General features: G+C 64.2%; 41 protein-coding genes. 20 read left to right on the top strand and 21 right to left on the bottom strand.

The window, feature by feature from the left end:
• On the top strand, positions 1-262 hold a 262-nt coding region (locus AC629_RS50035), incomplete at its 5' end, for a hypothetical protein (RefSeq protein ID WP_210419182.1).
• Positions 263-601: 339 nt separating this feature from the next.
• On the opposite strand, the gene AC629_RS39655 is transcribed toward AC629_RS50035, so the two are convergent.
• Positions 602-1,639 carry a glycosyltransferase family 4 protein gene (locus AC629_RS39655; protein WP_084810115.1) on the bottom strand — a complete coding sequence of 346 codons (1,038 nt, stop codon included), beginning with the start codon at positions 1,637-1,639 and terminating at the stop codon, positions 602-604.
• A gap of 125 nt (positions 1,640-1,764) precedes the next feature.
• Between AC629_RS39655 and galE the strand changes: the two genes are divergently transcribed.
• The 3 genes from galE (at position 1,765) to AC629_RS39640 (ending at position 5,453) form a co-directional block, all read left to right on the top strand.
• Complete coding sequence (gene galE / locus AC629_RS39650) at positions 1,765-2,778, top strand: UDP-glucose 4-epimerase GalE (protein WP_084810114.1); 1,014 nt, start codon at positions 1,765-1,767, stop codon at positions 2,776-2,778.
• A gap of 118 nt (positions 2,779-2,896) precedes the next feature.
• A complete protein-coding gene (locus AC629_RS39645) occupies positions 2,897-4,705 on the top strand; it encodes an ABC transporter ATP-binding protein (RefSeq protein ID WP_084810113.1) in 1,809 nt (602 codons plus the stop codon).
• Between the two features lie 46 nt (positions 4,706-4,751).
• Positions 4,752-5,453 carry a fumarylacetoacetate hydrolase family protein gene (locus tag AC629_RS39640; protein WP_084810112.1) on the top strand — a complete coding sequence of 234 codons (702 nt, stop codon included), beginning with the start codon at positions 4,752-4,754 and terminating at the stop codon, positions 5,451-5,453.
• Positions 5,454-5,537: 84 nt separating this feature from the next.
• Here the strand turns inward: AC629_RS39640 and AC629_RS39635 are convergent, their stop codons facing one another.
• Complete coding sequence (locus AC629_RS39635; RefSeq protein WP_084810111.1) at positions 5,538-6,878, bottom strand: MFS transporter; 1,341 nt, start codon at positions 6,876-6,878, stop codon at positions 5,538-5,540.
• 165 nt (positions 6,879-7,043) lie between these two features.
• Positions 7,044-7,502, bottom strand: a complete 459-nt coding sequence (locus tag AC629_RS39630) for a YybH family protein (protein WP_084810120.1) — start codon at positions 7,500-7,502, stop codon at positions 7,044-7,046.
• A gap of 10 nt (positions 7,503-7,512) precedes the next feature.
• On the opposite strand from AC629_RS39630, the gene AC629_RS50345 reads away from it, so the two are divergent.
• Positions 7,513-8,178 carry a Spy/CpxP family protein refolding chaperone gene (locus AC629_RS50345; protein ID WP_349531558.1) on the top strand — a complete coding sequence of 222 codons (666 nt, stop codon included), beginning with the start codon at positions 7,513-7,515 and terminating at the stop codon, positions 8,176-8,178.
• A gap of 3 nt (positions 8,179-8,181) precedes the next feature.
• Positions 8,182-8,901, top strand: a complete 720-nt coding sequence (locus AC629_RS39620) for a sulfite exporter TauE/SafE family protein (protein WP_084810109.1) — start codon at positions 8,182-8,184, stop codon at positions 8,899-8,901.
• Between the two features lie 128 nt (positions 8,902-9,029).
• On the opposite strand, the gene AC629_RS39615 is transcribed toward AC629_RS39620, so the two are convergent.
• The 3 genes from AC629_RS39615 to AC629_RS39610 all read right to left on the bottom strand — a co-directional run bounded on the left by AC629_RS39615 (position 9,030) and on the right by AC629_RS39610 (position 11,327).
• The gene (locus AC629_RS39615; protein ID WP_084810108.1) at positions 9,030-9,959 is read right to left on the bottom strand and encodes an aspartyl/asparaginyl beta-hydroxylase domain-containing protein; all 930 of its coding nucleotides are present in this window, start codon (positions 9,957-9,959) and stop codon (positions 9,030-9,032) included.
• Positions 9,960-10,102: 143 nt separating this feature from the next.
• Positions 10,103-10,258 carry a hypothetical protein gene (locus AC629_RS47360; protein ID WP_168195700.1) on the bottom strand — a complete coding sequence of 52 codons (156 nt, stop codon included), beginning with the start codon at positions 10,256-10,258 and terminating at the stop codon, positions 10,103-10,105.
• A gap of 145 nt (positions 10,259-10,403) precedes the next feature.
• On the bottom strand, positions 10,404-11,327 hold the full coding sequence (locus AC629_RS39610; protein ID WP_084810107.1) for a LysR family transcriptional regulator: 924 nt from the start codon (positions 11,325-11,327) through the stop codon (positions 10,404-10,406).
• A gap of 203 nt (positions 11,328-11,530) precedes the next feature.
• Here AC629_RS39610 and AC629_RS39605 point away from each other — a divergent pair, with 203 nt between their 5' ends.
• The 3 genes from AC629_RS39605 to AC629_RS39595 are packed head-to-tail and all read left to right on the top strand — an operon-like array spanning position 11,531 to position 13,807.
• Positions 11,531-12,241 (top strand): SDR family NAD(P)-dependent oxidoreductase, encoded by a 711-nt coding sequence (locus AC629_RS39605; RefSeq protein WP_084810106.1) that lies wholly within the window; start codon positions 11,531-11,533, stop codon positions 12,239-12,241.
• A gap of 18 nt (positions 12,242-12,259) precedes the next feature.
• Positions 12,260-12,496 carry a tautomerase family protein gene (locus tag AC629_RS39600; protein WP_084810105.1) on the top strand — a complete coding sequence of 79 codons (237 nt, stop codon included), beginning with the start codon at positions 12,260-12,262 and terminating at the stop codon, positions 12,494-12,496.
• A 30-nt stretch (positions 12,497-12,526) separates the two neighbouring features.
• Positions 12,527-13,807 (top strand): YbfB/YjiJ family MFS transporter, encoded by a 1,281-nt coding sequence (locus AC629_RS39595; RefSeq protein WP_084810104.1) that lies wholly within the window; start codon positions 12,527-12,529, stop codon positions 13,805-13,807.
• An 18-nt stretch (positions 13,808-13,825) separates the two neighbouring features.
• Here the strand turns inward: AC629_RS39595 and AC629_RS39590 are convergent, their stop codons facing one another.
• The 4 genes from AC629_RS39590 to AC629_RS39575 all read right to left on the bottom strand — a co-directional run bounded on the left by AC629_RS39590 (position 13,826) and on the right by AC629_RS39575 (position 19,611).
• Positions 13,826-15,286 carry a flavin-containing monooxygenase gene (locus AC629_RS39590; RefSeq protein WP_084810103.1) on the bottom strand — a complete coding sequence of 487 codons (1,461 nt, stop codon included), beginning with the start codon at positions 15,284-15,286 and terminating at the stop codon, positions 13,826-13,828.
• A 160-nt stretch (positions 15,287-15,446) separates the two neighbouring features.
• Positions 15,447-16,868: an adenosylhomocysteinase gene (ahcY, locus tag AC629_RS39585; protein WP_084810102.1), complete on the bottom strand. Its 1,422-nt coding sequence runs from the start codon at positions 16,866-16,868 to the stop codon at positions 15,447-15,449.
• Positions 16,869-16,994: 126 nt separating this feature from the next.
• Entirely contained in the window at positions 16,995-18,191 is a 1,197-nt protein-coding gene (gene metK / locus AC629_RS39580) for a methionine adenosyltransferase (protein WP_084810101.1), read from the bottom strand.
• Positions 18,192-18,255: 64 nt separating this feature from the next.
• Positions 18,256-19,611, bottom strand: coding sequence for a hypothetical protein (locus AC629_RS39575; protein WP_084810119.1), 1,356 nt, complete (start codon positions 19,609-19,611; stop codon positions 18,256-18,258).
• A 164-nt stretch (positions 19,612-19,775) separates the two neighbouring features.
• Between AC629_RS39575 and AC629_RS39570 the strand changes: the two genes are divergently transcribed.
• On the top strand, positions 19,776-21,488 hold the full coding sequence (locus AC629_RS39570; RefSeq protein ID WP_084810100.1) for a caspase family protein: 1,713 nt from the start codon (positions 19,776-19,778) through the stop codon (positions 21,486-21,488).
• A 262-nt stretch (positions 21,489-21,750) separates the two neighbouring features.
• On the opposite strand, the gene AC629_RS39565 is transcribed toward AC629_RS39570, so the two are convergent.
• The 6 genes from AC629_RS39565 to AC629_RS39540 form a co-directional block, all read right to left on the bottom strand.
• Entirely contained in the window at positions 21,751-22,869 is a 1,119-nt protein-coding gene (locus AC629_RS39565) for a cobalamin-independent methionine synthase II family protein (RefSeq protein ID WP_084810099.1), read from the bottom strand.
• 20 nt (positions 22,870-22,889) lie between these two features.
• Positions 22,890-23,606: an ABC transporter ATP-binding protein gene (locus AC629_RS39560; RefSeq protein WP_074121265.1), complete on the bottom strand. Its 717-nt coding sequence runs from the start codon at positions 23,604-23,606 to the stop codon at positions 22,890-22,892.
• The gene (locus AC629_RS39555) at positions 23,599-24,354 is read right to left on the bottom strand and encodes an ABC transporter ATP-binding protein (RefSeq protein WP_084810098.1); all 756 of its coding nucleotides are present in this window, start codon (positions 24,352-24,354) and stop codon (positions 23,599-23,601) included. The genes AC629_RS39560 and AC629_RS39555 overlap by 8 nt, the downstream gene beginning before the upstream one ends.
• Entirely contained in the window at positions 24,351-25,379 is a 1,029-nt protein-coding gene (locus AC629_RS39550) for a branched-chain amino acid ABC transporter permease (protein ID WP_084810097.1), read from the bottom strand. Before AC629_RS39550 ends, AC629_RS39555 begins: the two co-directional genes overlap by 4 nt.
• A gap of 8 nt (positions 25,380-25,387) precedes the next feature.
• On the bottom strand, positions 25,388-26,257 hold the full coding sequence (locus tag AC629_RS39545; RefSeq protein WP_084810118.1) for a branched-chain amino acid ABC transporter permease: 870 nt from the start codon (positions 26,255-26,257) through the stop codon (positions 25,388-25,390).
• Between the two features lie 133 nt (positions 26,258-26,390).
• The gene (locus AC629_RS39540; protein WP_084810096.1) at positions 26,391-27,569 is read right to left on the bottom strand and encodes an ABC transporter substrate-binding protein; all 1,179 of its coding nucleotides are present in this window, start codon (positions 27,567-27,569) and stop codon (positions 26,391-26,393) included.
• Positions 27,570-28,083: 514 nt separating this feature from the next.
• On the opposite strand from AC629_RS39540, the gene AC629_RS39535 reads away from it, so the two are divergent.
• On the top strand, positions 28,084-28,368 hold the full coding sequence (locus AC629_RS39535; RefSeq protein WP_084810117.1) for a hypothetical protein: 285 nt from the start codon (positions 28,084-28,086) through the stop codon (positions 28,366-28,368).
• A gap of 45 nt (positions 28,369-28,413) precedes the next feature.
• On the opposite strand, the gene purU is transcribed toward AC629_RS39535, so the two are convergent.
• Positions 28,414-29,289, bottom strand: a complete 876-nt coding sequence (gene purU / locus AC629_RS39530) for a formyltetrahydrofolate deformylase (protein WP_084810095.1) — start codon at positions 29,287-29,289, stop codon at positions 28,414-28,416.
• 141 nt (positions 29,290-29,430) lie between these two features.
• Between purU and AC629_RS39525 the strand changes: the two genes are divergently transcribed.
• Both AC629_RS39525 and AC629_RS39520 read left to right on the top strand, forming a co-directional pair.
• Positions 29,431-30,273 (top strand): uroporphyrinogen-III synthase, encoded by an 843-nt coding sequence (locus AC629_RS39525; protein ID WP_084810094.1) that lies wholly within the window; start codon positions 29,431-29,433, stop codon positions 30,271-30,273.
• A gap of 124 nt (positions 30,274-30,397) precedes the next feature.
• On the top strand, positions 30,398-31,660 hold the full coding sequence (locus tag AC629_RS39520; protein WP_084810093.1) for an MFS transporter: 1,263 nt from the start codon (positions 30,398-30,400) through the stop codon (positions 31,658-31,660).
• Positions 31,661-31,681: 21 nt separating this feature from the next.
• On the opposite strand, the gene AC629_RS39515 is transcribed toward AC629_RS39520, so the two are convergent.
• The gene (locus AC629_RS39515; RefSeq protein WP_084810092.1) at positions 31,682-32,356 is read right to left on the bottom strand and encodes a Crp/Fnr family transcriptional regulator; all 675 of its coding nucleotides are present in this window, start codon (positions 32,354-32,356) and stop codon (positions 31,682-31,684) included.
• A gap of 337 nt (positions 32,357-32,693) precedes the next feature.
• On the opposite strand from AC629_RS39515, the gene AC629_RS39510 reads away from it, so the two are divergent.
• The 6 genes from AC629_RS39510 to AC629_RS39485 all read left to right on the top strand — a co-directional run bounded on the left by AC629_RS39510 (position 32,694) and on the right by AC629_RS39485 (position 39,948).
• A complete protein-coding gene (locus tag AC629_RS39510) occupies positions 32,694-33,515 on the top strand; it encodes an ABC transporter ATP-binding protein (RefSeq protein WP_084810116.1) in 822 nt (273 codons plus the stop codon).
• Positions 33,512-35,443 carry a long-chain fatty acid--CoA ligase gene (locus AC629_RS39505; RefSeq protein ID WP_084810091.1) on the top strand — a complete coding sequence of 644 codons (1,932 nt, stop codon included), beginning with the start codon at positions 33,512-33,514 and terminating at the stop codon, positions 35,441-35,443. Before AC629_RS39510 ends, AC629_RS39505 begins: the two co-directional genes overlap by 4 nt.
• A gap of 223 nt (positions 35,444-35,666) precedes the next feature.
• On the top strand, positions 35,667-36,560 hold the full coding sequence (locus AC629_RS39500; protein WP_074117671.1) for a branched-chain amino acid ABC transporter permease: 894 nt from the start codon (positions 35,667-35,669) through the stop codon (positions 36,558-36,560).
• A 3-nt stretch (positions 36,561-36,563) separates the two neighbouring features.
• Positions 36,564-37,637, top strand: coding sequence for a branched-chain amino acid ABC transporter permease (locus tag AC629_RS39495; RefSeq protein ID WP_084810090.1), 1,074 nt, complete (start codon positions 36,564-36,566; stop codon positions 37,635-37,637).
• 42 nt (positions 37,638-37,679) lie between these two features.
• Positions 37,680-38,963 (top strand): ABC transporter substrate-binding protein, encoded by a 1,284-nt coding sequence (locus AC629_RS39490; protein ID WP_084810089.1) that lies wholly within the window; start codon positions 37,680-37,682, stop codon positions 38,961-38,963.
• A gap of 145 nt (positions 38,964-39,108) precedes the next feature.
• Entirely contained in the window at positions 39,109-39,948 is an 840-nt protein-coding gene (locus AC629_RS39485; protein WP_084810088.1) for an ABC transporter ATP-binding protein, read from the top strand.
• Between the two features lie 66 nt (positions 39,949-40,014).
• Here AC629_RS39485 and AC629_RS39480 read toward each other — a convergent pair whose 3' ends face one another.
• Complete coding sequence (locus AC629_RS39480) at positions 40,015-41,154, bottom strand: AGE family epimerase/isomerase (protein ID WP_084810087.1); 1,140 nt, start codon at positions 41,152-41,154, stop codon at positions 40,015-40,017.
• Between the two features lie 86 nt (positions 41,155-41,240).
• Between AC629_RS39480 and AC629_RS39475 the strand changes: the two genes are divergently transcribed.
• On the top strand, positions 41,241-42,464 hold the full coding sequence (locus AC629_RS39475; protein WP_084810086.1) for a phenylacetate--CoA ligase family protein: 1,224 nt from the start codon (positions 41,241-41,243) through the stop codon (positions 42,462-42,464).
• A 61-nt stretch (positions 42,465-42,525) separates the two neighbouring features.
• Here the strand turns inward: AC629_RS39475 and fcl are convergent, their stop codons facing one another.
• Positions 42,526-43,476, bottom strand: a complete 951-nt coding sequence (gene fcl / locus AC629_RS39470) for a GDP-L-fucose synthase (protein WP_084810085.1) — start codon at positions 43,474-43,476, stop codon at positions 42,526-42,528.
• Positions 43,457-44,454: GDP-mannose 4,6-dehydratase (gene gmd, locus AC629_RS39465; RefSeq protein WP_084810084.1), on the bottom strand; the 998-nt coding region annotated here is incomplete at its 5' end. The genes gmd and fcl, both read right to left, overlap by 20 nt.

The following is a 44,454-nucleotide window of genomic DNA, read 5'->3' as shown; positions in this document are numbered from 1 at the left end:
CCGGGCGAGACAGCAAACTGTACCCCACGACGGCGACGGCCACGGCGCCAATTGCAACTCTCCCGGCCATCGGTATTGCGAGCGTCTCTGCCTTTCCACGTTTGGCCCGCTTACGCATCTCTTTCCCCAGGTCACCATGCCTGGAAGAGGTACCCAGCAAAATTTAAGAAACTTCGAAGCGATTTCGCTTCGACGAGAACCGTTAGCGGTGGTTAACGCCGAACTCGTGTTCGGCAACATGACACTTGGGAGTACCGCTTGATATTTGGCTAGCGACGTGGACGACGCGCTTCTCATCGCGGAACGAGTCGAGGTCTGATCGCCCGACGGAGCGGGCAAGCTCCGCTCTTTCGTTAACGGCGGCTTTGGGGTCCACAAGCCGCCGATCAAGGTCAAGCCCGGTGACTTCCGCTTTGCCGCGGAAAATCGACGTCTATGGGACAGCCGATGATGACATCGTGCCGGTGTTTTGCCCGACGTGTCAACGTTCGCAAAACCAGAAGGATCGCGCTGACAGGTAAGTCATTGATCCAACTGCCCCCGGCTACTTTGCATGGGGTTGTTTTTCGAGATTTTTGTTTGCGGTCGCGAAAGCGGCCGATCAGAGCAGCGGACGGTAGACGTCCCCGATCCGTGCCGCCTCCGCATCCAGGCTGAAACGTTCGAGCACCCGCTCCCGCCCCCGCTCGCCCATCGCGGTTGCGGCAGCCACATCACGCATCAGCGGCTCCAGCGCCGCAGCCAGCGCATCGGCATCCCCTGTCGGAATCAGCACGCCGGTCACGCCATCCTCGACCACGAGCTCGGCCGCGCCGGCGCGCGCGGCGACGAGCGCGCTGCCGGCCGCCATTGCCTCGATCAGCGTCAGGCCAAAACCCTCATTGCGTGAGGTGAAGGCGTAGATGGTCAGCCGCTGATACCAGCGCTGCACCGCTTCGATCGGCAGCTCGCCGGTGATGACGATGCGCGATTGCAGGCCCGCCGCCTCGATGCGCTTCTTCAGGTCGTTGGCAAAGGGAGTCTGCTCCGGCGTAACCTGACCGACGATGACGGCGGTGAAATCCGGATAGCGCGGCAGCAATCGGCACATCGCATCGACGAAGACATCGGTGCCCTTCTGCGCCCGCACGCGGCCGAAGCAGCCGATCGCGTAGCGGCCTGGCAAACCACTCTCGGCAAAAGCCGCGGCGCGATCGATCGGCGGCGCATAGACGTCGGTGTCGACACCATGCGGGATCACCGTCGCCTTCACTTTGAGAAACGAGGCCGAGATGTCAGAGGTCGCGATAATCGCGTCCATGCGCCGGATCAGCCAGCGCGTGATCCAGCTGTGATGCCGCTGCCCCGCCGAGGTGAACACGAGCCTGAGCGGCCAGCCAAGCGCGCGCAACAACACGCCTGCGATCATCTCGTTGTTGCGGCGCGCGTGCCAGATCAGCGGCGCCTTGCGACGCCATAGTTTCAGGACATCAGCGGCGCTCAGGCGCGCGATCCCCTCCGGCGCATCCGAGCCGAACCACGCAGCCCGAAACAGCCTTGCCAGCCGCGGCGCCACCATCCGGTTGGTCGCGGTGACCCCGGAATAGCGCCTGTGCAGATTTGGCACGATCACCTGCAGATCGTCCGGGGAATTCGCCACGTCATGCTCCGTTTAGCAGGCCTCCTATACGCAACATTAAGCATAGTGGCCAGTTCAGGGCTGCCGAAACCCCCTCTTCACCGCGCAACCGTTAGCATCGTGTTGATCGAAGACGGGTGAGATCAATGACTGTGCTAGTCACCGGCGGCGCCGGTTATATCGGAAGTCACACGGTCCTGGCGCTGGCGGAAGCCGGCGAGGACGTCGTGGTGATCGACGATCTCTCCACCGGTTCTTCAGCCTATTTGCCGGAAGGCGTGCCACTGTTCATTGGCGATGCCGGCGACGAGAACCTGGTCGAGGGCGTGATCGCCCAGCACAATATCGAGAGCATCATCCATTTCGCCGGCTCGGTCGTCGTCCCGGATTCGATGCGCGATCCGCTCGGCTACTACCGCAACAACTTCATGACCGCGCGCAACCTGCTCAACGTCGCAGTGAAGCGCGGCATCAACCGCTTCATCTTCTCCTCGACCGCCGCCGTCTACGGCAATCCGGACCAGGTGCCGGTGCCCGAGCATGCGCCGACGCGGCCGCTGTCGCCCTATGGCTCGTCGAAGCTGATGACCGAGATCATGCTGCACGACGTCGCCTCCGCCTACGGCATGCGATATGTCGTGCTGCGCTACTTCAACGTCGCCGGCGCGGACCCGCAGGCGCGCATCGGCCTTGCCACCGTCGGCGCCACGCATCTGCTCAAGATCGCGGTCGAGGCTGCAACAGGCCAGCGCGCCAAGATCGACGTGTTCGGCACCGACTACCCGACGCAGGACGGCAGCTGCATTCGCGACTTCATCCACGTCACGGACCTGTCGCAGGCCCATCGCTCGGCGCTGGCTTATTTGCGCAATGGCGGCGCCTCGACGACGCTGAATTGCGGCTACGGCCGCGGCTATTCGGTGCTTGAAACCATCGACGCGGTGCGCCGGGTTTCGGGGCGCAGTTTCGCGGTGCAATACGCGCCGCGCCGGCCCGGTGACATCATGACCATGGTCGCCGACACCAGCCGAATCCGCCGCCTGCTCGATTGGAAACCGCAATACGACGACCTCGAGACCATCGCCTCCCACGCCCTGGCGTGGGAGGAGAAGCTGTTCCGCGAGCGCCATGGCGAACTCCGCCACGCCGTCTCGGCCTAGATTCCGTCCCGGCGCAAGCCCTTAATTGGGCTTGAAAAGCCCCGCTTTAGCGGGCACAGAGGCCTTTCGATCCCTGACGCGCGGGCAGGCTTTTTCCTGTGCCGTCAATGGACTACGGATGGCCCAGTTTCCAAAGAAAATTACCGACGATCCCTATGCAGCAGCGATCCTGATTCGCCGCCTGGTCATGGAACAGGGGGTCGTCTACTGGCGGCGCTACCTCGTTGCCTTCGCGCTGATGGCGGTCGCTGCCGGCGCAACCGCATGCGCGACCTACGTGCTCGGCCAGGTCATCAACCAGGCCTATGTCGACAAGAACATCCCGGGCATCGCGATGCTGTCGGGCGTCACGGTCGTGCTGCTGTTCATCAAGGGCGTGGCGACTTACGGCCACATGGTGATCCTGACCAAGATCAGCAACGCCATTCTCGCCACCAACCAGCGCCAGCTCTTCGCCAAGCTGATGAGCGAGAGCGTCGGCTTCTTCTCCGAGCGGCATTCGTCTGAATTCCTGGCGCGCCTGACGGCCGGCGCCAAATCCATCACCGACGTCCTCAACATGCTGGTCAACGCCATCGGGCGCGACCTGTTGATGCTGCTCGCCATGATCGGCGTGATGGTCTGGCAGGACCCGCTGATGTCATTCATCGGCCTCGTCGTGGTGCCGCCGGCGATGCTTGTGCTGCGCAAGCTGGTCAAGCGCATCAAGGGCCTCGCCTACAACCAGTTCACCGGCACCGCCGACATCCTGGAGACGATGCAGGAGTCGCTGCAGGGCATCCGCACGGTCAAGGCGTTCACGCTCGAAGACACGATGCAGAGCCGCATCGACGAGAATATCGCGATCGTCGAACGCAATGCCAACAAGATGGCCCGTGTCGCCAACCGCTCCAACCCGTTGATGGAAATGCTCGGCGGCTTCGCCGTCGCCGGCTGTTTGCTCTATGGCGGCTACAGCGTGGTCGCGCTCAACGCCACGCCCGGCGCGTTCTTCTCCTTCATGACCGCGTTCCTGATGGCGACCGAGCCGGCCAAGCGGCTGGCGCGGCTCAACATCGACCTGAACAGCCAGCTCGTCGGCGCGCGCATGCTCCTCGAGGTCGTCGACAGCCCGGCAAGCGAGCACACCGACGACGACAAGCCGGCGCTGAAACTGTCCGACGCCCGCATCGAGCTGCGCGACGTCAGCTTCTCCTATCGCACTGGCGAGACCGTGCTCAACCGCATGAGCTTCGTCGCCGAACCCGGCAAGGTCACCGCGCTGGTCGGCCCGTCCGGCGGCGGCAAATCAACGGTGCTGGCGCTGCTCTTGCGCTTCTACGAGGTGACGCAGGGCGACATCGTGATCGACGGCCAGTCGATCAACGCGATCTCGCGCAAGTCGCTGCGGGCGCAGACCGCCTATGTCGGCCAGGACGTCTATTTGTTCCGCGACACCATCCGCAACAACATCGCCTTCGGCCGACCGGGCGCGAGCGAGGACGAGATCATCGAGGCGGCGAAGGCGGCCTGCGCGCATGATTTCATCATGGGCTTTCCGCTCGGCTACGACACGCCGGTCGGCGAGCACGGCACGCAGCTCTCGGGCGGCCAGCGCCAGCGCATCGCGGTGGCACGCGCGCTGATCAAGAACGCGCCGATCATCCTGCTCGACGAAGCCACCGCCGCACTCGACTCGGAGTCCGAGAGGCAGGTGCAGGAGGCGATCGAGCATCTCTGCCAGAACCGCACCACCATTGTGATCGCGCATCGCCTGCACACCATCATGCACGCCGACGCGATCCTGGTGGTCGAGGGCGGCGAGATCGTCGAGCAAGGCCGGCACGACGAGCTGCTTCGCCGCGGCGGCCGCTACGCCTCCTTCTTCCGGCTGCAACATCACGACACTGGCCCCTTGGGGCTGGCGCCGATCAGTGCAACCGCATAGCATTCATCTCACCCCAAGGTCACCTCAAGAGCAGCGAGACCGCTTCATGAACGCCGCCTCCTACGTCATCCCGCTTCCGCCCCAGGCTTCGCTTCCCGTCGTCGGCGAGAGCGGCCGCTATCCGGTGCGCCGCATCTGGTGCGTCGGCCGCAACTACCTCGAGCACATCCGCGAGATGGGCAATGACGAGCGCGCTCCGCCGTTCTTCTTCGCCAAGCATGCCGACATGCTGGTGCCCGATGGCGCCACCATTCCCTACCCGCCGCTGACCAAGGACCTGCATCACGAGGTCGAGCTGGTCGTCGCGATGAAGAGCGGCGGCCTCAACATCCCCGCCGACAAGGCGCTCGACCATGTCTACGGCTACGCCGTCGGCATCGACCTCACCCGCCGCGACCTCCAGATCGCCTCGCGCAAGAAGGAGCGCCCCTGGGAGATCGGCAAGTCGTTCGACGGCTCCGCCCCCTGCTCCGCGTTGCAGCCGGCATCGAAGATCGGCCATCCCTCCAAGGGCAAGATCTGGCTTACCGTCAACGGCAAGGAAGCGCAGAAGGGCGACCTCACCGAGCTGATCTGGAACGTGCCTGAAATCATCTGGCAACTCTCCCAGCAGGTGAAACTCGCCGCCGGCGATATCATCATGACGGGCACACCTGCCGGCGTGTCGCAGCTCCAACCGGGCGACAAGCTCGAATGCGGCGTCGACGGTGTCGGCACGCTGAAGGTCTCGATCGGCCAGCCGGAATAGGCTCGCGATCAGAACTGGAACTGCAAAAGCCCCGGACGCAGCGTCCGGGGCTTTTTCGTGTGAACGGCTTTCCCGAAGTCAGCCTCAGGCGTGCGAACCATGCGCGCCCACGGCATTAATATCCTTGCCGGTGTAGTCGGTCATCAGCGCGGTCGCGACCAGCGAGATGACGGAGCACGCTGCGATATAGACAGCAATGGCAGTCGCTGACCCGTACCTGCCAAATAGCCATGCTGCGATCAACGGCGCGGGGCCACCCGCGATCACGGATGCAAACTGATAGCCGAGCGACGCGCCACTGTAGCGAAGACGTCCGGTGAAGCTCTCGGCGATCAGGGCTGCTTGCGGACCGTACATCATGTCGTGCGGGATCAGCGACAGGAAGATCGCGAGGAAGACGACCACCTCTGATCCAGTATCGAGCATCGCGTAGTAGATGAAGCCGAAGATGCCGGTGACGACCGCGCCGGCCATGTACATGTTCTTGCGGCCGATCTGATCGGACAGATGACCGCAAACCGGAATCGTCACGAATGACAGCACCGCGGCCGACAACACCGCTGTCAGCAGGAAGTCGCGCGAGAGGTGCAGCGTGCCGATGCCGTAGGAAAAGACGAACGCGGTGAAAATGTAGAACGGTGCCTGCTCGGCCATGCGCGCGAAGGCCGAGAGCAGGATTTCCTTCGGATGCTGCTTGATCACCGTCAGCATCGGCGTGCGGTCGAGCCGGCGCTCGGCCAGCAATTTGGAGAACACCGGTGTTTCCAGGATGCCGAGCCGGATGTAGAGACCGACGACGACCAGGATCAGGCTAAGCGCGAACGGTATGCGCCAGCCCCAGGCCAGGAACCGGTCGCCCGCCATCTGGCTGAATGCCAGCACGGCGAGGTTGGCAAGGAACAGGCCGCAGGGCACGCCGAATTGCGGCCAGGACGCGATCAACCCGCGGGACCGGTCGTTGCGCGCCCATTCCATCGACATCAGCACCGAGCCGCCCCATTCGCCGCCGACGCCAACACCCTGGATGAAGCGCAGCACGGTCAGGATCACCGCGCCCCATATGCCGATGCGCGAATAGGTCGGCACCACGGCCACCGCCGCCGTCGCCAGTCCCATCAGCAGCAACGTCGCAATCAGCGTCGATTTTCGGCCGATGCGATCGCCGTAGTGTCCGAAAATCGCCGCACCGATCGGACGCGCAACGAAGCCCACCGCATAGATGGCAAATGCCTCGAGCGTGCCGACCCAAGGGTCGGAATTCGGGAAGAACAGCTTGGCGAAGACCAGGCCCGTAACCGTGCTGTAGAGGAAGAAATCATACCATTCGATCGCAGTCCCCACCGTAGAGGCGATGACGGCGCGGCGAAGCTGGATCTGATGCTCGGATGGGGGCAGTTGGGCGGCGTCGAGGCCGAGCGTTGTCATGGGAGCGTCTCCTTCTGACGCGCCCCCCCCTCGGTTTGAACCCTGACCGAGTCGTTTGGTTACAAACCAACTTGCGCGCCAGAGGGTTCCTGCAAACCGCAAATGGCGCATAGAACTTTCGTCGGTCAGCAGGTGCCGGAGGCTAAGTTGACGTGCGAGCCCGCTCTACCACGCCTTCACCTGGCGATTGGCGTGACTAGCCTGCGGCACACCACGGTTGAGTGACATATGCGAATGCACACACAGCCAGCCATCGGCATTCCCCAGAAACACCATGGTGGCCCGGCCCGGGCGCGGAAACGCGCTGCCATCGGGATGGTAGCCCGTGCTCGTCCACGGCGCGATAACCGTCGCCATCGTGCCATCGGGAGACGCCAGGACAGAGGTCTGATCGAGGACGAAGCGGAAGTCGCTCGTCTTTGGCCAGACGTTGTCCCATTGCGTCGAGACCCATTGATCGAGGCCCGGGATGACATCGTTATGCGTGCCGAAGGCCAGCACATCCGGGTGGAAGAGCGGCCGCGCCGAGGCGTAGTCGACCTCGCGGACATAGCCCGCGAAAGTTTCCATCCACTCGTGGAAGAATTGCACTATCTCGGTGTTCGCAAGTGGCAACGGGGCCATTGCCTGCTCCATGTTCGGTTGCTGGATCGCGGCAATCTTGTTGCCATGGGGTGAACCATCCAGCAAGATATGTACTTTGAGAGCACCGGTGGAGATCGATCGACGAGCCGGGCTGATTTCACGGACCAGACTCATGAGACGCCTCCTTCTGCTTGCGGCAACACTCGTCGTCACGTGCAATGCTGCCAGTGCGCAGTCCGGGCAGCCCTATGCTGGCCTTGAGCAGCGCTCGATCAAGGCGCTGTCTCACCAGCAGATCGACGATCTTCGCGCCGGACGCGGTATGGGCCTGGCTCTTGCCGCCGAACTCAATGGATATCCCGGTCCCAGTCACGTTCTCGAGCTTGGCGATCGCCTCGACTTGACCCCGGATCAACGCGTCCAGGTTCAGCGGCTCTTCGATGCGATGAAGCAAGAGACGGTCCCGCTGGGTAACAAGCTCGTCGAGCAAGAAGCGGAGTTGGACCGTCTTTTCTCCGCCCGCGCTGTAACATCGGAGTCGCTCAAGGCGGCCACCGCTGCGATTGCCGAAACTCAGGGACAGCTCCGCGAGAGCCACCTCAAGTATCATCTGTCGACTGCGTCTTTGCTCAACCAGAGCCAAATGCAGCGCTACGCGGAGCTGCGAGGTTACCAGCGCACTGATAGCTCCGAAGGACACAAGCACCATCACTAGACAATGCTGACGGCGTGCTTCGCTATTGTTTCGCTTCTCTACTCAACAGTAGGTCAGGCTGGAGGAACGGCGTTTCTTGCCTTGATGGCTTTTGCCTCGTTTCCTCCAAATGAGATGCGGCCGACCGCTTTGTTGCTGAACATCGTCGCGGCCACCTATTCCACGTGGCTGTTCAATCGCGGCAGCCATATCGATTGGGCAAAGCTGAACCCGCTTCTGATCGCCTCTCTGCCAACCACCCTGGTCGGCGCATCCATTGTTCTAGCCGAAAACATCTACAACGCGGTGACGGGGATCGTGCTCCTGGTCGCCGCTGTCTTCCTGATCATCGGACGGAGCAACCGGGACGCATCAGACCGCACTACTCCGCTCTGGGCTGCGATATCCACGGGCGCAGGCGTCGGTTTCATCTCCGGGCTAACGGGTGTCGGCGGCGGCGTTTTCCTGGCTCCCGTTCTGGTTAGGACGCGCTGGGCATCACCCAAACAGACCGCTGCGCTTTCCGCGCCATTCATCGTGGGAAACTCTGCTGTTGGATTGGTTGGTGCGCTTCACGCGGGGCAGGCACCATCAAGCCAAACTTGGCTGTATGCCTTGGGTGCACTCGCCGGCGCCATGATCGGAACTATGATTGGCCTGCGATGGCTCTCGCAAGCAACAACGCGCTACATTCTCGCTGCCGTCCTCGGCTTTGCCGGGCTTCAACTGGTGGTCTTCAGATGAATCCGAGTTAGGACGTCAACCTCGCGCCAAAAAAAATCCGCCAAACCCAACGTGCCACAACACGCAACGTCGATTGTTGCTGCGCAGAAGGTCGGATGCGCTTCGCCAATCCGCCCCACGCACATGCTCTACCGCAGCGCCGACATCACGATCAGGCCAAGGATCAGCGCCGTCAGCGAATATTTCAGCGTGTAGTAGACGTTGCGGTTCCACTCCTTGACCTTGCGGCTGCCGAGGTGGATCTCGTAAAGCTTGCCGAACACCTTGTTGAGCGCGCCGACATTCTCGCCGTCGACGTTCTGGGTCGCCGACGCCTTGACGATGTGATGGCTGACCCAGCGGTTGATCGCGGTCATGAAGCCATACTTCATCGGACGCTCGACGTCGCAGAACAGGATGATACGGTTGACGTCGGTCGCATTCTCCGCGCTGTGGATGAAGGTCTCGTCGAACATGAAAGCTTCGCCGTCGCGCCACACGCATTCGACGCCGTCGACCAGGATGCGGCACTTGTTCGAGTTCGGCGTGACAAGGCCGAGGTGATAGCGCAACGAGCCGGCGAAGGGATCGCGGTGCGCTCCCAGCTTGCCGCCCGGCGGCAGCATCGCGAACATCGCACCATGCACGCTCGGAATCGAGTTGAGCAGCTCCACCGTCTTCGGGCACAGCGTGCGCGCCGAGGGCAGGAAGTCATCGTACCATTTCAGGTAAAAGCGCTTCCAGCCGCTCTTGAAGAACGAATAGAAGCCCCAGTCATTGTTCTTGGCGGCTGCGCGAATGAAACCTTCGTCGAATAGGCGCACCGCCTCGTCACGGATGGTCTCCCAGTTCTCGCTGAGCGGTTTGAGTTCGGGAAACTGCTCGACCGAGATCACCGGCTTGTTCGGCACCGCCGAGCCCGCATACATCAGCACGTTGTAGGGTGCGAGATAGGTCGAGTGATCGCCGAGCTGGCGCGCGAAGCGCAGCCGCTGCTTTCCGCGGAGGTGAACGTAGATCGTCGATGCCGCGAGCACATAGAGAATGACGAGTTGCGGCGCAAAAAGCTGTTTCAGCATATCCCCAAATCCCAAGCGACCCAGCCGGGGATTCGTGTAGCCCGACCCGGCCCGAGCGGCAAGATATTCACCGGTGGGTTGCAATCACTCTGGGGAGAGCCAGGAATGGAACCTGGGGCTCAGACCGGCCGAAACGAACCGGATCACGCCCGCGACAGGGCCTGGAGACCTTTGAAGGTCAGGCGCTTGGGGTCGGTGACGCCGGCGAGATAGAGCCGACGGATGAAGGCGATGACGGTGTCGCGGTCGCAACCGGTCAGCGCGACGACGGCGTCGACCGCGATCTTCTGGGCTTCCATTGGGCTCACCTCGGCCTTGCGAGTAACCCCGGCCGAGACAGGCTAGGACTTGCCGGTTAATCCGTCGTTAACCGTTTGGGCAGGATGGCTGACTCAGCCCGGCAGCCGAATAGGTCAAACAACGCATTGCCGGGCGCACAGCCGCTCAGCGCGCACTGACGCTCTTCTTCAGCAACGCATAGTGCTTCTTCAGTCGGGGCACGGCAAAGTCGCTGAAGGCCCGCACCTTGGGCACGGAGAGTCGGCCCTGCGGGCAGATCAGATGCGCGGGCATCTCCGGGTCCTCGTCGCCGGCCAGGACGATCTCGAGCTCGCCGCGCGCGACCTGCTCGGCCACCTGGTACGAGTACATCCGCGCCACGCCGCGCCCGGCGACGGCGGACGCCACGGCCGCATAGGTGCTGTTGACGACGAGGCGCGGGGTAAACTGGACGGTGCGCGGCACTGAAGAACCCGCCGGTGGCGCAAAGGTCCAGGAATTGGGGAGATGCGCCATCGCCACGATCTGATGCTTGGCGAGATCGCTGGGCTCAGAGATGCGCGGATGCTGCTTCAGATAGCGCGGAGCCGCGACCACGACGCGGCTGATCCCGCCGACCCGCATCGCCACCATCGCCGAATCCGCGAGGGGGCCGATGCGAAGCGCCACGTCCACGCCCTCCTCGACCAGATTGACCGCGCGGTCGAACAGCAACAGCTTTGCCGAGACCGTCGGGTAGGCGTCGAGAAATGCATCGAGGATCGGCCGCAGCACCATCTCGCCCGAGACCACCGGAGCGGTGATCGTAAGCAGGCCGCGGGGCGCCGTGCGTGGTCCGGCCGCGATGTCGTCGGCCTCCTCCAACTCGGTGAGCACGCGGCGGCAGATCGCCGCGTAGCGCTCGCCCTCCTCGCTCAGCTTGATCGACCGCGTCGTCCGGTGCAGCAGCTCGGCGCCGACCCGTTCCTCCAGGAAGGCAATGGCGCGGCTCACCGCGGCCGGCGAGCGGCCGAGCTTGCGGCCCGCGGCGGCAAGGCTGCCCTCGTCCACCGCAAGGACGAAAACCTTCATCGCATCCAGACGATCCATCCTTCCCGCCACCCCGTGGAATTCCAGTCGCAAGCTAGGCGTTCGCGCCGGCCGCGACAACCGCCGCCGGGCGGCGATCCCGCATTCGCTCGCGCCGCGAAAGAGTGTCTGCCGGACAGCGCGTATTCGCAGCCGGGCCGCCACGGCGTACGTCATCACGCAGGCCAGCCGCCGCTGGCACAGGTCAACAACAGGAGCCCATCATGGGTATCGAGCAGAAGGTCGCCATCATCACCGGTGCATCGCAGGGTATCGGCGCCGCCCTGGTCCAGGGTTTTCGCGATCGCAACTATCGCGTCGTCGCAACGGCGCGCTCCATCAAGCCGTCTGGCGATGATGACGTCCTCGCAGTGCCCGGCGACATTGCCGACTGGAAGACCGCCGAGCGCGTGGTCTCGCAAGCGGTCGCCCGCTTCGGCCGTGTCGACACGCTGGTCAACAATGCCGGCATCTTTGTCGCAAAGCCGTTCACGCAGTACACCGCCGAGGACTACGCCGCAGTGATGGGCATCAACGTTGCGGGCTTCTTCCGCCTGACACAGCTCGCCATCGCCGAGATGGAGAAGCAGAGCTCAGGCCACGTCGTTCAGATCACGACCACCTTGGTCGACCAGGCCAATTCGAACGTGCCCTCGGTGCTGGCCTCGCTGAGCAAGGGCGGCCTCAACGCGGCAACGAAGTCGCTCGCGATCGAATACGCCAAGCGCGGCATCCGGGTGAACGCGGTTGCGCCCGGCATCATCAAGTCGCCGATGCACCCGGTGGCGACACACGCCCAGCTCGGCGCGCTGCACCCGGTCGGCCGCATGGGCGAGATGTCCGATATCGTCGATGCCGTGCTCTATCTCGAGCATGCGAGCTTCGTCACCGGAGAAATCCTGCATGTCGACGGCGGCCAGAGCGCCGGCCACTGACCGCCAGGGAGAGACGAGATGCCCATCGTCACCATTCAAGTGACCCGCGAGGGAACGACACCGGGAGCGACGTCGCTCACCGCGGAGGAGAAGGCCGCGCTGATCAACGGATCGAGCCAGCTCCTTCTCGACGTGCTCGGCAAGCCGCTCGATTCCACCTTCGTCGTGATCGAGGAAGTCGACACTGACAATTGGGGCTGGGGCGGCCTGCCCGCGCTGGAATTCCGGCGCCGCCGCGCAGCCCAGGCCGGATGATCCGCGCGCCATCGCGCGCAGGAGGATGACATGACCAACGCAGATACGAAGCGACACATCGGGACCCGGCCGCATCAGCGGCCGGGATCGGCCTCACAATCGGGGCAGACATCTTCACAGCAAGCTTCTTCGCAGCAGACTTCTTCGCAGCAGATCTGGCGCTATGCCGTCGCGGGCTTGTCCGCATCGCTGGTCGGGCTTGGCCTCGCCCGCTTTTCCTACACGCCGCTGATCCCAGCCTTGATCGCAGCGAAGTGGTTCAGCGCGTCGGACGTCGTTTATCTCGGCGCGGCGAACCTTGCAGGCTATCTCGCCGGCGCGCTCGCGGCGCGGGCCACAGCGACCCGCTTCGGCGCGGCCCGCGCGCTGCGTGCGATGATGCTGCTCGCCACCCTCTCCTTCTTCGCCAGCTCATCGCCGGTGTCGTTCACCTGGTTCTTCGCCTGGCGTTTCCTCTCCGGCCTGACCGGCGGAATCATCATGGTGCTGGCGGCCTCCGTCATTCTGCCGCACACCTCGCCCGCCAGACGCGGCATCGTCGGGGGCGTGATCTTTGCCGGCGTTGGCCTCGGCGTCGCGGCATCGGGCACGCTGGTCCCGCTGTTGCTTCAACAGGGCTTGCAGCAAAGCTGGTATGGCCTTGGGATGCTCTCCGCCGTGCTCACGCTCGCGAGCTGGTGGAACTGGCCTGCCGAAGCGAAGGGGGATGCTGCACCTCCGAATGCAGCGAAGCACCATCAAGCCTCGCTCGCGGCCCGTGCGCTGCTGATCCAATACGGCCTCAACGCGGTGGCGCTGGTGCCGCATATGGTCTTCATCGTCGACTTCGTGGCGCGCGGCCTCGGCCAGGGCATTGCCGCGGGATCGCGCTACTGGGTGCTGTACGGTCTCGGTGCGATCGTGGGTCCGCTCGTCACCGGTCATCTCGGTGATAGATCCGGCTTCGGGCCGGCGCTGAGAGCAGCTTTCCTGATCGAGGCGGCCGCCGTGCTGCTCCCGACCGTCAGCACCGCGCCCCTTTCGCTGATCGTGTCGAGCGTCGTGGTCGGCGGCTTCACGCCGGGCATCGTGCCGCTGGTGCTCGGACGCATCCATGAGCTCGTCCCGCACTCTGCCGAGCAGCAGCGCGCGACATGGAGCCACGCCACCACCAGCTTTGCGCTGTTCCAGGCGGCCGCCGCTTACGGCTTCTCCTGGATCTATGCGCAGACCGGCGGCGACTATCTGGTCCTGTTCGCACTTGGTGGCGGCGCCGTGGTGCTTGCGCTCGCGATCGACCTCGCGCTCGCGCTCACAACGCGCAAGGCATAACCGCGGGTGACGGCGCGATCAGGAATACTGCATCACGCCGTCGTCGATCCGACCCAAGCGCAAGGAGACGATGTCGAGGGCGTAGTTCTGGTACAGCCGCCACGGCTGCTTCGATCCCTGCTTCGGCATTTTCGCGACCGCACGCTGAACGTAACCGGAGCTGAAATCAAGCGAAGGCTGCGCGGTGATCGTCGGATCGCCATTGTGCGGCATGCATTGCCGGAAATTGTGCCGGTCCATGTAGTTGATGAGCCGGCAGACATATTCGCAGGTGAGATCGCATTTCAGCGTCCACGACGCGTTGGTGTAGCCGAAGGCCGACGCCATGTTCGGCACGTCGGCATACATCATGCCCTTGTAGGTCAGCGTGTTGGCGAAATCGACGGCGCGGCCGTCGACGCTGACCTCGAGGCCACCGACGACCTGGAGCACGAGGCCCGTCGCTGTGACGATGATGTCGGCCACGAGCTCGTTGCCGCCCTTGAGGCGGATTCCATCCCTGGTGAAGGTGTCGATCTCGCTGGTGACGACGGTGGCGCGCTTGTCGCGGATGGCCTTGAACAGATCGCCGTCAGGCACAAGACAGAGCCGCTGGTCCCAGGGGTTGTAGCGCGGCGTGAAATGGGTGGCGACGTCATAGTCCGGCCCGAGCGCCATCCTGACGCCGCCGAGGATCAACTGCTTAACGCGCGCCGGTTTGCGGCGGCTGAGCTGGAAGAAATACATCCCCCACAGCACGTTGCGCCAGCGGATCAGGTGGTAGGCCAGCGTCGCCGGCAGATTGCGGCGCAGCTTATTGGCGACGGGGTCCTGCGCCGGCCGCGACACCACATAGGTCGGCGAGCGCTGCAGCATGATGACGTCTGCCGCCTTCTTGGCGAGTTCCGGCACCAGCGTCACCGCCGTCGCCCCCGAGCCGATCACCACCACGCGCTTGCCCGCATAGTCGATGTCGTCGGTCCACTTCTGCGGGTGCACGATGCGGCCCTTGAAGTCGGCTGCGCCCTTGAACTCGGGCGTATAGCCTTCGTCGTATTTGTAGTAGCCGGCGCACATGAACAGGAAATTGCAGGTGAAGCGCACGATCCCGGTCGCGCCCTCGCCCGTGATGCGCTCAGCCTCGACCGTCCAGCGTGCGTCCGGCGTCGACCACGCCGCGCGCTTGACGCGATGGCGAAAGCGGATGTGCTTCTCGATGCCATTCTCGGCGGCGGTCTCGCGCACATAGTTCAGGATCTGCGGCCCGTCGGCGATCGCCTTCGGATCGGTCCACGGCTTGAACGAATAGCCGAGCGTGAACATGTCGCTGTCGGAGCGGATGCCGGGATAGCGGAACAGGTCCCAGGTGCCACCGATGCAGTCGCGGCCCTCGAGGATGACGTAGCTCTTGCCCGGACACTTGGTCTGAAGATGATAGCCCGCGCCGATGCCGGACAGGCCGGCCCCGACAATAAGCACGTCGAAATGTTCTTGTTGCATGCGTTCCTCCGCCAGCAAGGATTGTCCGACTGACCACGCCGTTCGTCAACTGGCAATCAACACTCGACACAACCGTAACGAGATTGGCAAGGCGGCAGCCAAACAACGAAGCCCCGGATCGCTCCGGGGCTTCGCGTCGATCGTCGATCGAATTCAGGTCTCAGTAGCGGTAGTGGTCCGACTTGTACGGACCTTCCTGCTTCACGCCGATGTAGTCGGCCTGATCCTTGCGCAGCTCGGTGAGCTTGACGCCGATCTTGGCGAGGTGCAGGCGCGCGACCTTCTCGTCGAGCGTCTTCGGCAGCACGTAGACCTTCTTCTCGTACTTGCCGTCCTTGTTGTTGGCGAAGAGCTCGATCTGCGCCAGCGTCTGGTTGGTGAAGGACGCCGACATCACGAAGCTCGGATGGCCCATCGCGTTGCCGAGGTTCACGAGGCGGCCTTCCGACAGCATGATGATGCGGTGCTTGTCGGGGAACTCGATCTCGTCGACCTGCGGCTTGATGTTGGTCCACTTCAGATTGCGCAGAGAGGCAATCTGGATCTCGTTGTCGAAGTGGCCGATGTTGCAGACGATGGCACGATCCTTCATCGCGCGCATGTGCTCGATGGTGATGATGTCCTTGTTGCCGGTCGCGGTGACGAAGATGTCGGCGCGAGGCGCGGCGTCTTCCATGGTCACGACCTCGTAGCCTTCCATCGCCGCCTGGAGCGCGCAGATCGGATCGACTTCCGACACCATCACGCGGCAGCCGGCCTGGCGCAGCGAAGCGGCCGACCCCTTGCCGACGTCGCCGAAGCCGGCGACCATCGCGACCTTGCCCGACAGCATCACGTCGGTGCCGCGGCGGATGCCGTCGACCAGCGATTCACGGCAGCCATAGAGGTTGTCGAACTTCGACTTGGTGACGCTGTCGTTGACGTTGATGGCGGGGAACAGCAGCGTGCCCTTGTTCGCCATCTCGTACAGGCGATGCACGCCCGTGGTGGTCTCTTCCGAGACGCCCTTGATGTTCTTGGCGATCTCGCCGAAGTAGCCCTTCGGCTTCTCCTTGAGCAGGCGCTTGACCAGCGCGTAGAAGATTTCTTCTTCCTCGGAGCCCGGCTTGTCGAGGAAGGCGGTGTCGCCGTTCTCGGCGCGGACACCGGCATGCACCAGCATGGTGGCGTCGCCGCCGTCATCGAGGATCATGTTCGGCGTACCGCCGCCGTGCCAGTCGAACAGCTTTGCGGTGTAGTCCCAGTATTCGGTCAGCGTCTCGCCCTTGACGGCGAAGACGGGAATGCCGGCGGCAGCGATCGCGGCGGCGGCGTGATCCTGCGTCGAATAGATGTTGCAGGAGACCCAGCGGATGTCGGCGCCGAGAGCGGCCAGCGTCTCGATCAGCACCGCAGTCTGGATCGTCATGTGCAGGGAGCCGGCGATGCGCGCGCCCTTCAGCGGCTGCTTCGGGCCGAACTCTTCGCGGGTTGCCATCAGGCCGGGCATCTCGGTCTCGGCGAGCGAGATCTCCTTGCGGCCGAAATCGGCGAGCGAAATGTCCTTGACGATGTAATCGGTGAAGCCGGGCTTCGCGTTCATTGCGGAGGTTCCTGTTTGTTTAACTCGTCATTCCGGGACGCTCGTGAAACGAGCGAACCCGGAATCTGGCGGTTTGAGATTCCGGGTTCGCCGCTGTCGCGGCGCCCCCCGGAATGACGTTGGTAATCAGAGCGCGCGCTTGAGCTGCTCGACGAGGTCGGTCTTCTCCCAGGAGAAGCCACCCTCGTTGTCCGGCGTGCGGCCGAAATGGCCGTAGGCCGACGTGCGCGCGTAGATTGGGCGGTTGAGGTCGAGATGACTGCGGATGCCGCGCGGGGTGAGATCCATCGCCTGCGCGGCGGCCTTCTCGAGCTGGTCCTCCGGCACCTTACCGGTGCCATGGGTGTCGATGTAGATCGACAGCGGGCGCGCGACGCCGATGGCGTAAGCGAGCTGCAGCGTGCAGCGGTCGGCAAGACCGGCCGCGACGATGTTCTTGGCGACGTAGCGCGCCGCATAGGCGGCCGAGCGGTCGACCTTGGTCGGATCCTTGCCCGAGAACGCGCCGCCGCCATGCGGAGCCGCGCCGCCATAGGTGTCGACGATGATCTTGCGGCCGGTCAGGCCGGAGTCACCGTCCGGACCGCCGATGTAGAACTTGCCGGTCGGGTTGATGTGCCAGATGGTCTTCGGCGTGATCCAGTCCTTCGGCAGCGCCTCACGCACATAGGGCTCGACGATGTCGCGAACCTGCTTGGAGGTGAGATCCTCGACCAGATGCTGATGCGAGACGACGATCTCGCGCACGCCGACCGGCTTGCCGTTCTCGTACTGCACGGTGACCTGGCTCTTGGAGTCCGGGCCCAGCACCTTCTCGCGGCCGGAGTGGCGCGCTTCGGAGATGAGGCGCAGGATCTTGTGGGCGTAGAAGATCGGTGCCGGCATCAGATCGGGCGTCTCGTTGGTGGCGTAGCCGAACATGATGCCCTGGTCGCCGGCGCCTTCTTCCTTGACCTCTCCCGGCTGCAGCGCATCGACGCCCTGCGCGATATCGGCCGACTGCGGATGCAGGAGGATCTCGATGTCGCAGGTCTTCCAGTGGAAGCCCTCCTGCTCGTAGCCGATGTCCTTGATCGCGTTGCGGACGACGCCTTCGATCTGCTCGTTGGTCACCGACTTCGGACCGCGGGTCTCACCGGCAATCACCACCTTGTTGGTGGTCGCCAGCGTCTCGCAGGCGGCGCGGATTTGCCAGGGATCGATGCCGGCTTTCGGCCCTTCGCGGTAGAACAGATCGACGATTTCATCGGAGATCCGGTCGCAGACCTTGTCGGGATGCCCCTCGGACACGGACTCGCTGGTGAAAAGATAAGACGCGCGCATCAAGTAACCCCTTACTTCCGCCGCTAGCCGGCGGCTGGTTTGCGATGTTTAGCTTCGGATTATGTCAATCACGCCGTCGCGAGATGACGTAGGACTCGTCGTAAAACCAGAGCCCGTTGTACTTTCGCAGCACGTCCCTGGCGGCATCCAGAGTGCGGCCGTTTTGAGTCATATCTGTCAACCGGTCGTCCTCGATCTGAGCGACATACACCGCCGCATTCCACGCTGCAAAGGCCGTCGAGGTTCCGATGGTGCCCGTCACCTCGTTGGGCAGCGCTTCCATATCATACCTGAAGATCGAACGGTTATCCGCGTAAGCATTAAAATTTAGGTCGCGGCCCAACGATCCGAGCTCGTACTTCACCGCGCGCAATAGCTCATGACGGCTGACCGAGAAAGGATTTTCTCCAGGCCAGATCGCCTGAATCATTTCCATGCCCGGATCATGACCGTGGGAGTGAATACCGATCAGGCGACCTCCGGGCCGAAGCGCCCGAGCCAAGGGCGCAATGATCCGTTTTGCCCGAAAATTGACCGAGGACAGGGCGCGGTATGGCTGGGATGCAATAACGAGGTCGAAATTGGCCTCGGTCTGGCCCGGCCGTGGAATGGTCGAATCCAGCAGGAACTTGTGGTCCTCGCGATAAAGCACCAGGACGACGGGCCGCTCATACAGCGGCATGGCCGTGCGCGGGCTGATCGCGGCCCGCCAGTTCTGCTCCAGGAATGGCCGGAGCTCGGCGATCTGCTGCTCGAACTCTCCCGACGAGGCGCCCCGCAGCGGGACCTCGTGCCAGACGGTAGCCGCCGCCGCAGAAGGCGATGCCGGCGTCAGCCAGGGCGCTTCCGAGTAGAACATATTGGTGAAGACGAATACCGATGCCGGATGCTCGAAAATGCGGTCCGGCACCCTCTCCAGCGTCAGGCGCAGGTCCTCGAGACTGAGCTCCTTGCCGGCGACATAGAACGGCATGTTTGGATAGCGCTGGTGCGTGGCACGCAGCACCCGCGCCAGCACCGTGCCGTCGCCGACGCCTGCGTCGAATATCCGCAGTGCCGGCGGGCGCGGATGGATGGTGGCAAGCTCCAGCGCGACGCGATCGGCGATGACCCGCTTCTCGCTGCAGGTGTGGACGAACAGCAGGTATTTTTGCCGGTTCTCGAAGAAACGGAAATTGCCGCGCGGATCGCGCTTCTCCGGGGGCACCTGAAGTCCTCGCGGCGGCGGCATGCCGCCGGTCATCGACGCGGCCATATAGGCCTGGATCCGCTCCAGCGTGTCGATGGTGATGCGCTTTCCCTCGCGGAGGCGGTTCACCAGCTTCCCATCGTTCACCGCGCGCCGGCCAAACGTCGATTCCGCCATGTCTGCCTTGCGGCAGAACTCGGTGATTTGGCTCAGGATTTCATCGTTCTTCATCAGTGGGAAGCGGTGGGCAGCCTTGTTGGGAGCCACCCATTAGCAAATCCTGCCCACTGGGGGAATACCCCTTCTGCTTTGCGCCACTTCCAATGACGAGAGCGTGAACCCCGACGCTCCGCCGGGCAACAAACAAGCGCTTCTCCTCTTACGGAACCACCGCCATGCGCCGTGTGCTCGTTGCGACCTGCCTGCTCGCCGCAACCCTGTGGCCGGCGCCCGCTCTCGCGCAGGCACGCAGCCAGCTCGGGCCGCTTTGCACAACCGACACTACGCCGGCGGACAAGATGATCGAGGCCTGCAACAAGATCGTCGCGCTGAAGGTGTTCAGGGGCGAGCAGCTCGCGACAATCTACTTCTGGCGCGCGGTAGGCTGGAACAAGAAGGGCGACTATTCGAAGGTCATCGCCGATACCACGGAAGCGATCCAGCTCCAGCCGAGCCAGGCGGCCTACAGCCTCAGGGGATCGGCCTATTACGACAAGGGCGAGTTCGAGATCGCGATCACCGATTTCGACGATGCGCTCAAGCTCGGCCCGCCGAGCGGCATCATCTTCCACAACCGCGGCAATGCCTGGCGCGGCAAGGGCGACTACGCCAAAGCGATCGCCGACTACGATGCCACGATCAAGATGCAGCCGAACTCGGTGTTCTCGTATCAGAACCGCGGCAGCGCGAAGAAGGCGCTCGGCGATCTCGACGGCGCGCTCGCCGACATCAACCAGGCCATCAGGCTCGACCCGACGCTGCCGCAGCCGCTGATCAGCCGCACCACGATCTGGCGCGCAAGAGGCGATCTCGATCGCGCGATTGCCGACGGCAGCGAAGCGATCCGGCTCGCCAGGGAGAAGCCGCCGGTCAACATCATGACGCCGCCGAACAGTGTGCTGATCTCGGCCTACATCCATCGTGCGCTGGCCTACGAGGCGAAGGGTGACTACGCGCATGCGAAGGACGACTACAATGCGACGCTAGCGGTCACGGCCTCCGATGCCGGCAGCAAGGCCAACCAGGCGACCGCAAAGGTACGGCTGTCACTGGTGACGGACGCGAGCGCGCCGATCCCACGCGATGCACCGTCGCCGACGACGCAGCCGGCACCGGCCCCGCAGCAGACGGGCACAGCGCCTGCGCCCTCGCCTGCCCCGGTTACTCCAGGCAAGCGCATGGCGCTGGTGATCGGCAACGGCGCCTATGCGCACGTCAAGGCGCTGCCCAACCCACCCAACGACGCGCGCGCCGTCGCGAAGAGCCTTCGCGACATCGGCTTCACCGTGTCGGAAGGCGTCGATCTCGACCGCACCGCGATGCAGAAGGTGACGCGCGAATTCCTGCGCGAGGCGGCGCGGGCGCAAGTTGCCGTGGTCTACTATGCCGGCCACGGCGTCCAGGTCGACGGCCGCAACTATCTCATTCCCGTCGACGTGGAGCTGAAGGCCGGCAGCAGCATGACCGAGGCGATGATCGACATGGATACGATCATGGCCGGCCTCGACGATCAGGTCCGCACCAACATCCTGATCTTCGATGCCTGCCGCAACAATCCGATGGCGCAGCAGGTCGCGTCCGCCGGCAGCAATCGCGGGATCGAGGGCGCCTCGGGCCTCGCCGCGCCAACGAGCCTGGGTGCCGGCGCGACACTGGGCGCGGGCACGCTGATCGCTTTCGCAACCGCACCGGGACAGGTTGCGCTCGACGGCGAAGGCGCCAATTCACCGTTCTCGGCGGCCCTCTCCCGTCATCTCGGCACACCGCGCCTTGAAGTGCAGCAGATGCTCACGCGCGTGCGGGCCGAGGTCGTCTCGAGCACGAAGAACAAGCAGGTGCCGTGGTCGAACTCGTCGCTGCTGGGCGAGGTCTATCTGGCGGAGAAGTGACGGCCGCGCTTGCCGGACGACGTAGCCCGGATGAGCGAAGCGATATCCGGGAAGAAGTCCCGCATGTCGCTTCGCTCATGCGTGCTACGATTGATCCTCGCACACGGCGTCATCGCCCGGCCTTGACCGGGCGATCCAGTATTCCAGAGACAGCGAGAAGTACGGAAAAGCCGCGGCGTACTGGATTCCCCGCTTTCGCGGGGAATGACAGCGAGAGTGTGGTGAGGCCGCGCCGTCACTCACATCACCGATTGCGTGGGGCTTAGTTGCCCCACACTTCCTTCGCGATGTCCACCGCAAGGCTCAGCTTGGCCCACTGCTCCTCCTCGGAGAGGATGTTGCCTTCCTCGGTCGAGGCAAAACCGCACTGCGGAGACAGCGCGAGCTGCTCCAGAGGCGCGAATTTCGAGGCCTCTTCCAGACGGCGCTTGATGTCGTCCTTCTTCTCGAGCTCGCCGAACTTCGAGGTGATGACGCCGACCACGACGACCTTGTTGCCCTTGGGCAGGAAGCGTAACGGCTCGAAGCCACCGGCACGGTCGCTGTCGTATTCGAGGAAGTAGCCGTCGTAGTTGGTGCCGGCGAGCATGGTCTCAGCGACCGGCTCGTAGCCGCCCGAGGAGATCCAGGTCGAACGGAAATTGCCGCGGCAGACATGGGTTGTCACCACCATGTCGGCGGGCTTCTCAGCCAGCGCGTAGTTGATGATGCGCGCGTAGATCTGCTGGAGGCCGTCCGGGTTGTCGCCGCGCTCGCGCGCCTTCTGCAATTCGTCCTGCGAGCAGAGATAGGCCCACACGGTGTCGTCGAACTGGAGATAGCGGCAGCCGGCGTCGTAGAACGCCTTGACGGCCTTGCGGTAGGTCTTGCCGAGGTCTTCGTAGAAGGCCTCGAGATCGGGATAGACCTCCTTGGAGATCGACTTGCGGCCGCCGCGGAAGTGCAGCACCGCGGGTGACGGGATCGTCATCTTGGCGGTGACGTGGGCCTGGTCCGCGCACTTCTTCAGGAAACGGAAGTGATCCAGCATCGGATGATCGTCGGGGAAGTCGAGCTTGCCGATCACGCGCACCGCGTCGTGACGGGTCTGCACGCCCGTGAACTGGATGCCGGTGTCGGGGTGGAACAGCTCGCAGCCGGTGAGCTTGGCCAGGAAGTCGAAATGCCACCAGGAGCGGCGGAACTCGCCGTCCGTTGCGAGCTTCAGGCCGACCGAGGCCTGCTTGTGCACGACCTTCTCGATCTCCATGTCCTCGATCTTGCGCAGATCGTCGGCCGAGATCTCGCCCTTCTCGAGCCTTGCGCGGGCCTCCTTGATCTTGGCGGGGCGCAGGAGGCTGCCGACCTCGTCGGCGCGGAAGGGGGCTTTGGTTCGCTGCATTTTTTTACTCCCGGGATTTTCTAGTGGGCGGCCGCTCCGGCGACGCCGAGGTGGCGCTCCAGGACCGAGGGGTCGGCCTTCAGCGCGGCGCTCGGGGCGTCGTGGACGATCGTTCCGCGCTCCAATATCACAACGCGGTCGGCAAGCCCCAAAATCTTTTGGGCATTCTGTTCGACGATGATCGAGCAGATGCCGCCGGCCCGGGTAATGGCGCCGATCGCCTTCAGAAGCTCCTCGACGATGATGGGGGCAAGGCCCTCGGTCGGCTCGTCCAGCAGCAAGACCTTCGGGTTGAGGGTCAGCGCACGGCCGATCGCCAGCATCTGCTGCTCGCCGCCGGAGAGCTGGTTGCCGAAATTGCTCCGCCGCTCCTTCAGGCGCGGGAACATCTCGTAGACCTTCTCGACGGTCCAGGGGCCGGGCTGTGCCACCGCGGTCATGTTCTCTTCCACCGTCAGCGAGCGGAAGATGTTGCGCTCCTGCGGCACCCAGCCGATGCCGGCGCGGGCCCGCTGGTCGGGCCGCAAACTCGTGACGTCCGTGCCGGCGAGCGCGACGGTGCCGGAGAAGCGGCGGGTGACGCCGACGATGGAGTTGATCAGCGTCGTCTTGCCGGTGCCGTTGCGCCCGAGCAGCGCCAGCACCTGCCCCTCGGCGAGGCGCAGGGACATGTTGGGCAACACCACCGCCTCGCCATAACCGGCGCGAAGGGAATCGATCGCGAGCAGGTCAGACATTGACCGCCTCCTCACCAAGATAGACCGCCTTGACCTGCGGGTCGCGCGCCACCTGGCCGGGCGGGCCTTCGGTAAGCAGCGCGCCCGACACCAGCACCGAGATGCGGTCAGCGAAGGAGAAGACAAGGTCCATGTCGTGCTCGATCAGCAGCACAGTGACCTCGCGCGGCAGCGCGCCGACGACCGCCAGAATGTCGTGGCGCTCGCTCTCGGGCACGCCGGCGGCCGGCTCGTCGAGCAGCAGCACGCGCGGCTTGCCGGCGATCGCGACCGCGATCTCGAGCAGCCGCTGCTTGCCATAAGGCAGCGTCACGGTCTGCTCGTTCATGACGTCGAGCAGATGGAAGCGGTTGAGGAGATCGGCGATCTCGTCATTGACGTCGTTGCGCGTGCCCATCCGCCGCCACCAGTCGCCGCCATGGCCGAGACGTTCGGAGACGGCAAGGCCGATGGTCTCGAGCGGGGTCAGGTCGGGATAGAGTTGGTTGATCTGGAACGTGCGCGACAGGCCGCGCAACACGCGCTTGTGCACGGGCAGGTCGGTGATGTCCTGGCCTTCGAGCAGGATGCGGCCCGAGTTCGGCTTGAGCACGCCGGTGAGCTGGTTGATCACCGTGGTCTTGCCGGCACCGTTCGGGCCGATCAAGGCATGGCGGGCCCCCTGCTCGATCTTCAGGGACAGATCGCGGGTGACGCGCAGCCCGCCGAAGGTTTTTTCGAGATTCTGGGTTTCGAGCGCGATGGTCATGCGTCGCTCTCCGGCACGGCGACGATGGCCCTCCGCCCGGCCACCTGCTTGATGACCAGGTTGGGCACATACAGCACCCATCGGTGCAGGCGCTGACGGCCGACCAGCACGATCACGACCAGCACGAGGCCGATCCAGAACTGCCAATATTGCGGGGTGATGGTGGAGAACAGCTCCTGGAGCATGCGGAAGATCACGGCACCAATCAGCCCGCCATAGAGATAGCCGGTGCCGCCGATGACGAGCACCAGCATCAGGTCGGCCGAGCGCTCGAAGGCGAACACGTCCAGCGAGGCAATCGCGGTGGTCTGCGTGAACAGCGCGCCTGCGATGCCGGCATAGAACGCCGCAAGCGTATAGATCGCGATCAGGCGGCGGTTGACGGGGATGCCGATGGCCGCCGCACGCAGCGGATTGTTCTTGATCGCCCGCAGCGACAGGCCGAACGGTGAGTGCACGACACGGCGGGCGAGCAGGAACAGCAAGAACAGCACGGCGAGTGAGTAGAAGAAACCAGCCTTGCCGAACATGTCGAACGGAATCTGGCCGAAGATCGGCTGCATCTCGATGCCCTGCAGGCCGTCGGTGCCGCCGGTGATATTGGAGAATCGCTCGGCGAGCGCTTCCAGCAGCAGCGCGATGCCGAGCGTGACCATCAGCCGTGTCAGGTCGACGCCACGGATCACCAGGAAGCTGGTGGCAAAGCCCAGCACCATCGCGGCGAGGCCTGCAACGACAAGCGCCAGCACGGGCTCATTGATGATGCCATGTAGCGCAAGAAGCCCAGCGGCATAGGCGCCGACGCCGAAGAAGGCGGCGTGGCCGAGCGAGACTATGCCGGCATAGCCGAGGATGAGATCGAGCGACATCGCAAACAGCGCCAGGCGCAGGATGTCCGTCATGATCAGATAGCGCGTGGGAAATGCGAAGCCGCAAGCCAGCACGATGAGCCAGAAGGCGACTTCGCCATAGTGCCAGCGCGACTGGCGCTGGGCGTGATAACCGACGTCGGAAGAAGCGTTCATCGGCGAACTCAACGCGCGGCCGTGCGGCCGAACAGGCCGTTCGGACGCCAGATCAGGATCACGATCATCATGGTGTAGATCACGAAGGGGCCCATCTTCGGCACGTAATATTTGCCGGCGACGTCGCCGATGCCGAGCAGGAGCGAGGCCAGGAACGGGCCAGTGATCGAGGAGGAACCGCCGACGGTGACCACGATCAGGAAGTAGATCATGAACTTCAGCGGGAAATAGGGATCGAGGCCGAGGATCTCCGCGCTCAGCGCGCCGCCGAGGCCGGCGAGCCCGCATCCGAACGCAAATGTGAAGGCGAACACCTGCGGCACGTTGATGCCAAGGCCACTCGCAGCGCGCGGATCGTCAACGGCCGCGCGCAACCGGCTGCCGAAGCGGGTCTTGGCCAACACCATCTGCAGACCAATGGTGAGCAGGCCGCAGATCACGATGATCATCAGCCGGTAGCGGCCGATGCCAACGCCGAACACGTCGAACTGGCCCTGGAGCGCGGCCGGCAGGTTGATGAAGACCCGCGACGAGCCCTGGATGTAGTCGACCGCGGCGACCGACATGAACGTGAGACCGATGGTGAACAGCACCTGATCGAGATGGCTACGCGTGTAGAGGTGCCGGTACAGCGTTCGCTCGAGCGCGATGCCGATCGCGGCGGCCGAGACGAAGGCGAGCGGCAGCGCGGCGAAGAACGGCCAGCCCATGCGGTTGACCAGCACCATGCAGACATAGCCGCCGGCCATGGCGAAGGCGCCGTGAGCGAGGTTGACGAAGTTCATCAGGCCGAGCGTGACCGCGAGCCCGCAGGCGAGCACGAACAGCAGCATGCCGTAGGCAACGCCATCAAACAGGTTGGTGAGGATTGCGGTCATCGAAAGCAGGTGAACCTTGGTGAACACTCGTCATTCCGGGGCAGCGCGCAGCGCTGAACCCGGAATCTTGTTTCAACAACTTCGAGATCCCGATGCGCGCTAAGCGCGCTCGGGGATGACGCGCTTTCGCGCGTCACTTCTTGGTCTTGCCGAGGTCCTTGACGGCGTCGAAGGTCGCGAACTCGACGTTGTAGAGCTCGCCGTCGACCTTCTCGACCTTGCGGATGTAGATGTTCTGCACGATGTCGCGGGTCTCCGGATCGATCGAGATCGGGCCGCGCGGGCTCTCCCACTTCTGGCCCTTCATGGCCTCGATCAGCTTGGTGCCGTCGGTGTCGCCGTTGGTCTTCTTCAGCGCCTCGTAGATCAGGTGGATGCCGTCATAGCCGCCCACTGCCATGAAGCCGGGACGGGTGTTGTAGGCCTTCTTGTAGGCGGCGATGAAATCCTTGTTCATCTGCGAGGGATGCGCCGCGGAATAGAGGTGCGCGGTCACGGTACCCAGGACGGCGTCGCCCATGTTGTTCAGGAGATCGTCGTCGGTGACGTCGCCCGGTCCGATCACCTTGATACCGGCCTTGTCGAGGCCGCGCTCGGCATACTGCTTCATGAAGTTGCCGCCCTGGCCTGCCGGCACGAACACGAAGATCGCATCGGGCTTGGCATCCTTCATGCGCTGCAGGAAGGGCGCGAAGTCCGGATTGGCGAGCGGCACCTTGACCTCTTCGACCACCTCGCCGCCGCCGGCGGTGAAGTGCTCCTTGAAGAAGTTCAGCGCGTCATTGCCCGGCGCGTAGTCGGAGGTCAGCGTGGCGACCTTCTTGATGCCGTTCTTCACCGCCCAGTCGCCGATGATGGTCGAGGACTGCGCCAGCGTGAAGCTGGTGCGCACGATGTAGGGCGAACGCTCGGTGATGATGGAGGTGCCGGCCGCCATCACGACTTCCGGAATCTTGGCCTGCGTTGCCAGCGGCGCGGCGGCGAGAGCTGCCGGCGTCACGCCGAAGCCGGCGATGAAATTCACCTTGTCGTTGACGATCAGCTCCTGCGCGGCGGTCTTGGTCTTGTCCGGAATCGCCGCGTCATCCTTGAGGATGATCTCGACCTTCTTGCCGGCGACGGTGTCGCCCTTCTGCTGCATGTAGAGCTTGATCGCGTTCTCGATCTGCTTGCCGGTCGAGGCCTGACCGCCGGTCATCGGCAGAATCAGGCCGACCTTGACGGTATCCTCGGCCTTTGCAGGCGCTATGGCCGCGAGGCCCGCGATGGCGGCGACGACGGCCGCCCGAGAAAACTGTTTACGTTCGAACATCAAATGTCCCTCCCCTTCATTCCTGACCTCTTTGTGCACCGGACCGAGTGCCCGATCCTTGCTTCAGTTTAGCTCACGCACGAGCGATATCGCGCGCCACATGGCGTCCTTCGCGCCCTCATTGTCAATCGGACGTTTGGTGACCATTCGGCGCAAGCCGAGCGTTCCGATTGCCGACGGCGGGGAGCGTGTCGCGGTTACGTCGGGTAACCCGAGCCCCGATCTTGGCCGCTTCCATTTGTACGATTGTACAAATAGAATGGACCTGTCAACGAAAAAGCCCCTCCGCTGACCAAGCCAATTTGTCGCGAGCAGTCTAGAAACGCGCTCGACCGCGTGGATGGAGGATTTCGTCTTTCTTTTGCAGAATTTGTACATCGAGAGCGCCTCAGCCAGCCGCCACTCGGTAACAAATTACCTACCTCGAATAAGTCTATTTTACCTTGTTGAAGGCTAGTCTCCCGGCGCCAGCCTGATCTGGCGTCCAATGACAGAACTCGCGCGCGCCTACACAATGCCTAAGCCCCTCCGCTCCGTCCTCACCCTCGTCGCGCTCGCCGCGGGGCTGTCCGGCTGCGGCACCGTCAATGAAAAGCTTTCGGCCGGCATGGGGGACTACGTCCCGCAATGGGCCGGCGGCCTGCCGGCCGACGCTCCGCCGCGCCCGGGCACACCGCAATACGACGCCTACATGAAGGAACGCGAACGCAAGCGGCTGATGCCGGCGGCCGATCGCGAGAAGGAAGAGCAGGCGCAGAAGGGCGCGACCGGCTCAACCTCGGGCGGCGCGGCGCGTTAAGCAGGCGTATGGCGAATGGAGAGCCCATTCGCAACTTACCATTCGCTAATCTACAAACACCACGGTCTTGCGGCCGTTGAGGATGACGCGGTCGTCGAGGTGGTAGCGGATCGCGCGGGCGAGCACGCGGCGCTCGATATCGCGGCCCTTGCGGACGAGATCCTCCGGCGTGTCGCGATGGCTGATGCGCTCGACGTCCTGATCGATGATCGGGCCCTCGTCGAGGTCGCGCGTGACGTAATGGGCGGTGGCGCCGATCAGCTTTACTCCGCGCTCATGGGCCTGATGATAGGGCTTTGCGCCCTTGAAGCCCGGCAGGAATGAGTGGTGGATGTTGATGCAGCGCCCCGACAGTTTTGCCGAGAGATCGTCGGACAGGATCTGCATGTAGCGGGCGAGCACGACCAGATCGGTCCCGGTCTTGGCGACGAGATCCAGGATCTGCGCTTCCTGTTCGCGCTTGGTCTCCTTGGTAACAGGCAGATGGTGGAACGGGATGCCGCCGAAGTCGAGCCCGTCATAGACCTCGCGCGGATGGTTGGAGACGATCGCGGCAAGCGTCATCGGCAATTCGCCGGTGCGCCAGCGGTAGAGGATGTCGACCAGGCAGTGGTCGGACTTCGACACCAGCAGCATCACCTTGCGGTGCGCGGCGCGGTCGCGCATCTGCCACTCCATGCCGAAACGCTCGGCAATCGCGGCAAAGCCGGTCTGCAGCGCCGCCAGTTCCACGGCGAGATCGGCCGCGGTGAACACCACCCGCATGAAGAAATTCTTGGTCTCGACGTCATCGAACTGCTGGGCGTCGAGAATGTTCTGTCCGTTATGGGCCAGGAAGGTCGACACTGCCGAGACGATGCCGGGGCGATCCGGACAGGACAGGGTCAGGACATATTGATGATCGGGTTGATGATCAGGCATGGCTCTTGATGAAGGTTTGGGCAAATGATGCGGAACGGCCCGCGATTTGGGCCCAGCTCTATCACCGACCTACCCTTGCGCCAATCCCGGGCACAGAGTCAGGATGAACGGACGATTGCGATTTTTCACCGGAGCACGCCCATGGCCGATCGCTTGAACGGCTACCGCATCCTGATCCTGGAAACGCGCGAGGAAGCGCAATTTTCAAAGCTGCTCGCCGAGCAAGGCGCCGATGTCGTGCAGTGTCCGATGTTCACCATCCACGACGCGCCCGACCCCGCCCCCGTCGAAGCCTGGATCCGCCGCGCCATCGACAGGCCCTTCGATGACCTCGTGCTGATGACCGGCGAAGGCCTGCGGCGGATCATGAAGCTCGCCGTCGCCCGCGGGCTCGACGGCGCGCTTGTGACAGCGCTCGCGAAATCGCGAAAATTCACCCGCGGGCCGAAGCCCGGCAAAGCGCTGCGCGAGGTCGGCCTCGAGGCGCAACAGACCACGGAGAAGCCGACCACCGAGGGCGTGATCGAGATGCTGGGCAAGCTCGACCTGAAGGGACGGCGCCTCGGCCTCCAGCTCTATCCGGACAAGGACCACAGCGCGCTGACCGGTGCGCTCTCGGCGCAAGGCGCCGATATCGATACCGTGCTTCCTTATGTCTACGATTCCAAGGCGGCGGATGCGAACATCGTCACCGCCATCAACGACATGGCCGAGGGACGCATCGATTCCATCGCGCTGACCAATCTCGGCCAGGTCCGCCGCCTGATCGAGGTCGCGAAGGCGCATGGCAGCGAGGCGAAGCTGCGCGCCGGCTTCGAACGAACGCTGATCGCCTCGGTGGGGCCGGCAGTCTCGGGTGAGCTGGCCGCGCACGGCCTGCGCACAGACGTCTCGCCGGCGGATGACGCCTATTTCATGCGTCCGCTGATCTCGGCGATGGCGGCAGCGCTAGCGCAGCGGAAGCCGAGAGCCGCGGCGAGCTAAGAGCCGAGCGCGGGGGCGGTCTGCGGCGGCTCCGATTGACACGAGCATCGCCAGCGCTACGTTGCCGAACGGCAAGAAGAAACAACAAGGGCAAGGGAATCGCCGTGACACGCGTCATCGCGTTTTGAGCGCAGCCACGCGGCCTTCGGCGCTCGCACCATTTCGCATCCGCAATTATCGCTTCCAGTGGCCGTCCGATCTGCTGACCTCCTGGGCGTTCGAGGTCGAGACGCTGGTGCTCGGCTGGTACATCATGGTCGAGACCGGCTCGGTGCTGCTGCTCACCGTCATGGCGTCGCTGCAATATGTCGGAACGCTGATCGCGCCGGTCCTTGGGATGGTCGGCGACCGCATGGGTCATCGCGACCTCCTCGTCGTGATGCGCCTTGCCTATACGGTGCTGTCGTCGACCATCATGGTGCTGGCGCTGACCCACCATCTTGCGCCGCTCAACGTCATGATCATCGTCGCGATCATGGGCCTCATCCGCCCGTCCGATCTCGGCGTGCGCGGCGCGCTGCTTGCCGACATCATGCCGGCCGGGCAGCTGGTGGGCGCCATCAGCCTGGCGCGCACGACCCAGGATAGCGCACGCATTGCTGGCGCGTTGACCGGCGCGGGCTTGTTCGCCCTGCTCGGCATCGGCCTCGTCTATGCCGCGATCACCGGCTTCTATCTCGTCGCCGCGATCTTGATGTTTTGCCTGACCCGGCCGGAAAAGTCGGTCACCACGACGGACCTGCCCGCGAACAGCCACGCGGTCTCGCGATTGCTGGGCGACCTGAAGGAAGGCATCGTCTACGCCTGGAACGGCCCGGGGATGCGCGCGGCGCTCTGCGTCGCTTTCCTGGCCAACCTCACGGCCTTTCCAATCACCAACGGATTGCTGCCCTTTGTCGCGCGCGACATCTTCCACACCGACCAGACCGGCCTCGGCTATCTCTCGGCGAGCTTTGCCGTGGGCTCGCTGACCGGCTCCATTACGCTGAGCCTCATCAGCGGCGTGCGGATCGCCCGACTTCTGATCGGCGCGACACTGGCCTGGTACGCGATGCTGCTGGTGTTCGTGGAAATCCGGACCATGCCGGTCGCGATGGCCTGCCTCGTGCTCGCCGGCATCGCCCAGAGCATGTCTATGATCGCAGCGGCTGTAATCCTGATGCGCACGGCAAGCGCGCATCTGCGCGGCCGCGTCATGGGCGTCCGCATGATGGTGATCTACGGCCTGCCACTGGGATTGCTCGCGGCCGGCAGCCTGATCGACCTGATCGGCTATTCCGCGATGGGCTCGGTCTATGCGGTCTCGGGCATCATCGCGATGCTGGCGATCGCCGTGCGCTGGCGCGACGATCTGTGGCCGGCGCACGCCCCGGCCAATGCAGGATGACGGGACAGGCGTCCGGGCGCGCTAATCCCCATACCCGCGCAGCCGCTCGACATCGAGGATGGTGACGCCGCCATATTCGAGCCGGAGCAGACCTTCCTTCTCCAGCCGGTTCAGCGCGCGGTTGGCGTTCTGGCGGGACATGCCGGAGAGCGCGCCGATCTCTTCCTGGGTGATCTCCAGATGTGCGGTCGATTCCGGATAGAGGATCGGGTTGAACAGGGAGGCGATGCTGCGGGCAAGGCGCGAGGTGGCATCGAGCGTGCGGTTGACCTCGAGCATGCCGATGAACTGGGCGAGCCGCTCGTTGAGCTGGCGCACCAGGAATCGGTTGAAGCCGACGCTGTTCTCGAACAGCCACATGAAGGCGCTGCGCTCCATCAGCGCCACGCGGCTGTTGCGGAGCGCGACCACGTCATAGCGGCGCGGCTCGTTCTTGAGCACGCTGCCCTCGCCGAACCAGGCGCCCGCCGTCAGCCCGGCAAGGCTCGTCTCCTTGCCGTCGCGCGAGACCCCACCCATCCGGGCAAGGCCAAAGACCATGCCGGCCCAATAGTCGAACGTGTCACCGCGCATGAACACGGTCTCGCCCGTGCCGTAGGACCGCTCCGTGATTCCGGCGCGAGCGACCTCGATCTCCGCTTCCGTGAGCTCGCGCGACCAGGCAGCAACGCGCTTCAGATGATCCTCTGAAATCATGATCCCGAAGCCAGCCGCACCGTTTCGTCACTCCACTCCTATGCTGCATTGCAGCATCACCATTTCGACCGCCATCCGACGAAAGGCGAAGGCCGCTGCCGCCCGAAAAACTTTGTCGCAGAATTGTCAGGCGGGAGACATTTCAAAATAGCGCTTTCCCCTATTGAGAGCCACCTCGGGCGATGCGGCTTTTGATCCCAAACGGGACGAGAGTGGCGCGGCTCCGGTCGAGACCATTAGCTGCATGGCCTCACCGGCACGGCCGTACTAGGATCGCCCGACAGGAACGGACGAAGAGCGCCGCTGAACGCGCCGTCACCGGGGAGGGATTTGTTTGGTGGCTACCAGTCTCGAAGTGCGCGGCGTGTCCTTGCGATTCGGCGGCGTCCGTGCGTTGGCCGATGTCGGCTTCGCCATCAGGGAGGGCGAGCTTTTCTCGATCATCGGCCCCAACGGGGCCGGCAAGACCTCGATCGTGAATTGTATTTCCGGCCGCTACAAGCCGACGGAAGGCCAGCTCTTCTATCAGGGCCGCGACATCACCGGCCTGACACCAAACGCGCGCGCCTCGCTCGGCATCGGCCGCACCTTCCAGAACCTGGCGTTGTTCCACCACGTGAGCGTGCTCGACAACATCATGGTCGGCCGCCATCACCTCCTGAAGAATAATTTCCTCACGGGATCGCTGTACTGGCTCACCGGCGCGCGCAAGGAAGAGCTCGAGCACCGCCGCAAGGTGGAAGAGATCATCGACTTCCTCGACCTCCAGTCGGTGCGCAAGGCGACCGCCGGCACCCTCTCCTACGGCCTGCGCAAGCGCGTGGAGCTCGCCCGCGCCATGGCACTGGAGCCGCGCCTCATCCTCCTCGACGAGCCGATGGCCGGCATGAATTTCGAGGAGAAGGAGGACATGGCCCGCTACATCGTCGATCTCAACGAGGAGTTCGGGATGACGGTGGTGATGATCGAGCACGACATGGGCGTGGTGATGGACATCTCCCACCGCGTCATGGTGCTGGATTTCGGCCGCAAGATCGCCGAGGGCGATCCGGCCACGGTCCTCGCCGATCCCCACGTCAAGCGCGCCTATCTCGGCGAGGAGGACGAGGTGCTGGTCGATCCCGACGATGCTCCGCCGGCGCAGGAGAGCGCGGCATGATGGATTACGCAGGCCGCGTCGCCCAGGCCGACACCTATCCGAAGATGCTGCGGCTCAACGCGAAAGAGCACGGCAACGAGATCGCATTGCGCGAGAAGGATCTCGGCCTCTGGCGCCCGTTCACCTGGAACGACTACCAGACGCGGGTGCGCGATTTCGCGCTCGGCCTCCTGGAGCTGGGCCTGGGGCGCGGCGACGTCATCGGCATCATCGGCGACAACCGGCCGGACTGGGTCGCGGCGGAAGTGGCGACGCATGCGATCGGGGGCTTGAGCCTCGGGCTCTATCGTGACGTGCTCGACGAAGAAGCCTCCTACCTTCTCAACTATGGCGAAGCGCAGCTCGTCTTCGCGGAGGACGAGGAGCAGGTCGACAAGCTGCTTGTGCTCGCCGAGCGCGTGCCGAGGCTGAAGCACATCATCTATTCCGACCCGCGCGGGATGCGGAAATATGACGATCCCAGGCTGATGTCGGCGGAGAAATTCGCCGAGCTCGGCCGCGCACGGGCCGCACGAGAGCCGGAGCTTTACGATCGCCTCGTGGACGCAACCAAGGGCGAGGATGTCGCCATCCTCTGCACGACCTCAGGCACCACATCTCATCCAAAACTCGCCATGCTCGCCGCCGGCCGCGTGCTCGGCCACTGCGCGACCTATCTTGCTTTCGACCCCAAGGGTCCCGACGACGAATACGTCTCGGTGCTGCCGCTGCCCTGGATCATGGAACAGGTCTATGTGCTCGGCAAAGGCCTGTTGTGCCGGATGAAGATCAATTTCGTCGAAGAGCCCGACACCATGATGAACGATCTGCGCGAGATCGCGCCAACGTTCGTGCTCTTTGCACCTCGTGTCTGGGAATCGATCGCGGCCGACGTCCGCGCCAAGGTGATGGACGCGACGCCCTTCAAGCAGCGGCTGTTCGATATTGGCATGAAAAGCGGCCTTGCCGCGCTCGAACAGGGCAAGCGCTCCGGCTTCGCCGACGCGATCCTGTTCCGCGCGCTGCGCGACCGCCTCGGCTTCACCCGCCTGCGCTCGGCCGCGACCGGCGGCGCCGCGCTCGGCCCCGACACCTTCAAGTTCTTCCAGGCCATGGGCGTGCCGCTGCGGACCCTCTACGGCCAGACAGAACTGTTAGGGGCCTACACGCTTCATCCCGAGGGCAAGGTCGACCCTGACACGACAGGCGTGCCGATGGCCGACAGCGTCGAGATCCGTATCGATAATGCCGACGTCCACGGCGTCGGCGAGATCGTGGTGCGGCATCCCAACATGTTCCTCGGCTACTACAAGAACCCTGAGGCCAGCGTCGCCGACATCAAGGACGGCTGGATGCTGTCGGGTGACGCCGGCTATTTCAACGCGAACCGCCAGCTCGTCGTCATCGACCGCATCAAGGATCTCGCCGAGACCTCGCGCGGCGAGCGCTTCTCGCCGCAGTTCATCGAGAACAAGCTGAAGTTCTCGCCATATATCGCCGAAGCCGTGGTGCTCGGCGCCGGCCGCGACGCGCTCGCGGCGATGATCTGCATCCGCTACTCCATCATCTCGAAATGGGCGGAGAAGAACCGCCTCTCCTTCACGACTTATAGCGACCTTGCCTCGCGGCCCGAGGTCTACACGCTGCTCCAGAAGGAGGTCGAGACCGTCAACGCGACGCTGCCTCCGGCGCAGCGCATCTCGCGCTTCCTGCTGCTCTACAAGGAGCTGGATGCCGACGACGGCGAGCTCACCCGCACCCGAAAGGTGCGCCGTGGCGTCATCAACGAGAAATACGAAGGCATCATCGACGCGATCTACCGCGGCGACGCCGACATCCCCGTCGACACCGTGATCCGCTTCCAGGACGGCACCACGCAGCGCGTACGGACGACACTGCGGGTGGTCGACCTCGGTGGACATGGGCACATGGCGGAGGCGGCGGAGTGAGCTTCCTGTCAGCCACGAGCGCGATGCGCCTTGCTGTGCCCTCTCCCCTTGTGGGAGAGGGCATCTCCGCCGCCTGCCCCACCCTCACTCGGGTGAGGGGTTCTCTCCCCGCACCGTCACTGCGGAGACAACCCCTCACCCGGCTTCGCTTCGCGAAGCCACCCTCTCCCACAAGGGGAGAGGGTGCAGCGTCATCGCTTCTGCATTTTGCGCGGACCTCGACATGAACACCGCCTTCCTCATCCAGCTCCTGGTCAACGGTCTTGTGGTCGGCACGCTCTACGGCGTCGTCGCGATGTCGTTCGTGCTGATCTACAAGGCGACCCAGGTCGTCAACTTCGCGCAAGGCGAGCTGCTGCTGGTCGGCGCTTGGGTGTGCTGGGCGCTGCTGGCGAAATACCAGGTGCCGTTCTGGATCGGCATGCCGATGACGCTGGTGTTCATGTTCGTGTTCGGCATCGCGATCCAGGTCCTGATCCTGCGGCCGATGATCGGTGAGCCCATCATCTCGGTGATCATGGTGACGATCGGCCTCTCCACCGTGTTGCAGGCCACGCTGAAGTGGATGTTCGGCGTCAACCCGCAGCCGTTCCCACGCGTGTTCGAGAGCCAGTCGGTCAGCCTGTTCGGCCTTCAGATCCAGACCGTCTATGTCATGAGCCTCGTGGTGTCGGTCGCAATGATGATCGGCATGGCCTGGTTCTTCCGCGCCTCAAAGTACGGCCTTGCGATGCGGGCCACCGCGTTCAACCAGCAGGTGGCGCAGTCGCTTGGCATCTCCGTGAAAAGCGTGTTCGCGATGGCCTGGGCGATCTCGGCGACGGTGTCGGCGGTCGCGGGCGTCGTGGTCGCGGTCGTCAACGGCGTGTCCTCGGGCCTGGCCGCCTACGGCATCAAGGTGTTCCCCGCCGCGATCCTCGGCGGCCTCGATTCCGTCGGCGGCGCCGTGCTCGGCGGCATCATCATCGGCCTGCTCGAGAACATCGCGCAATATGTCGACAGCCAGTACCTGCACTGGGGCAATCTCTACGAGATCGCACCGTTCTACGTCCTCATCATCGTGCTGATGATCAAGCCTTACGGCCTGTTCGGCACCCACGACATCGAGCGGATCTGACCCATGGCCGGCCCTGCCCTCATCCCCGCTGGTGATTTCCGCACCTCCTATGCGGCCGACACCACCATCTTCCCGACCACGACCAGCCGCAACTTCGCGATCGCCGGCGTGCTGCTGCTCTGCCTCGTGCCGCAATTCCTCGGCGGTTATTGGCTCAGCATCCTGATCCAGATCGGCATCTTCTCGATCGCGGCGCTCGGCTTGAACATCCTGGTCGGCTTCACCGGCCAGATCTCGATCGGCCACGCCGCCTTCTTCCTGCTCGGCGCCTTCACCTCGGCCTATATCTCCAACAACGCGCCGATCCCGGTGTTCTTCGCGATCCCGCTCGCGGGTGTCGTCACCGCGCTGGTGGGGCTGATCTTCGGCATTCCGGCGGCGCGGCTGAAAGGGCTCTATCTCGTCATCGCGACGCTGGCCGCGCAATACATCCTGCTCGACTTCTTCTCCCGCGCCGAATGGTTCTCCGGTGGCTCGGTGCCGGCGAGTGCCGAGCCGTTCTCGATCTTCGGCTACACGCTGCGCGGCGATAAGCAGTATTTCTATGTGGTGCTGGCCTATGTGCTCGCGAGCTATATCCTCGTCACCAATCTGATGCGCACGCGCGACGGCCGCGCGCTGGTGGCGATCCGCGATCATTATCTCTCGGCCGAGATCATGGGCATCAACCTCACCAAATACCGCACGCTGTCGTTTGGCCTTGCCGCCTTCTTCGCCGGCATCGCCGGCGCGCTCTATGCGCACTACCAGCTCGTGGTCTCCCAGGAAGGCTTCGGCATCGAACGCTCGATCCTGTTCCTGGCCATGATCATCATCGGCGGCACCGGCTCGATCATGGGCACGCTGATGGGCACCGCCTTCGTGGTACTGCTGCCGGAATCGATGGAATTCATCAGCCTTTACTTAAAGGGCGGCGTGATCGACAAGGCGCTGTCGCTCAACACCAACATCACCTTCCTGCGCGAGATCGCGATCGGGGTGATCATCATCGCCTTCCTGATGTTCGAACCCGACGGGCTTGCGCATCGCTGGCGGCAGATCAAGGCCTACTGGAAACTCTACCCCTTCTCGCATTGAGCGCGGCAACTTCACTTAAACAATAACAGGAGGAACAGACCCATGAAGATGAAGTCCCTTTTGAGCACCGCATCGCTCGCGATCGCGCTCGCCGCATTCTCGGCGAGCGCGCAGGCGCAGATCACGATCGGGCACCTCGCCGATTATTCCGGCGGCACCTCCGACGTCGGTACGCCCTACGGCCAGGCCGTCGCCGATACCTTCGCCTGGATCAACAAGAACGGCGGCGTCGGCGGCAAGCAGGTCAATGTCGACACCAACGACTACGGCTACCAGGTGCCGCGCGCGATCGCGCTCTACAAGAAGTGGTCGGCGCCGGACTCCAGGGTCGCGGCGATCATAGGCTGGGGCACCGCGGACACCGAAGCGCTGACCGGCTTCCTCGCCCAGGACAAGATCCCCGACCTCTCCGGCTCCTACGCCGCGGCTCTCACCGATCCCGAAGGCGTCAGCGGCAAGGCCAAGCCCGCGCCCTACAATTTCTTCTATGGTCCGAGCTATTCGGACTCGCTGCGCGCCATGCTGATGTGGGCAGCCGAAGACTGGAAGGCCAAGGGCAAGCCCGGCAAGCCGAAATTCGTGCACATGGGCGCCAACCATCCCTATCCGAACGCGCCGAAGGCGGCGGGCGAGGCCATGGCGCAGGAACTCGGCTTCGAGGTTCTGCCGCCGCTGGTGTTCGCGCTCGCGCCGGGTGACTACAGCGCGCAATGCCTGAGCCTGAAATCTTCTGGCGCCAACTACGCCTATCTCGGCAACACCGCGGCCTCCAACATCTCGGTGATGAAGGCCTGCAAGACCGCCGGTGCCGACGTGCAGTTCCTCGGCAACGTCTGGGGCATGGACGAGAACGCGGCCAAGACCGCGGGCGATGCCGCCAACGGCGTGATCTTCCCGCTGCGCACCGCGGTGAGCTGGGGCGGCGATGCGCCCGGCATGAAGACGGTGATGGAGATCTCGAAGATGTCCGACCCCACCGGCAAGGTCTATCGTCCCGTGCATTACATCGCGGCCGTGTGCTCGGCGCTGTACATGAAGGAGGCGCTCGACTGGGCGGTCAAGAACGGCGGCGCGACCGGCGAGAACGTCCGGAAGGGCTTTTACCAAAAGAAGGACTGGGTGCCGGCCGGTATGGAAGGCGTCTGCAATCCCTCAACCTGGACCGACAAGGACCACCGCGGCACGCTGAAGGTCGACCTCTATCGCACCAACGTCTCGGGTGCGACCGACGGCGAACTCAACGACCTCATGACCAAGGGCACGATCAAGCTCGAGAAGCTCAAGACCATCGAGCTGCCCCGCAAGGCGGAATTGCTGGGCTGGTGAGCCTAACGCTCACCTTACGAACAACCGTCATCCCCCGCGAAAGTGGGGGATTCAGTACGCCGCGGCTTCTCCGTGAATCTCAGGCGTCTCTGGAATACTGGGTCGCCCGGTCAGGCCGGGCGACGACAGCGGAGAACGATGACGCATGACCGACACCCTCGAAACATCCCGCGCCAAGCCGACCGTGGTGGCACCTGCTCCCCTGCTCAGCGTGCGCAACATCGAGGTCGTCTATGACGACGTCATCCTGGTGCTGCGCGGCCTCAGCCTCGACGTGCCCAAGGGCGCGATCGTGGCGCTGCTTGGCGCCAATGGCGCCGGCAAGTCGACGACGCTGAAGGCGATCTCGGGGCTGCTCAAGACCGAGGACGGCGAGGTCACGCGCGGAGAGATCCTGTTCGAGGGCTCCCCTATCGCCGGCATCGATCCCGACAAGATCGTCCGCCGCGGCATCTTCCAGGTGATGGAAGGCCGGCGCATCGTCGCCGACATGACCTCGCTGGAGAACCTCAAGCTCGGCGCCTTCACCCGCAGGGACCGCGAGGTCGATGCCGATCTCGACATGGTCTTCAACTATTTCCCGCGCCTGAAGGAGCGCACCGGCCTTGCCGGCTACCTCTCCGGCGGCGAGCAGCAGATGCTCGCGATCGGCCGCGCCCTGATGGCCCGCCCAAAGATGATCCTGATGGACGAGCCGTCGATGGGCCTGTCGCCGCTGCTGGTGAAAGAGGTGTTCGCGATCATCCAGAAGATCAACCGCGACCTCGGCGTCACCATCCTCCTGGTCGAGCAGAACGCGCGCGCCGCACTGTCGGTGGCGAGCCACGGCTACATCATGGAGCAGGGCAAGGTCGTGCTCGACGGCACCGCGGACGAATTGCGCGACAACGAGGACGTCAAGGAATTCTATCTCGGCGGCGCCGGCGACCAGCGCAAGAGCTTCAAGAACCTCAAGAGCTTCAAGCGGCGCAAGCGCTGGCTTTAGACACAGCGTTTTCAAGCGAAGTGGAGACCGGTCCGCGTGAAGAAAACGCGTCAAAACAAGAGAGTCTCACTCGAGCACCTGCTCCGCTTCCGTGACTGCGCAGAGAACATGATAGAACGACGACGCAGGAATGGTGTCGACCAGCGATTTGCCGTCGCGATCGAACTGGTCGTACCAGCCGCCCTTCACGGGATGGCTGAGATAATGCCGTTCGAGCCGCACCAGCGCCGCGCGCGCCTCATCAGCCGCGCCCGCCTCGCCGGATTCGGCCTGCGCGATCCACGCCTTCGCCATCTCGGTCTGCGGCCACAGCCGTCGCGAGCTGCGGCGGACGCTGCCGGCGGCATCGCCCTCGTCGACGAGACAACCGGTGGCCTCATCGCGGTAGCGCAGCGCGGTCGCAAGCAGCTCGGCACGGCGCTGTCCGGTCGGGCAGCCCGTGATGCGTTCAAATCCCTTCAGCAGCCAGACCCACTCCGCCTGATGCCCGGGTTCGACGCTGACCGGCTCGATCTTCGACCAGTCCTCCTCGAAATACTCCGTCAGGATGCGCTTCTGCTTGTCGTAGAGATTGGCCAGGAACAGCGCGAAGAACTCGCCAGCACGGTTCTGGAACGACAGATCGTGGGTCGCGTCGAAACACGCGATCATCGCCTCGAACAGATGCATCTGCGGGTTCTGTCGCCGCGGCAGCGAAACCGGCAAACTTTCGTGGACGCCGCCATGCGGCGAGCGGAGATGGCCGTCGAGAAAGGCGAGCAGCGCGTCGATCTCGGCGCGAATTTGCGCGTCCTGGTCGAGCGCATAGACGGTCGCCAGCGCAAACAGGATGAAGGCGTGGTCGTAGGCATCGCGCCGCCCGTCCAGCACCGCGCCCTCCGGCGTCAACCTGTGCACATAGCCGGGCCGGCCGTCGGGCGCCTTCGCGCATGCCAGCAGATGCTCCAGCCCCTTCAGCGCGATGGCGCGCCCCTCGGGATACCAGCCCATCTGTGCCGCCTTGGCGTAGCACCAGATCTGGCGCGCCTGCACGAACACGCGCCGCGGCGCGGCCGTATCAGCCGTGCCGTCGCGGTGCAGCCGGTCGATGAAGCCGCCCGCAGCGTGGTCCCAGCCGACGGTGGACCACAACGGCAGCGCCTGCTCGATCATGCGGCGCTTCAGGCGCGCGACGACGTCCGCCGCAATCATTCCCTCGTCTGCCATCGCGTCCTCTTCAAGCCTCGCCAATGGCCGTCTGATACCCATGCCGGCGGCGGCGTGCAACGGATGCCAACCCGGAAAGACCAGCCATGACCGCCCATTACGACGCCCGCGAGACGCGCGAGCCGGCCGCGCGAGAGGCCGATCTGTTCTCCCGCCTGCCGGACGTGCTGCGCGGCGCAATGGCCGCGCCTGCCTATGCCGAGCGGCTCAAGGGCCTGGATCCCGCCTCAGTGAGCTCCAGGGCGGCGCTGGCGGGCCTGCCAGTGCTGCGCAAGTCGGAACTATCGGCTCTCCACAAGGCCTCAGCGCCCTTCGGCGGCTTTGTGGCGGCGGCCCCCGGCTCGTTCGCCCGCCTGTTCACCTCCCCGGGGCCGATCTTCGAGCCGGAGGGACGGCAGGCCGATCCCTGGCGCGGCGCGCGGGCGCTGTTCGCGGCCGGATTCCGCCCCGATGACATCGTACTCAACACATTCAGCTACCACCTCACCCCCGGCGGCTTCATCTTCGATGCCTCGGCACGCGCGCTCGGCTGCGCGGTGATCCCGGCAGGGCCCGGCAATACCGAGCAGCAGTTCGAGCTGATCGAGGCCTACCGGCCGGTCGGCTATAGCGGCACGCCGGACTTTTTGAAGATCCTGCTCGATGCCGCAGCAGGCGCGGGCCGCGACGTCTCCTCGATCAAGCGCGCGCTGGTCTCGGGCGCCGCCTTCCCGCCCTCGCTCCAGGCCGAGATCAAGGCGCGCGGCATCGACGCCTACCAGGCCTTCGGCACCGCCGATCTCGGTCTCATCGCCTTCGAAACTGAGGCGCGCGACGGCATGGTCGTGAACGAGGACCTGATCATGGAGATCGTCAGGCCCGGCACCGGTGATCCCGTGGCACCGGGCGACGTCGGCGAGATCGTCGTCACCTCCCTCGACCCGCACCATCCCTGGATCCGGCTCGCGCTCGGCGACCTCACCGCGGCACTGCCGAGCACGAGCCCCTGCGGGCGCACCAACATGCGGATCAAGGGCTGGATGGGCCGCGCCGACCAGACCACCAAGGTCAAGGGCATGTTCGTCCGCCCCGAGCAGATCGCGGAGATCGGCAAGCGCCACTCCGCGCTCGGACGATTGCGCCTCGTTGTCACGCGCCAGGGCGAGGCCGACGCGATGACGCTGAGAGCGGAAACCGCGGCCGCGAGCGATGCGCTACGGGAGGAGATCGCCGCCAGCTTGCGCGCGGTGACGAAACTCGGCGGCAATGTCGAGCTGGTCAGCCCGGGCGCGCTGCCGAACGACGGCAAGGTGATCGCGGATGAAAGGTAGGCGCGCTTCCAGTCCCGAAGGAATGTGATCGGACGGCCCGAATCCGCCGCGCGAATTCCGCTCAGGACGGTTCGACCGACCGGCGGTACGCCTCATAAGCGTGCTTCAGGCCATCCTCCAGCGAGGTGGTCGCGCGCCAGCCGAGCTTTTCGAGACGGCCGACGTCGAGCAGCTTGCGCGGCGTGCCATCGGGGCGTGAAGTGTCGAAACGGATCTCGCCGCTGTAGCCAACGACGTCAGCCACGACACGCGCGAACTCGGCGATAGTGATGTCCTCGCCGGTCCCGATGTTGATCAGCTCTGCACTCGAATAGGTCTTCATGAGGTGCACGCAGGCATCCGCCATGTCGTCGACATAGAGAAACTCTCGCCGCGGCGTGCCGGTACCCCAGACCGAGACGCTCTCCGCGCCCGCGACCTTCGCCTCGTGAAAGCGACGGATCAACGCGGCGACCACGTGGCTCAGTTCGGGATGATAGTTGTCGCCGGGACCATAGAGGTTGGTCGGCATCACGCTGATGAAGTCGCTGCCGTACTGGCTGCGATAGGCCTCCGCCATCTTGATCCCGGCGATCTTGGCAATCGCATAGGGCTCGTTGGTCGGCTCCAGCGGACCGGTCAGCACGGAATCCTCGCGCAGCGGCTGCGGCGCCAGCTTCGGATAGATGCACGAGGAGCCCAGGAACATCAGTTTCTCGGCACCGTTCTGATGCGCGGCCTGGATCACGTTGGCCGCGATCGCGATGTTGTCGTAGATGAACTCGGCGCGCAGCGTGTTGTTGGCGACAATGCCGCCGACTTTTGCCGCGGCGAGGAACACGACCTGCGGCCGCACCTTCGCAAACCAGTCGAACACGGCGGCCTGGTTGCAGAGATCGACCTCGCGCCGGTCCACGGTGACGAGCTTGACGTCTTCCCGCGCCAGCCGGCGCACCAGCGCGCTGCCGACCATGCCGCGATGGCCGGCGACGTAGACGCTCTTGCCCTTCAGCTCAAACCGAGTGCTTGCCATGAGCGATTTCCCGCTTGGCCTCGGCCAGATCGCTCGACATCATCTCCTCGACGAGCTCAGCAAACTTCCGCTTCGGCTTCCAGCCGAGGACCCGACGCGCCTTACTGGCGTCGCCAATCAGGAGATCGACCTCGGTCGGCCGGAAGTAGGCCGGATCGATCTTCACGACCGTCTTGCCGCTCTTTGCGTCGATCCCGGTCTCGTCGACGCCCTCGCCGCGCCACTCGATGCGCCGGCCGACATGCGCAAACGACAGTTCGACCATCTCGCGCACCGAGCGCGTCTCGCCGGTGGCAAGCACGAAATCGTCGGGCTTGTCGGCCTGCAGGATCATATGCATGCCCTCGACGTAGTCCTTTGCATGGCCCCAGTCGCGCTTGGCTTCGAGATTACCGAGATAGAGTATGCTGTCCAAACCGACTTCGATGCGGGCGACTCCGCGGGTGATCTTGCGGGTCACGAAGGTCTCGCCGCGGACCGGGCTCTCGTGGTTGAACAGGATGCCGTTGCTGGCGAACATGCCATAGGCTTCGCGGTAGTTCACCGTGATCCAGTAGCCGTAGAGCTTTGCCACGCCATAAGGCGAGCGCGGATAGAACGGCGTGGTCTCCTTCTGCGGAACCTCCTGCACGAGGCCGTAGAGCTCGGACGTCGAGGCTTGGTAGAACCGCGTCTCCTTCTCCATGCCGAGGATGCGGATCGCTTCCAGGAGGCGTAGCACGCCTATCGCGTCGGCATTCGCGGTGTATTCCGGGCTCTCGAAGCTGACGGCAACGTGGCTCTGGGCGGCCAGATTGTAGATTTCGGTCGGCCGGATCTGCTGTACCAGGCGGATCAGATTGGTCGAATCCGTCATGTCGCCGTAATGCATTAGGAACGGCACGTTGCCCACATGCGGATCCTGGTAGAGATGGTCGACCCGCGCAGTGTTGAACGAGGACGAGCGCCGCTTGATGCCGTGCACGATGTAGCCGAGCG

Source organism: Bradyrhizobium sp. NAS80.1 (assembly GCF_001908205.1).
In the GTDB taxonomy this organism is placed as follows: Bacteria; Pseudomonadota; Alphaproteobacteria; order Rhizobiales; family Xanthobacteraceae; genus Bradyrhizobium.
Note: the sequence above shows the minus strand (reverse complement) of the source record. Positions and strands in the feature narration are given on the sequence as shown.

Excerpts from the sequence above, each read along its gene's own strand:
- galE (WP_084810114.1), top strand. The coding sequence starts at position 1,765 with ATGACTGTGCTAGTCACCGGCGGCGCCGGTTATATCGGAAGTCACACG.
- AC629_RS39645 (WP_084810113.1), top strand. The coding sequence starts at position 2,897 with ATGGCCCAGTTTCCAAAGAAAATTACCGACGATCCCTATGCAGCAGCG.
- AC629_RS39640 (WP_084810112.1), top strand. The coding sequence starts at position 4,752 with ATGAACGCCGCCTCCTACGTCATCCCGCTTCCGCCCCAGGCTTCGCTT.
- AC629_RS39635 (WP_084810111.1), bottom strand. The coding sequence starts at position 6,878 with ATGACAACGCTCGGCCTCGACGCCGCCCAACTGCCCCCATCCGAGCAT.
- AC629_RS39630 (WP_084810120.1), bottom strand. The coding sequence starts at position 7,502 with ATGGCCCCGTTGCCACTTGCGAACACCGAGATAGTGCAATTCTTCCAC.
- AC629_RS50345 (WP_349531558.1), top strand. The coding sequence starts at position 7,513 with ATGTTCGGTTGCTGGATCGCGGCAATCTTGTTGCCATGGGGTGAACCA.
- AC629_RS39620 (WP_084810109.1), top strand. The coding sequence starts at position 8,182 with ATGCTGACGGCGTGCTTCGCTATTGTTTCGCTTCTCTACTCAACAGTA.
- AC629_RS39615 (WP_084810108.1), bottom strand. The coding sequence starts at position 9,959 with ATGCTGAAACAGCTTTTTGCGCCGCAACTCGTCATTCTCTATGTGCTC.
- AC629_RS47360 (WP_168195700.1), bottom strand. The coding sequence starts at position 10,258 with ATGGAAGCCCAGAAGATCGCGGTCGACGCCGTCGTCGCGCTGACCGGT.
- AC629_RS39610 (WP_084810107.1), bottom strand. The coding sequence starts at position 11,327 with ATGGATCGTCTGGATGCGATGAAGGTTTTCGTCCTTGCGGTGGACGAG.
- AC629_RS39605 (WP_084810106.1), top strand. The coding sequence starts at position 11,531 with ATGGGTATCGAGCAGAAGGTCGCCATCATCACCGGTGCATCGCAGGGT.
- AC629_RS39600 (WP_084810105.1), top strand. The coding sequence starts at position 12,260 with ATGCCCATCGTCACCATTCAAGTGACCCGCGAGGGAACGACACCGGGA.
- AC629_RS39595 (WP_084810104.1), top strand. The coding sequence starts at position 12,527 with ATGACCAACGCAGATACGAAGCGACACATCGGGACCCGGCCGCATCAG.
- AC629_RS39590 (WP_084810103.1), bottom strand. The coding sequence starts at position 15,286 with ATGCAACAAGAACATTTCGACGTGCTTATTGTCGGGGCCGGCCTGTCC.
- ahcY (WP_084810102.1), bottom strand. The coding sequence starts at position 16,868 with ATGAACGCGAAGCCCGGCTTCACCGATTACATCGTCAAGGACATTTCG.
- metK (WP_084810101.1), bottom strand. The coding sequence starts at position 18,191 with ATGCGCGCGTCTTATCTTTTCACCAGCGAGTCCGTGTCCGAGGGGCAT.
- AC629_RS39575 (WP_084810119.1), bottom strand. The coding sequence starts at position 19,611 with ATGAAGAACGATGAAATCCTGAGCCAAATCACCGAGTTCTGCCGCAAG.
- AC629_RS39570 (WP_084810100.1), top strand. The coding sequence starts at position 19,776 with ATGCGCCGTGTGCTCGTTGCGACCTGCCTGCTCGCCGCAACCCTGTGG.
- AC629_RS39565 (WP_084810099.1), bottom strand. The coding sequence starts at position 22,869 with ATGCAGCGAACCAAAGCCCCCTTCCGCGCCGACGAGGTCGGCAGCCTC.
- AC629_RS39560 (WP_074121265.1), bottom strand. The coding sequence starts at position 23,606 with ATGTCTGACCTGCTCGCGATCGATTCCCTTCGCGCCGGTTATGGCGAG.
- AC629_RS39555 (WP_084810098.1), bottom strand. The coding sequence starts at position 24,354 with ATGACCATCGCGCTCGAAACCCAGAATCTCGAAAAAACCTTCGGCGGG.
- AC629_RS39550 (WP_084810097.1), bottom strand. The coding sequence starts at position 25,379 with ATGAACGCTTCTTCCGACGTCGGTTATCACGCCCAGCGCCAGTCGCGC.
- AC629_RS39545 (WP_084810118.1), bottom strand. The coding sequence starts at position 26,257 with ATGACCGCAATCCTCACCAACCTGTTTGATGGCGTTGCCTACGGCATG.
- AC629_RS39540 (WP_084810096.1), bottom strand. The coding sequence starts at position 27,569 with ATGTTCGAACGTAAACAGTTTTCTCGGGCGGCCGTCGTCGCCGCCATC.
- AC629_RS39535 (WP_084810117.1), top strand. The coding sequence starts at position 28,084 with ATGCCTAAGCCCCTCCGCTCCGTCCTCACCCTCGTCGCGCTCGCCGCG.
- purU (WP_084810095.1), bottom strand. The coding sequence starts at position 29,289 with ATGCCTGATCATCAACCCGATCATCAATATGTCCTGACCCTGTCCTGT.
- AC629_RS39525 (WP_084810094.1), top strand. The coding sequence starts at position 29,431 with ATGGCCGATCGCTTGAACGGCTACCGCATCCTGATCCTGGAAACGCGC.
- AC629_RS39515 (WP_084810092.1), bottom strand. The coding sequence starts at position 32,356 with ATGATTTCAGAGGATCATCTGAAGCGCGTTGCTGCCTGGTCGCGCGAG.
- AC629_RS39505 (WP_084810091.1), top strand. The coding sequence starts at position 33,512 with ATGATGGATTACGCAGGCCGCGTCGCCCAGGCCGACACCTATCCGAAG.
- AC629_RS39500 (WP_074117671.1), top strand. The coding sequence starts at position 35,667 with ATGAACACCGCCTTCCTCATCCAGCTCCTGGTCAACGGTCTTGTGGTC.
- AC629_RS39495 (WP_084810090.1), top strand. The coding sequence starts at position 36,564 with ATGGCCGGCCCTGCCCTCATCCCCGCTGGTGATTTCCGCACCTCCTAT.
- AC629_RS39490 (WP_084810089.1), top strand. The coding sequence starts at position 37,680 with ATGAAGATGAAGTCCCTTTTGAGCACCGCATCGCTCGCGATCGCGCTC.
- AC629_RS39485 (WP_084810088.1), top strand. The coding sequence starts at position 39,109 with ATGACCGACACCCTCGAAACATCCCGCGCCAAGCCGACCGTGGTGGCA.
- AC629_RS39480 (WP_084810087.1), bottom strand. The coding sequence starts at position 41,154 with ATGGCAGACGAGGGAATGATTGCGGCGGACGTCGTCGCGCGCCTGAAG.
- AC629_RS39475 (WP_084810086.1), top strand. The coding sequence starts at position 41,241 with ATGACCGCCCATTACGACGCCCGCGAGACGCGCGAGCCGGCCGCGCGA.
- fcl (WP_084810085.1), bottom strand. The coding sequence starts at position 43,476 with ATGGCAAGCACTCGGTTTGAGCTGAAGGGCAAGAGCGTCTACGTCGCC.